The sequence below is a fragment of the Paraburkholderia sp. BGA-UO-ETr-F12 genome, assembly GCF_059567945.1.
Genome location: NZ_JCAQOZ010000017.1, coordinates 1 through 43,299, shown reverse-complemented (window position 1 = coordinate 43,299; position 43,299 = coordinate 1). Strand labels below are relative to the sequence as shown.

Below are 43,299 nucleotides of genomic sequence, written 5' to 3'. Positions count from 1 at the left end.
ACGCCAGCTTCAAGACCATGCGCACCGTGCTGTTCCTCATCGCCGGAAAGCTCGACTTCTCAGCACTCAATCCGCATGCGTCGTGAGCCGCATTACCCACTCCATTTTTGAAAGAGCCGTTTTTTGCTGGTTCGGAGGGGGTGAGTCAATCCACGCCAAGCACGCGAGCTGGGACGCCCACCGCCGTGGCGTTAGGCGGGACATCGATCATCACAACAGCGTTCGCACCAATCTTCGCTCCGCGCCCAATAGTCACCGGGCCCAGAATGCATGCTCCCGCACCAATAAGCACATCGTCTTCAATGACGGGCGCGCCGGGACGCCCTCGCCCTCCAATCACCACATTGGGCGCAATAATGATGTTGCTACCGAGTACCGCCTGCCGATGAACGACGATGCCGAGCCCCTGATAGCCGAATACCACATTGCGCCCAACCGTTACCGATGGTGGCAGGGACACCGAGAAGACAACACGGTTAAGCACCTTCAAGCCCCAAGGTAGAAAGGGCACGCGCAAGCGATAAAGCAGATGTGCAAGCCGATAGATATGCAGCATGAATCTCGTCCTGTTTAAAGAAGCCGGAGCGGTTGCCCACTCATCCCCACGACCTGCTACCGCTCTACAATCAGCGCCTTACCCAACATCAGCGCGAACCTGCTATTGGTAACCAGATAGCGACGCCACATTCGGCGCGGCTCCTGCAGGACACGAAAAAACCATTCCAGTCCCACCCTTTGCATCCAACGAGGTGCGCGGCTGACTTTACCCGCCACCACATCGAACGTCCCGCCAACTCCCATTACAAAGTCGACACCGAGCGTGCCTTTCCAGCGGTTAATGAAGTTTTCCTTGGCGGGTGATGTGATCGCCACGAAAAGCATCCGCGCGCCAGACTCACGGATGCGGTCGACAACCTGTCGTTGATCTTCGCCAAAATAGCCGTGGTGATAGCCGGCAATCCGAAGTCCTGAATAACGTCTCTCGCATATCGCGGCCACCCGCGCGACAACCTCCTCCGTCGCGCCGAGCAGATATACCGGCAGTCCCAGCCTCGCCGCCTCCGCAAGTAACCTGTCAAACAGATCAACGCCTGTAACACGCTCCGGTACTGCATGGCCGAGCATCCGGGCTGCCCAGACCACCCCCATTCCATCGACGCTGATCAGGTCGCAGGAATGGACTGACTGCGCGAGTTCCTTATCGGACTGCATATGCACGAGCTTCGCCACGTTGACCGCAACATGTTGCGTGAACTGCTTCGTGACAATCCTCGTTGAAATTGCGGAAACGGTTTCATCCATTGTCGCCGAGTCCATAGGACATCCAAGTATTTCAATGCGCTTCATAAAACCACTCTCTATAGCCTCCGCGAATCAATGGTTTATCGCGGATGGGATACTCATTTCTTCGAAACCGAAACCGGCCCGAAGAACAGCGTAATTTCACTGACATCGGATGGCGACGCATTCCATCCGGCCTTGTACAACCCCATCTTGAGATATGCGTCCTGCACCCCCGGATAGGCGTTCGGCGTCCCTTGCGATGCAAACACCGAATGCCCGTCTTTCCACAATTGAGTCGATGCGTGATGACCTGAATCGTCGGCAACATAGCGCAGCGCCCAGTTGACCCACTTGCCCTGATCGGCCTCGGCGCAACACAGCCACTTCCCTGCCGAAACGGTCATTGTATTTGCGCCTCCACGTTCGGAAATTGCGTACCGATTGCCTTGCAGGCTCAGCGCGATCGTTGGGCCGCCCGTCCACTCTCCTTGATGGATCTGCGTGACAATGACCGCCTGTTTGGTGTCGAACTTGAACCCAGCAGGAATGAAGGTGCTCCATCTCAGCAAATAGTCTGAGCCTTGCGAAAAACTCACTGCTTTCGGGAAGATCAACTCCGCACGAGGGACGCCGTTGGCAATCTTCGAAAAGTCTTCGGATTTTGACAGATGAACGCGTACGGCCTTCCTTCCTGGCATCACCGGATCATCAACTACGGCTATATCGCCGACATTCGCCTGAACGCCGATGTTCGCATCAACGCCACCGCTCCATGTCGTCGAGAACAGCTTGTCGTAGGTGCTCGCCAACGCTGTCATTTTCGGATCGGTCCAGACGACACCCATTTCCTGCGCGCTAACTACGCTACATAGGATTCCAAAAATACCAATCAGACTCCATCGGTAACCGGGCATGACGTTCATAGACCTTCCTCCCCTTTTGAATCGTTCACTACCCGATAGCAGTGAACGTACTGACTCACTATCGCGCCAACCGAATAGCGGCTTAGCGCCCGGGACACAGCTGCTTCCCCCATCGCATACGCGATATCGGGGCGCTCTATCAGAAACCGGATTCTTTTCGCAAGTGCGCGCACGCTTCCGGGGCGTACCAGATAACCTGTCACCCCGTCCTCGACCAGATCCAGGAAACCTCCCACTCCGGTGCCGACGACCGGTCGCCCGATAAACATCGCCTCCAATGTCGAGATGCCAAATGCCTCGAAATGACTCGGCATGCAAAACAGGCGAGCGTCGCGATAGAACGCGAGCTTTTCATCGCCCTGCAGCCAGCCAACGAAGCGCACCTGATCGCCTATACCGTAACCAATCGCCGCACGCGCCCATCTGTCTGTGTCGCCGCTCCCCGCCAACCTCAATTGGAAGTTCAGTCCTTGACGGGTCAATAGCGCCGTCGCTCTCAACAGCTCGTCAATCCCCTTTCCTTCCGTAAATCTGCCGACAAAAGCGACGTATGGCGTGACGTCGGTACCTTGCGCGTCAGAGCTGTCACGCAGCGCCGCACCTGCCATCGCCTCGGCCTCACACGCGGTGTTTCCGATCACATAGAGGCCATGTGCCCCCCCGCGATATCCTTGAAGCTCGGCCGCAATCGCCGATGACACCGCCACCACGCCGTCAGCCCCGCGAATAAAACATGACACCGCTTTACGCGTGAATGAGCCACTATTGGTCCAGAACTTGCGGAAGTTTCCCGCATGCAGATGGAAAATCGTCTTCTTTCCAATGAGCCTGGCAAGAACGTATAAGGTGAATTTCCGGTAAAACGATCCGCGGACCGACACATGGAAGTGAACCAGGTCGACGCCGTTCAACATCGCAATCAGAAAGCGCGGAATATCGAGCAGCAGAAAGCACAACAAAGAATTCACGCTCTGGAATCCATGTGTTTCGAAGATCGCTAACACCACCGCCTCGCGCTGGAACTGGTTTCGCTGAGCACCGAGTTCTGCGAGAACCGAAGCAATGCCGCCTCGCTGCCCATGGCCCGGTCCTACGTGCAGCACCCGCAACGGCGACGCTCTATAGTGCGCGTTCGAGTCAAAGTCATTGAGCTTACGCATCGCCGGACTTTTCCCTTGAAGCGGGATGCTCGGCAGCGGCGCGCTTGACAAGCACAGCGATCATGGCCAAGTACGGGCTGATGATCGCGGACACGAGGACGTGCCCCGCCGTACACGCCGTCGCCATCAGAACGATAAAAAACCACTTGCCAAACCGCGGCATGGCGCCGCCCTCGCCACAAAGGAACGCCTTGCCCATGCTCCACAAGTAGAGGACACAAACCGGCAAGCCCATTGCCAACACCAGATCCGGTACGTCGATCTCAACGAGATAGCGCACCACCGGATAGCCCCCCGTCAGCAGCGCCACGTAGCCCTCTTTCGCCACGTCGTCCCACACGTTAGAAAACTTGACGTCACGTCCGGACAGGGCCATGGTGAGCATGCCTGCGCCGCGAGTCTGGCCATGCTGGTACATGAAATATTGCAGGCTAAGCGCAACGGCGCTCTTAACGCCCGGCACCACCAGATAGACGACAACCGCGATAGAGGCCAACGTACCGACGACACCCAACGCGCGAGCGGTCGCCTTCGGCACCCGATATCTGGCATAGAAGTACGAACAGGTCACCGCGACGGTCCCGGCCATCGCGGCTTTCGTGCCAACCAGACCCGAAGCCAACACGATACTGCCAATCAGCGCGCCATTCCATACCGACCAACCAGACTTCAGCACTCGGAGCAGACCGTAGCTCAGGCCCACTACCATCAGTGCCGACGCTTCGTTCTGCGCATACACGATACCTTTGTAGCCGGACCTTATCTGCGTGTCGGCCCAATAACTACGAAACATATCGATCGAAAACACCGCACCCGTGACAATGGACAACGCGTAGGCCAGCAGCGTGAAGCGCATGATCGGTTCGAGCTCTTCCAGTTGCTGGGCACTCATTCCCGATAGCGCCGCAAAGCACACAAAGAAAGAGAATACTTTGAGAACGAACACTATCTGTTGCGCCAACTCAGCGCTCGACATATCGCCGAACGCGTAAGTCACGGCCGCCGCCAGAATCGCAAGCACCGCCAACAGTGCAGTGCGCCAACTCGACCTCTTCAACCTGCTACCCGCCAACAATACCAACAGCAGCCCAGCAACCATGCTCCCGCGAACGAACAACGAATAACGGGCATCGCCACCTGCGGAGTCGAACCCGTGCGCGGCTCTGACCGATAGAAAATCCGCGAACGGAGATAGCGCGAGACCACCAGCGAATATGATCCACCCCAGCGTGATTGGCGCCCGTCGTGTTGATTTCTGCACGCTCACGCCACTTTGGGCGCTTCGCCGGTGTAGTGATGCTGGGTTATTCATGACGTGCTCTTCCATCCTCGCCTGGAGACGAAAGCCGGTTTAACGCGACCGCGCCCCATCGAGCAGTGGTTCGCAGAAGGCGCAGCGGCCAAAGCGTCGCGTCATGCACCCACGTACGCGAACCGATGCGCACTTTGCGCTCCGGATCGATGCTGCTGGCTAGTCGTTCAAAGTCCTCCCACACGGCATAGGGACGCAGTTCGACCACGCGAGCAGCACCGTGATCCCGATGCCACGGCCAGTCATCAAGCAGCGTGCCGATTGGACCGTCCGTGTAGGCGAGTGCCTTACGGGCCGCTTGTGCGGACATCCAGTAGCCCACCGACCCTGAAGTCCACTGTTTGAACGGAACGCCAATTCTCAGCCCCTCGACAGTCGAGACCCGCCTCAGCGGCTCGTTGAAGTACGTCCACAACGACGCCGCGCGTCGCAACTTGGATCGTCCAAGCAATACAATGTCGGCGCAGCGAGACAACTCAAGCTCATTCGCCCGGAGCACACAGGCAAAAAATGCTGGCTCCAGGATCGCATCGTCTTCGAGAACTACCGCGGCGTGTCCCGTGTCGGCAATCGTGCGCCACACTGAACGATGACTCATGAAGCACGCGACCTCAGCGGGGGTCATTGCGCGTCCGTAACGATGGCGCGCCGCTTTGTCGTCATAGGCGGTACTGAGTTCGATTTCGGTAAGCGCACGCGCATCGACCGCATCCTCGATACGGAATGCAGTGTCATGATCAGTCAATACCTTGGCGATCGCCTCGCGACGGCCCGAACGCAATAACGATATGACGTGAATAGGGACTCTGCTCTCCATCATCGATTCAACAATTGAGTAAAGTGGTTGCGCAGCAACGGCTTGCGCAAAATCATCAACACATAGATACCCAGCAGCACCACCTCGGCAACGAGAAGCGATGCCGCCGCCCCGTCGGCGCCAAAACGCGGCGTCAGGACAATTGCAAGCCCAACATTCAGCACGCCTGCAGCCAACATCATCATCGTGCGGATACGCGTATTCCCGAACGGCACAAGCACCTGCAATCCGAGGAAATAAGCCAGATTGCCGAAGATGGTTGCCAGGCTGAGCAGCTTCAGCACCGACGCCGAAGCTGCAAAACCAGTGCCCAACACTGTCGCTGCGAGTGGCGCCGAAAGATAGGCGACAGCGACCACTCCAGCAACGGTCGTTACCGCAGTGGCTGCAGTTCCGATCACCGTAAGCCGGGCAGCCGCCAAGGGGTGCCCTCTGAAAAGCGCGGCAACACGCGGGTAGCACACCGTATTAATCTGTGCCGGGACCATATTGGCCACGGTCTTCAGCTTGTCGGCCGCAATATAGATACCCACCTGATAAGGCGTCGTCGTTGACGCGAGAATGACCGCATTCGTTACGCCGAACAGGCTCACCGATGCGGACGACACAAACATGTCTGCACTTTCCCGAATGCGCCGCCAAACTGAATGTGCCGACACGCTCGGGCGGTGCAAAACGCCGAGGCGCCATGCGGCAACCAGCGAGAACAGTCCCGTCAGGACCGCCGTCAACCCCTGTATTGCCGCTGCAACTGCAACATCGCTACTGTGATGCACGAAAATGAATGTCAGCGGCAAACTGGAAAAGCGTCCGGCTAGCGCCACGGTTGAAAAAACGGAAAACCGCTCCAGCCCCTGCAGCAGCCAGTTCAATGTAAAGACATTGCCGATCACCGTCAGCCACGCTGCGAATACCACGGGGTACACCGATGCGAGCTTGCTATCAAAGTGCGCGACGACCAGCAGCGCGATGAACGAGATCGCACAAAGACAACTCTTGGCGATCATCGTCGACCAGATGAGCTCGTTAAGAACCTTCGGATGGTCACGGCATTCGACCACCGCCTTGGGGCCACTCAGAAAGAATCCCCACTCGGTCACTAGCATGCCGTAGGTTGCAACCGCCGTCGCATAGCCGAGCACGCCAAAATGCGCCACGCCAAGCACGCGCGTCAGGTACGGAAATGTTGCCAGCGGCACAATATAGTTGCCGATCTGCCACATCATCAACGCAAGGAAGTTCATGCGCATACGCGCGGCCTTCGTTGCGGACCCGGCGTGCTTCATCTGCTCGCCGCTCACGAGATATCCCGGCATTGACGCGCCAGGCAGTGCGCAAGCTTACGCATGCGCCAGCACACCACGCGTATCGATCACAACTTTGGCCTGGAAGCGCACGTGATCCACGCGCCGGAACTGTGCATGGTCGACCAGAATGACGATGATGTCAGCTTTGAGCAGCGCTTCGGTCAATTCGCAAAGCTGAGCTTTCCCTTCAAGCGCCTCCGGCAATGTTCTGACGTTCGGTTCGACCACCACTACTTGCCCAGCGAATCGCTCCGCGAGTTCGCTGGCGATATGCAACGCCGGGCTTTCGCGGAGGTCATCGATATTCGCCTTGAACGCCAGTCCAAGACACGCGATCACCGGATCCTTGAAACGCCGCGCCGCGCGTTCGACCCGGTCGATCACGTAGCCTGGCTTATCGTCGTTCACTGCTCGCGCGGTACGAATCAAGCGCGCCTGCTCCGGAGCGGAGTCCACGATGAACCATGGGTCGACGGCGATGCAATGACCACCCACACCAGGCCCCGGTTGCAGGATGCTTACGCGCGGATGTCGGTTCGCAAGGCGAATCAACTCCCAAACGTTGATATCAAGTTTGTCGCAGATGATCGACAATTCGTTTGCAAACGCAATATTCACGTCGCGAAACGAATTCTCGGTAAGTTTGCACATCTCAGCAGTGCGAGCATCGGTCAGAATGCATTCACCGCGCACGAAGCTTTGGTACAGTTCGCGCGCCAGTTCGCTGCATCGGGGTGTCATCCCACCAATCACACGATCGTTTTCAACGAGTTCGCGAATCACGTGCCCCGGCAAAACACGCTCAGGGCAATGCGCGATACGAATGTCCGAGTTTTCACCCGACTGCTGCGGAAAGCTTAGATCAGGCCGAAGTTCCGCCATCCATGCCGCCATCTGCTCGGTTGCGCCCACCGGAGAAGTCGACTCGAGCACGACCAGATCACCCTTCTTAAGCACAGGAGCGACAGCACGGCTCGCCGCCTCGATATAGCTCAGGTCCGGCCGAAATCCGTCGGCGAATGGTGTGGGCACGGCGATTAAAAACGCGTCGGCGGGTTCCGGCACTGTCGTCGCTCGCAGATAGCCTTGCGTAACTGCTGCATGAACGAGCATGTCGAGTTCCGGTTCGACAATGTGAATAGCACCCTTGTTAATAGTGTCGACTGCGTGCTGATTGACATCGACACCGATCACGCGCTTTCGGCGCACCGCGAAGGCTGCTGCAGTCGGCAAGCCAATGTAGCCAAGTCCAACTACCGAAATAGTTTCGAATTCCATTTTGATCAATCTGTAGAGTTATCTGTTTGCCGTTACGCCGCAAGGGTCGCCGCCGGGGGATTTGCCGTAAGTGCGCGGGCGATGCGCTCGCAAGCGTTGCCATCGCCGTACGGATTGCTGCCGCGGCTCATTGCGTCATACATCCTGGAGTCAGAAAGTAGTTGCGACGCGCCGTCAAAAATCTTCTGTGCATCGGTTCCGACAAGCTTCACCACGCCGGCATCCACTGCCTCTTGCCGTTCGGTCGTATCGCGCATCACGAGCACCGGTTTGCCAAGCGATGGCGCCTCTTCCTGAACGCCACCAGAATCGGTCAGGATCAGAAACGCGCGATCCATCAGGTGAACAAAAGGTAGATAGTCAAGCGGCTCAATAAGATGAACGTTCGGAATATTTGAAAGAAGGCGGTTCACAGGCTCGCGTACGCTTGGATTGAGATGCATTGGGTACACGATGTCCGCGTCTGGATGCGCACGTGCCAGTTGCGCAAGCGCCGAGCAGATACGTTCGAATCCGTCGCCGAAACTTTCCCGGCGATGTCCCGTGACGAGAACGATGCGCCGATCCGCCTCGAGTTTCGGTAAGTGACGCTCCGCCGAAACGCGCAACTGCGGATCGTTCGCAAGCAACTCACGTACGTGCAACAGTGCGTCGATCACCGTATTGCCTGTCACTACGATCCGATCGTCAGGCACGTTTTCAGCAAGCAGGTTCTGACGCGCACGCTCTGTGGGTGCAAAATGTGTTGCCGCCAGCACCCCGGTCAGTTTGCGGTTCGCCTCCTCGGGCCACGGCGACAGGAGATTTCCGGTCCGCAGACCAGCTTCGACGTGCCCAACCGGAATGCGTTGGTAGAACGAAGCCAAACTTGCCGCCATCGTCGTCGTCGTGTCGCCGTGCACGAGAACGAGGTCCGGCCTGCAATCGGTCAGCACATCTCGCATGCCGAGCATGATCGAGGTCGTCACGTCATAAAGGTCCTGGCCTCGCTTCATCACGTTCAGGTCGAAATGAGGACGTATCCGAAATAGGGACAACACCTGGTCGAGCATTTCCCGATGCTGACCCGTCACGCAAACGAAACAGTCAATCCCCTTCGTATTCTTGAGCCGCCTCACAAGCGGCGCCATCTTTATGGCTTCCGGACGGGTTCCGAACGTAAGCAGTATCCGGCTGTTCATAGCGGCCACCACGTACTGAGCGTGTAAGTTTCACAGGTATGCATTGCATTAATGCCGCATGCCGGCGCCCAGCACCCGGTTTGATTTTCGGAGTTCATGATTCAGCCTTCTTTGCTTCGTATTCCGAGAATGCACCGTAGCTGCTGGCGCGTTGCGGCACATCAGTTAGCAGGATGCCGTTCACCGCTACGCCGGCGCTATTCAACTGACGCGTCGTTTCACCTAGTTCCGCTGCGGAATGACGGCCATGGCGCATGACGAGCAATGTCGCACCGGCATGTTTTCCGATCAGGACAGGATCGGTGACGGCCAGAACCGGCGGCGAGTCCACGATGACCACGTCGTATTCCTTGCCGAACTGCGCCAATACCTGGGCAAAGCGCTCGCTAATCAACAACTCAGCCGGACTCGACGGAACGGTGCCGCTCATGAGTACGTCGAGTTTGGGCAGAACCTCGCGATGAATCGCCTTTTCGGGAGCAATACCGCTAATTACGTCTGATAGCCCCGGCTTGCGCGGCAATTCAAAATAGGTGTGAACGTTGCCGCGACGCATGTCCGCATCAACAAGCAATACCCGCTTCCCTGTGGCCGCGAGCACCGTCGCGAGATTCACGGAGAGGAACGACTTGCCGACACCGGGCCGCGGCCCGGTGAGCATCACGATATTGTTGTCGGGCTTCAGAATGCCGAACTGCAACGCCGTACGCAGGCTCCTGATACCCTCCACGGCGATATCTTCGGGGAAGGCCGCGGCCAGCACGCGGGGACCCAACGCGTCTCTGCGAGGCGACTGTTGCAACTTCATTTGACGCTCGCTACGCGATATGATTGCGTACACCGGCACGTCAACCGCGCGTTCGATTTCCGCCGGGCTCTCAAGACCGCGATTGAGTACGCGTCGTACGAATGCAATCGTGCATCCGAGTAACAGACCGAAGATGGTCGACAAGGCAACGACAAGCAGCTTCTTGGGTTTGACTGGCTTTTCTGCAACGACGGCGTAATCGACCGTACGCACGTTGCCCAACTGGCCCGCCTTCAAAATTCGCAATTGCTGCGTGCTGTCGAGAAGTTTTGTGTACAGGTCCGTATTCACCTGCACGTCGCGCATCAACCGCAGCGCCTGCTGTTGAATGTCGGGCATAGCTCCGACTTTGCGATCGAACGCATTCTGCTGCTGCTGAAGCTCGCCGATTTGCGCATCAATCGCCGCAACGGACGGGTGCGCAGCAGTAAAGCGCTGAACAAGCTGTGAGCGCTGCTGTTGCAGGTCGATCAATTTCGCCTTGCTATCGACGATCGATTGCAATAAAAGCTTGCCCTCCGCCTCCAGGTCGACGGTACCGTGTTGCGCCCGGAACGAGTTGTAACGCTGCTCGGCCTTGTCGAGATCTCCTCTCAACTGTGGAAGCTGCTCACCGAGAAAGCTGAGCATCTGCTCGGCCTGTGCCGACTTCCGGTCTACATTGCGCTGCACGTAGATATGCGCGATGGCGTTCACCGTCGCTGTAGTTTGAGCGGCATCTGTTCCATCAAGTGCGACTGAGATGATGCCGGACTGCTTGACCTTTTCCTTGATGTCGAGCGCCTTGCGTAGATCATCAATCGTGAGCTGGGTCGACGACCGGGTGACGTCGAACGTCGTACCAGCGTGGGCGACCATCCTGGCCACGGTCAACTCTATGGGCCCATACTCAGTCGTGCCACGTTCAGGATTTCCGACACGGCCGTGAAGTACCGTGTTGCCTTTCGGGTCGCGAAGCTCAAAGCGCTCATTCGCCTCAGCGATGATCGTAAAGGTCCTGTCGTACTGCACGCGCGGCACGTCGAATTGCGTCATGTCGAGCCTTTCGCCACCCCACGCAAAATGACGCAGCCCCATTATCGGGTCGGCGAGCCCATCCCCCGAAGCACGCCTTGCAATTAGTGCTCCGATCACCGGGAAATAGCGTGGCTCGACACCGATATCGAGGTGTAGGCGGCTCACGGCTTCGCTGGCGACCATCCGTGAACGGATCAGTTCGATCTCCGCGTCTGCCGTCGCTTTGTTCTGGAAAAGCGAGGCAAGATCACCCAGCTTGTCATTGATGTTGCCAGCACCAGAGTCGTCGTCCACCTGAATCATGGCGTCGGCTCTATAGACGGGCGTTTCAAAGAATGCGTACGCTACGCCGAGAATCAGCATCCCGGCCGTAACAAGCGCGATCAAAAGCCGATTCTCGCGAATAACCGCAATGATTTCGGAAAGGTCGATTTCGTCGTCGGCCGACGCATCGGCCGCACGACTTTGTTTAAGCAGATTCATGATTCAGTGAGCCAACCTTGCAATAACGTCGCGCCAGTTCGAAATACCGTGTTCGATCTGTGCAAATGCCAGGTCAAATGCGGCGCGATGCCGCCGATAGGGATCGACGATGTCAATCTGATCGTGTTCGCCCAAGCGAAAGACCTTTCCTCTTGCGAACGGATAAGTAGTCACAATCAACTCGCGCTGCACCTGAGTCATGCTCAGGATCAGTTCGGCGGCACAAACATCCTCGCGCGTCAGAGCGGTTGCCACATGATCACTGATATCCAGACCCTGCTCGCTCGCAAGCTGCATAGCTAGCGGATCAGCGCGCTCGCCAACCAACGCCCTGGTGCCTGCCGAACTCACGACGAGCTGCGGCAGCTCCCTCTGAAGCATCACTCGCGCGACCGGGCTCCGGCACACATTGCCCTCGCAAACCATCAGAACGCTGCCGATCATTTCGCCACCACGCCTGCGGTCAGTCCCGCGTTGACAAGCGGCATCAACAAACTCAGCACACGATTGAAGCGAACGAGGCCGCTGCCATCCACATACACGACATCCTTCGGCTCCAGGTCGAATTCCTTGGCGATCAACATTGCAACCGGCGAACTGCCGTCGAGGTGAAAGACCTGCGGTGCCTCGGTGAGCGAACCGCGAATCACAAACATCTGCGCGGCGTCAGCGGTGCTCGAGTTCACGCTTCCCGCCTGCGAAAGCGCATCCGCCAGCGTGATACGCCCGGTTCTGCGCGGAATGGCTGAAACGGGTTTGTTCACTTCGCCCATCACGTACACCGTGTTTTCGTCACGCGACACCACACGCAACATGTCGCCGGACTTCAGATACAACCGCGATGGGCTCATCCCCTGGGCAATCATCTGGGTCAGATTCACTCGATGCGAGACACCGTCACGCACCAGTACGACGTCACTCTGATCGGCCGTATCGCTGAACCCACCAGCCCTGCTGATCGCTTCGTAGAAAGTCATTGGCACGTCATTCACAGCCAGAACGCCGGGGTTATGCACCTCGCCATCGACATAAACCTGATGTGCCCGATACGACGCCATTCGCACCGTCACCTGCGGCTTGACGAGATACTTCGCCAGTGCGGCCGTCACACGCTGCTGAATCTCTTCGATATGCAAACCCGCTACCTGTAGCGTGCCCGCGTAAGGAAAGGTCAACTTACCGCCCTGGTCGACGACAAAACCGGCCATCGGGTCGGCCGGACGCGGCGACGACTGCGTCTGTGCCGAGCCTAGCGCCGCGGCAAACTCAGGGTGATCCCAGACGACGATCTGAAGCACGTCACCCGGGCCGACTGTATAAGCCTGGGGCGCCCCGGAAAGGAGTTGCGCCTGCTCCAGCTGCTTCTGCTTTTGCTCTTCGGACATGCGCTTGACCAGTGCAATATCGAGTTCCGTCAGCGGAATCTCCGGCGTACCCGCCGTGGCATCCACCTTCCCGCGCGCCTTGCTCAAATCCTCTTGCGCTGCGGGATCAGATGCTTTCGTGGCCCCCGCGGTATCGTTCGCAACCATGGCGCCAGCGGCCACGCCTGGCGCGTTCGCCGGATAAGCAAAGTCCGCTGTCGTCGTCTGCACCTGGCTTGACGAAGTCTTCATACGCATGCCAGGCGCCGCCGCGCAAGCGGACAGCAGCAGAGTCGCCGCAACTGTCAAAGATCCAAGACGACCGATCGTCTGCGTAGGGGTCACCACTAACATCCTGTTCAACCTGTTTCCTAAACGAGTCGCGCCACGCGCACCGCTCGTGTCGTCACGAGCCACTAGGCCATCCCAACTCAAATTCCATTTGTGTTCATGCCATGCGCGCCGGCCAAGCCTTGCCGAACTTCGCGCGCACTGACGCTCTCTGCCTGATACGAATACGCCGCACGTCAGTACGCGTTTCGATGCACCAGTCCCTTCACCACCGTGGCAACAACGATGCGCATATCCAGCCCGAACGACCAGTTGCGCAAGTAATAAAGATCGCGCTCGACCCGCCCCTGCATCTTCTCGATCCGATCGGTCTCGCCTCGAAACCCGTTCACCTGCGCCCAGCCCGTGATGCCAGGTTTGATGCGGTAGCGGTGGATATAGCCGTCAACCAGACTGCGGTACTGATCGTCATGCTCGAGTGCATGCGGACGCGGCCCCACCACCGACATCTCGCCACGCAAGACATTGAGAAACTGAGGCAACTCGTCAAGGCTCGTGCGGCGCAGAAACGCGCCCACCCGCGTGATGCGCGGATCTCCGCGCGTGGCCTGGCGCACCACACCGGCTTGCTCTGCGTGCACGCGCATCGTGCGGAACTTGAAGATGCGAAAGACCTCGCCGTCCACGCCCTTGCGCCGTTGGGTAAAGAACACCGGCCCTTTCGACGACAGCTTGATAGCCGCCGCAATCGCGAGCATGAGCGGCGACAGCGCGAGCAATGCCGCGGCCGCAAACAGCCGGTCGAAGATCGCTTTCTGGAGCAACGCGCGCGGTGTCATCGGCGAGGCCATCAGATTGACGGCCGGAGCGCCGATCAGATCGACGAGGTGTCCATCGAACATCGCGAGACTGCGTACGTCGGGGATGAACCGCAGATTGACGAGGTCGCCGCTGAATTCATCGATGAGCCGTAATACCATTTGCTCTTCGGACATCGGCAACGCGATCCATACTTCTTCGATTCGTTCGCTTCGCACCCAGTGTGCAAATTCACGCACACGCTTGAATGAGCGCAAACCCGGAAAGTCAGGCTCGCTGTGCGGCTGCGTGTTTAAGGTGGCAACCGCCTTGAAGCCAGCGCTCGGCGAACTCACGATGTTGCCTATCACGCTATCGCGATGCGCCCCCGCGCCCACCACGGCCACCATGCGCAGATTGCGTCCCGCGCGTCGCATCCGGCCGAGCACGGTATGCACGAGCAAGCGCGATGCGACGAGTCCGCCCGCGGTCATCAGGGTCCAACTCACACACCAGAGCCGCGACACCGACGCCGTGCGGTGAAGCAGGAACATGATCGCGAGACCGCAAAGCTGCACCGCAATCCAGCCGAACACGATGTTGACGACAAGACGCCATTTCGAGCGACCGCGCCACGAGTCGTAAGTGCCGAACAGGGGCAACAGCAAAATCGCCAATGCCATGTCAAGCACCACAAAGGCGCCTTCGAGAATCGGATGTGCGACGCCGGTCACCAACAGGAGCGAAGCAAGCGCCGCGCCGAGTGCGATCAACATCACATCGAGCAGACGCGCGAGTACGTTTTCGATGTACGCAAAATCCTCGCGAGCGGCGTGACGACTCATCGTGAGCATGGCGCTTAACCTGTCGTTCGGCCGCGCCGCAGTGCCGTACACTCGCCGCCATGCCATCCGCACACCAGCGGCACACACAAAAACACCTTCGAATTCTGCAAATCAATCTTCGACTTCACGGCATCGCTTCCAGGAATCAGTTCGCAATGCCATTCATCTGCATCACTTTTCAACGAAGCCGCATTCTCCTCTCAACGACATCCTGATCGATTGCGAAATTTCCCATTTCTGCCCGGTATCAATCAGACGAACTACGCCAATTTCTGACTGGTTCCGAGATACCCTCAGCGCCTCCTCACTCCTCTCTTCCATAACCAATCCCTAATACATCGGCGGAGAAACTTTAACTATCTGCAATTGCGTGGGAGACTTATGCTCGATCAATGACCCGCCGCCGCGGCAAGACCACATGCGGCGGCGGGCAAGCGACTTCTCATAGTCACAGGGGCGGCATCATGAAGATTTGCGTCTTCGGAGCAGGAGCGATTGGCGGTTTGATGGGCGTGCAACTGGCGCGCGCCGGCGCGGAGGTGAGTTTCGTCGCACGCGGCGCGCATCTGGCGGCGATGCGCGAACACGGCGCGAGGTTGATCATGGACGGTGAAACGTACAGCGCGCCGGTACGCTGTACGTCGGACCCGCGCGAACTCGGCGTGCAGGACTTCGTCATCATCACGTTGAAGGCACACTCGCTGCCGGGCGTGGTCGAGACCATGCAACCGCTGCTCGGCAAGCACACGGCGATCGTCACGGGCGTCAACGGCATTCCTTACTGGTACTTCTATCAGCACGGCGGAAAATTCGCCGGCACGCGCCTCGCCAGCATCGACCCGGACGGCAGCCAGTGGACGAGACTCGGTCCGGAACGCGCGATTGGCTGTGTGCTGTACCCCGCTGCGGAGATCGTCGAACCGGGTGTCATCAAGCACGTGTACGGCAAGAAATTCCCGATCGGCGAACCGAGCGGCGAACGCACGCCACGCATTCAGCAGTTGCACGAGATCATGCAGGCAGCGGGTTTCGATGCGCCGATCCGCGACAATATCCGCGACGAAATCTGGCTCAAGCTATGGGGCAATCTGTGCTTCAACCCGATCAGCGCGTTGACTCACGCCACACTCGACGTCCTCACCAGCGACCCCGGCACGCGTGCGGTATCACGCACAATGATGCTGGAGGCCAAGCGCATTGCGGATCAGTTCGGCGTGCATTTTCGGGTGGATGTGGAAAAGCGCATCGACGGCGCGGGTGCGGTCGGCGCGCATAAAACCTCGACGCTGGTCGATCTGGAGAACCGCCGGCCGATGGAAATCGATCCGCTCCTGACGGTAGTTCAGGAAATGGGCCGTCTCGTTGCCGAGCCCACACCGACCATCGACGTCGTGCTCGCCCTGATCAAACTGCGCGAACGGATGGCATTGCAGGGCAACTGAACTTCAGTTCACGCAGCCTGCCCACCTCTCGAGGCAGGCGGCAGCGGCAGGCCCCAGACAAGGATCGAACGCCAGGCGTTCGATCCTTTATTTACGCTGCTATTGATCGATCGCCAGCCACACTGCCTTCGGTTCGGTGAAGTTTTCGATCGCGACGTCGCCGTGCTCGCGGCCGAATCCTGAATCACCCGAACCGCCCCAGGGCAAACGCACGTCGGTGTAACCGTAAGTATTGATCCACACGGTGCCAGCCTTCAGGTCGCGCGCCACGCGATGCACCCGGCCTATATCCGCGCTCCATACGCCGGCCGCGAGGCTATACAAGGTGCCATTGGCAATCCGCAACGCATCGGCTTCGTCGTTGAAACGAATCACGCTTGCCACCGGCCCGAAGATCTCCTCCTGCGAAATGCGCATTTCATGTTCGACATTGGCGAATACCGTCGGCTCGACGAAAAAGCCCCGTTCGCCCACCCGCGCGCCGCCCGTCACGAGCGACGCCCCTTCGGCACGCCCTGCCTCGACATAGCCAAGTACGGTCTTCATCTGCGCAGCGGAGATCAGCGGCCCCATCGACGTTTCGCGCGCCGCCGGATCGCCGACCTTGATTGCCTTCGCACGCGCCGCAAGACGCTCGACAACTTCGTCATACACATCGCGGTGGGCCAGAATGCGCGAGCCGGCGGAACATACCTGCCCCGTGTTGAAGAAAATACCGGACGCCGCAGCGCGCACCGCATTGTCGAGATTCGCATCAGGAAAGATCAGGTTCGCCGATTTGCCGCCGAGCTCCAGCGTGACACGCTTGAAATTGCCGGCCGCGCCCTGCAGAATGCCGCGCCCCACTGAAGGCGAGCCCGTGAAAGTCACTTTGTCGACGCCCGGATGCGCCACCAGCGCATCGCCGACCACCCGTCCCTTGCCGGTGACGATGTTCAATACGCCCGGCGGCACGCCTGCCTCAAGCGCCAGTTCGCCGATGCGCAAGGCGCTCAGCGGCGTGATCTCCGCGGGTTTGACGATTAGCGTGCAGCCGCATGCCAACGCGGGCGCGATTTTCCACATCCCGATCATCAGCGGGAAATTCCACGGCACGATCGCCGCGACCACACCGACCGGCTCGCGCAGCGTGTACGTCAAGGCGTCTGGACGCACCGGCACCACCTGCCCGTTGATCTTGTCACACCAGCCTGCGTAGTATTCGAGCGTATCGATCGCGGCGGGAATATCCTGACGCATCACCGCCGAGATCGGCTTGCCCGCGTCGAGGCTTTCCAGCGCGGCGAGTTCCTCCTGATTCGCGCGCATCAGACCGGCGAGACGCATCAGGATGCGGCCTCGTTCCGCTGCCCGTATCGCATTCCAAACTTTCAACGCGGCGCGCGCCGCGTGTACCGCGGTATCGACATCGGCGGCACTGCCTTGCGCAACCAGTGCAATCGGTTCTTCGGTCGCCGGGTTGATATCGATGGAATATTCGCCCGTGCCGGGCGGCAAACGCTTGCCGTCGATCAGCAGATCATGGCGCCTGAGGTCGGTTTCAGTTTCCATCATGAAGCTCCTTGTGTGGAATGTCGCGTGGGCTGACCAGCAGCGGATCGGTCAGGGCAGCGAACTGCGCCCACGCCGCCGCGGCGTTGGGTCTGAGGGAGCGGTTGCGGCGATGCACGAGCAGCGTCGTCAGATTCATCTCGGGAACCAGCGGTCTGCTCACCAGTGACGCAGCGGGTACGGGCCAATGTCCACCGACAGGTAACACGCCGATGCCGATCCCGAGCTCGACCATGCGCGACACCGCCGCGACGTGTCCGAGCTCCTGGACCGGCCGTCGCTTCAGGCCGTGCGTAGTGAAAGCGAGTTCGAGCGCCGTGCGCACCCCCGCGTCGGCATTGAGCGTGACGAGCGCGTACTCCTGCAAGGCGCGCCACGGAACAACGGTTTGTCGCGCCAACGGATGCCCGGGCGGCATCACCACGTGCAGCTGCGTGTCGAAAACCATTTGAGCATGCAACTGATCGGAACTCAGGGGCTCCACGACCGAGACTACGCCGAAGTCCACTTCGCCCTGCTCGACGCTCGCCAGCACAGCGCCTTGCGCCAAGTCCTTGACCGATACGATCAGCTCCGGAAAGGCCAAGGCGCAACGGGCCAGCCCCTGAGCCACCCAACTCGACGACAGCACGGGATTGCTCGCCAGCACCACCACGCCGGTGTGTCCGTCGTAAGCGGCGCGCTCCTCGCGCAAGGTCAGTTCGATTTCATCGAGCAGGCGACCGATTCTGCGTTCGAGACTCGCGCCCGCATGCGTCAGTTCCACCTGGCGTGTGGTCCGATCGAACAGTTTCAATTCGACCGCGTCCTCGAGTTCGCGCACACAACGACTCACCGCCGACTGTGTCAGATCGAACTGGCGCGCCGCGCGCGTGAAGCTCCGTTCACGCGCCACGGCGACGAACACCTTGAGTTGCTGCAGCGACACATTCATGAGGTTACCGCCGGGGGTGGGCAGCTCACTCTATTCGCCTGTCTGTTCAGGCCAATGGCTAAGCCGCGAGGACTTGCTGCCGGCAACGGCGAGCGCACCCTGAGGTTCGTTGTGCGTTTCGATCCAGCGCGACCGCATGGGCGCAAGAATGAACTTCGCCGAGATGCCCGCGACAATCGTGACGACCGCCGAGACGATAAAGACGAGATTCCAGCCGCCTGCCGCCGACAATACCGAAGCGATCGGCACCAGCAGCGACGCCGTGCCCTTCGCGGTGTAGAGCGTGCCCGCATTGGCGGCCGCGTATTTGCTGCCAAAGGTGTCGGCACAGATTGCCGGGAAGATCGAGAAAATTTCGCCCCAGAACAGGAAGATCAATGCCGCGAACGTCATGAACGCATACGGGTTGCTGCCGTATTGCATGAGGCCGAGCAACGCCAGCCCTTCGCCGATGAAGATCACGAACATCGTGTTTTCACGGCCGAGTTTGTCGGAAATGAAACCGCATAGGGGGCGCGTAAAGCCGTTGCAGATGTTGTCGATCGAAAGCGTGGCGGTGAGCAGCGGCAGGGTCATGCCGAAGATCGTCATCGGGATGCGTGCGAGCCCCCAGTCTTTCGCAATCGGACCAATTTGCGCCGTCGCCATCAGGCCGCCGGCCGCCACCGCGACAAACGACACGTAGATCACCCAGAACACCGGTGTCCTGATCATCTGGCCCGGTGTGTAATCGACCTTGGTGACCGCGAACTTCTTCTTCGGCGCCGCCTGCTGGCGCAAGGTGGGTTTCTTCAGCAGCAGCGCGAGGGCGAGTATGCAAACACCCTGCAGGATGCCGAAGAAAAAGAACGTGTGCTCGTAGCCCGAGCGCGTGATCATGCTGGCGATCGGAATGACGGTGACGGCCGCGCCGGCGCCGAATCCCGCCGCCGTCAAACCGGCCGCGAGACCGCGCCGATCCGGAAACCACTTCAACGCATTGCCGACACACGTACCGTACACGCCGCCCGCACCGATCCCGGCAATGACCGCCGACACATACAGCATCGGCAAGGTCGTCGCATAGGAATTCATGACCCAGGCGAGACCCGCGCATACCGCGCCGCCGGCGACCACGGGGCGCGGACCGAACTTGTCGACCAGCCAGCCTTCTACCGGCACGAGCCACGTTTCGGTGAGAATGAAAATAGCGAAAGCGAGCTGGATGGACGCTTCCCCCCAATGATGTCGCGCATTCATCGGCGTCACGAACAACGTCCATGCATATTGCAGATTCGCTACCAATGCCATGCACATCATGCCGATGACGAGCTGCCACCAACGGTTCGCCCAGAATACGCGAGCCGTGGTCTGCTGAGTAATATCGTCCATGCGCCTTGTCTCCGCCATTTTTTAGCGTGCGGCCGGCCGTCGCGCCGCGCACCATGTGTCTCACCTTCTGGTTATGACCCGAATAGCCTTGCCATTCGGGAATATTTGATATTTGCGTCTTTAATTCGCATTATTCGAAAAAATCCTGCCTTAATCATTGCTTTTCAGATCAGTTGTTTTATTCCGATCAATTAAGCATCGGTACCGCGCCAACTTCTTCTTTCGCCCCCGCCATGCGTCAGATTCAAGCGTTAACCCGAGTACCCGGCTAACCACCGCGCCGGCAATTCCGCTTCTAATAATGGCCCATGCTAGGGTCATTGCTGAATTACTAATAATTAAAGTTTGTTATTATGTTGATTCACATTTGCTTATACATTGGCCATGACGATGCGCAATGCGACTCTGCGGCAACTGAAGGTCTTTGAAACGGTGGCGCGCCACCTGAGCTTCTCGCGCGCCGCGGAGGAACTGCATCTGACGCAGCCCGCCGTCTCCACCCAGGTCCGGCAACTCGAGGAACATGCAGGACTGCCGCTGTTCGAACAGCTCGGCAAGAAAATCTACCTGACGCCGGCCGGCACCGAGATGCTCCACTACAGCCGCGCGATCATCCAGCAGTTCCACGAAGTCGACGAGGCGATGGGGCAGCTTAAGGGCGTATCCGGCGGCAAGCTGAACGTCGCGGTGATCAGCGCCGGCGACTACTTCTTTCCGCGGGTGCTGGCCGAGTTCACGCGGCGCTACTCGGGCGTCGTGCTCAATCTCGCGGTACACAATCGCGCGGAACTGCTGCATCAGCTCGCGACCAATCAGACCGATCTCGCCGTGATGGTGCGCCCGCCGCACGAAACCGACGCGACCAATGAGCCGTTCGCGCCGCACCCTTATGTGATCGTGGCGGCGCCCACGCATCCGCTCGCGCACAAACGCAACATCAAGATGAGCCAGTTGGCGAACGAGGCTTTTATCGTGCGCGAGCGCGGCTCGGACACCTGGAATTCGATGGAGGAAGGCTTCGCCGGCCGTCTCTCCAATCTCAAGATCGCGATGGAGATCAAGAGCACCGAGACGATCAAGCAGGCCGTGATCGCCGGCATGGGCATCGCGTTCCTGTCCGCCCATACGATCAGTCTCGAGTTGCAGCTCGGCCATCTGGTCGTGCTCGACGTCGAGAGCTTTCCCGTCATGCTCAACTGGTACGTCGTGCATCGGAAGAACAAGCGCCTGCCGCCGGTTGCGGTTGCCTTCAAACGCTTCCTGATGGAGGAAGGCGCGAATCTCATCGAGAAAATTACCCGCGTGAAGGAATTGAGCGTCTATAAACAGTAACTTATGCAAACCCATTAAAACTTTAACTATTTCAGGTTGATCAGTATCCCTATGCTGCAAGTGAGTTCTCTTACTTGTCTGCCGAGGAGGCCGATCATGAATTCCGCTCCGCTTGACGCTCATGCCAGCACGCTGTCCCCACGCGCTGCCGTGAGCAGTGCCGACGACGCCCACCTGAGCGCCTACAACGCCGCCTTCAGCGACCTCGGCCTGCGGTTCCGCTGGGACCAGACCACACTGGATGTGCTGAAGGAATTCAATAGTGAAGCGGCGCGTATCACGGCCTACATCGAGCGATTTCACTCGCATCTTCACCGAGCGTATGACGCCGAGTTTCTCGCCCAGATGATTCTGAGCAGGAAGCTCAGGTATTACAGCGAGTTCGCGCCAGCCAACGGGGTCAGCGAAGCCAGCGAATAGAGACTTCGGTGGGAGGCTCCCGCCATTCATCCAGCGTTCCGCTCGACGTATCCCTGTATTCATCTTTGACGGTACATCGCGCGGTGCATGGCGTGCTGGCGTACAGGCCCATGCCTGTGTGCGCCCATCTTCCCAGTATCGTGCCAGCCGCGACGATGCCGGTATGCTGCCGCGCGCACCATGCCCGGCGTGATCTCACGCAGCGCCCATGTTTGCTCTTCCCCACCGTGCCATTCGATGCGCGCCAACACGCCTTGTTGCTTGCGCGTTCCCGCGTGACAACGCGCATCACCACGCGCATGGCGGCGTGCGCCGAACGCGTAGGCGCCGGAATTGTGGAAGTGGGAGTAGGCGCGATTCGCCATCAGATGCATACCCAGCGCCGCTGCTAGCACGCTCATCGCCAGCAGCGCGGCGAGCCCGAACGGCTGGGCCTGCTCGGTGACGAAGCAGTAGCCAAGCCACCCACACAGCAGCAGCGCCGATACATTGACGATGCCGTGACCCGGACGCGCCGCCGCGCTGAGATTCAATGTGCCGCGCAGCATGCAGAACGCGATTGCGCACGCGGCAAAAACCAGCGCACCGATGAACACCGCCGTATAGAGTTCGAAACGCTCGACATTCGTCGGTGTCGCCGTCGTCACCATCGCCGCCGAAAGATAGCAGGCGAAGCCGCCCACCATCACAGCCAGTCCCATGGCGCTGCCGAACAACGCTACGAGGCCGGGCCGCTGCGTCATAGCACGACCTCACAGGCGGCGGTCAGCGCATTGCTCAACGTGCCGATCCCCCCGACCGTGATCGTCACGGTCGCACCATCCTTGATCGATCCAACGCCAACCGACGTGCCGCATGCAATCACATCGCCCGGTTCGAGCGTCAAGTCCTGCGAAATCAGCCGCACCTGCTCGGCAGGAGAAAACACCATATCGGCAAGCGGATAGTTTTGCCGCTCCACACCGTCGAGCATCGTCACGAGACGCGCTGTGGACCAGGCGAAACCGGAAACGATCGAAGGTCCGATACAGCAGAACGTATCGAAGCCCTTTGCGCGGCACCACTGCGGAAAGTGGGGATTTTCGTTCAGCAGATCGGCCGCGGTCACGTCGTTGACGAGGGTGTAGCCGAAGATCGAATCCGCGGCCTCTTCAGCGCTCGCATCGCGGCAGCGCCGTCCGATCACGATTCCGAGTTCACCTTCGTAGACGATCTTGCCCGCATAGCTGGGCGGCCGCCGGATTGCCTCACCCGAGCCGATCACCGATCCCGCCGGCTTCAGCAGGAATAGCGGATGGGCAGGCACAGGCTTGTCGAGCTTCGCCGCGAGCGCATGAAAGTTATTCCATAACGCGACAATCTTGCCGGGCGCACATGGCGCGAGCGGCGTAAGTGCTCGTGTCGACAACACCGCGCCGGTCGGCACCGGTTGCTCGAGACTTTCGTACTCGTGCAGATAGCCGCCTTCCACCCGGCCAAACACGATGCCACCGTCGCTAGACATGAAACGCATCCACGTATCCATACGTCGCTCCTTGAGCCGTCAAATCGCGCCGGCGGTCCGCAATGCGTTGATCTGCTCGGGTGAGTAGCCGAGTTCAGCCATCACTTCGTCGGTGTGTTCACCCAGCAGCGGCGAGCGTTTGACTTCGGTCGGGCTGTCGGACAGTTTGATAGGATTGCCAACGGTCAGGTACTTGCCGCGAGTCGGGTGATCCACTTCGACAATCGTGCCGGTTTTGCGCAGCGACGGCTCTTCGGCAATTTCCTTCATCGACAGAATTGGCCCGCAAGGAATGTCGTATTTGTTCAGAATCTGCATGGCCTCGAACTTGGTCTTGGTCATGGTCCAGCGCTCGATCTCGGCAAAGATGTCCTTCAGATGTGGCAAGCGTGCGGCCGGGGTCGCGTAGTTCGGATCGGTGGCCCATTCTTCCTTGCCGATCACATTGCAGATTTTTGCCCACACCGGCGCCTGCGTGATGAAGTAGATATACGCATTCGGGTCCGTCTCCCAGCCCTTGCACTTCAGAATCCAGCCTGGCTGACCGCCGCCCGAAGCATTCCCGGCGCGCGGCACCGCTTCGCCGAACGTCCCGTTCGGATATTGTGGATATTCCTTCATCACGCCGGTGCGTTCGAGCCGCTGCTGGTCGCGCAGTTTTACGCGGCACAGGTTGAGCACGCCGTCCTGCATCGCGGCGAGCACCTTCTGGCCGCGCCCGGTTTGCGTGCGCTGATACAGCGCCGTGACAATGCCAAGCGCCAGATGCAAACCCGTGCCGCTGTCGCCGATCTGCGCGCCGGTCACTACCGGCGGGCCATCGTCGAAACCGGTGGTCGAAGCCGCGCCGCCCGCGCATTGCGCGACGTTCTCGTAGACCTTGCAGTCCTCGTAGGGACCCGGGCCGAAGCCTTTGACCGACGCCACGATCATGCGCGGATTCAGTTCTTGTATCCGTTCCCACGTAAAGCCCATTCGATCGAGCGCGCCCGGCGCGAAGTTCTCCACCAGCACGTCGCACTTCTGGATCAATGCCTCGAGCACCAGCTTGCCTTCCGGATTCTTGGTGTCGATCGTGATCGAGCGCTTATTGTGATTGAGCATCGTGAAGTACAGGCTGTCCACGTCGGGAATATCGCGCAACTGCTCGCGCGTAATGTCGCCGGCGCCGGCCCGCTCCACCTTTATCACGTCCGCACCGAACCACGCGAGCAACTGCGTGCAGGTCGGGCCCGATTGCACATGGGTGAAATCGAGAATGCGCACGCCGTCGAGTGCTTTACTCATATCTTGTCTCCAGAAGTCTTCCGTCAGCCGTTTGCCCTTTTGATATATCACATACCATATTTTACAGAGCGTCAAGCGAGGCTTATCCCGTAGCGCAAAATGACAGCGAATGGACGAACCAGGAAAATGTGCGCGAATCTCATCGAACATGCCGGCTAAATACAGCATCAGGGTGCGATTCAGACGCTGCTGCATGGCACGTCACGCCAGCCTCGCCTGTCAGATTCAGGGCGCAGAAATAAAAAAGCCTGCGGTGAACATCACCGCAGGCTTTTAATTCGCGCCGCTATCAGGCGTCGGGGCAGCGATCAACTCAATCCAGAAAATCGCAATTGGCTTCGACAAACGCCGCCAGATCCAGCGAATGCTGGCGCGTGAGCCGCTCAGCGAGTTCGGTATCGCGTTGCTCCAGCGCCTCGATAATGCGCAGGTGATCGACGATCGAACGCGACGCGCGGTCACTTTGCGAAATGGTCATGCGGCGAATCGCCCGCACGTGGATGAAGATGTTCTTGATCGTATCGAGAATGATCTGCGATTTCGACAGTTCGACGATCGCCTGATGAAACGCGATATTGGCGTCGGAATACTCGGCGATATGTTCGGCCGGCGTGGCGTCGCGAAAATTGTCGAACATATGGCGCAGACGGGCGATTTCCTCGTCCGTGGCATGCAGCGTGGCCAGACGCGCGGCCATGCTTTCCAGCGCGGCCCACATCTGGATCATTTCGACAATTTCGCGCTTGCTCTTGCGCACGATGTAGATGCCGCGGCGCGGCACCATGCGCAGAAAACCTTCCTGTTCGAGCAGCGTCATAGCCTCGCGCACCGGCGTGCGGCTGACGCCCAGCGATTCGCTCAGCACGCGCTCGTCGAGACGGATTTCTTCGCGATTCTGATAAATGTCCGCGTCGGCTATCGCCTGGCGGAGCATCGTATACGCCTGATCGCGCAAGCTCGCGCTCGCGCCGATCGGCTGCAATGACAACGTCAACGGTGTGGCCACTGCTTCAGTTTGAAGTTCTGACGACATTCATCGCCTCTTGTTGAACATGCGCACGATACGGCGCCGCCGGCGCTGCGACGCCCTGCTCGCCCAGACCGACAAAGCGACCATGCTGCGCTGCAAGTTGCGCAACCGGCTGCGGAATCCAGCGGGTCAACAGAACGGTGGCGGCCGAGCCTAAACCCACGACAGCGACGGCGAGCAACGCGAAAGGAACAAATTCCATTTGCAACTCCAATGATTGAGTAAATGAACAGATGCCTCAATCATATGCTGCAATGCCGCAAATATCAATATTCCGTATGTAGTATATCAGGAGTTGTTGTTTCCAGACATCAAATCAAGGTAGCACGATCGCCCGCTACAAGGCACGCCTGAATTGCCCCAGACGGTCACGCTGCCCTCCGCCTGCCAGCCGCCGCCCGGCTCCCGATACAGCGCAATCGCATTGGCGAGGCGCAACTGCTTGCGAGCGACACCCTGCGTGATTCGGCGCGGCTCCGGCGTGCGGAGCCCAGCACAATCACTGAAGCGGCTTGGTGTAAACGCGTAAAACGCGCGCTATGCGCGCATAAACGATCGATAATCGCGCAATCTGCATCGAATGCGGATTGTGAGATATGCATCGCGTCATTAACCTTCGGAAATCCTGCAACGGGTCGGCGGCGGCCGGCGCTGATTCCTGGGCTTATCTTCCGCCACGCGATCCCGAACCGCAGTCCGAGAATCCGAAGGAGACACCGTCATGAGTACCACCATCCCCAAAGCGCCGAAATCGGCCGCGGCCGGCAACAACTCCGCGCGCAGCCAGGCACGCAAGGCGGCGCTCGGCAGCTTTGTCGGCGCCGTGGTCGACTGGTACGACTTTCTGCTGTACGGCATCGTCGCCGCGCTGGTCTTCAATGCTGAGTTCTTCCCGAAGGTCAGTCCGGCAATGGGCACGCTCGCCGCCTTCGCGACCTTCGGCGTCGGCTTTCTGTTCCGGCCGCTCGGCGGCTTCGTGTTCGGCCACTACGGCGACCGGCTTGGACGCAAGCGCATGCTGGTTCTCACGGTCATGATGATGGGCCTCTCCACCGCCGCGATCGGCCTGCTGCCGGCTTTCTCCAGCATCGGCTGGTGGGCGCCGGTGCTGCTCGTGACCTTGCGCGCGATCCAGGGTTTCGCGGTCGGCGGCGAATGGGGCGGCGCGGCGTTGATGGCGGTCGAAAGCGCGCCGGAAAAGAAGAAGGCCTTCTACAGCAGCGGTGTGCAGGTCGGCTATGGCGTGGGTCTCGTGCTCTCGACCGGCCTCGTCGCGATCATCAGCCGTTCGATGAACAACGCGTCGTTCCTGAGCTGGGGCTGGCGCCTGCCCTTTCTGTTCAGTGTGGTGCTGGTGCTCATCGCGCTGTGGATCCGCTCGAGCATGGAAGAGTCGAAGGAGTTCGTCGAGAAGGTCGGCGCGCACGGCGAACGCAGCGTGCGGCTGCCGATCGTCGAGGCCTTGCTGAAGCACCCGAAGGCTTTCCTGCTGATCATCGCACTGCGCCTCGCCGAGTTGTTCACGATGTACATCGTGACGGCGTTCGCGCTGAATTACTCCACGGCCAATCTGCACATGCCGCGCGAGTTCTTCCTCTCGATCGGCCTGCTGGTGGGCGCGGTGAGTTGCGTGACGATTCCCTGCTTCGCGTGGCTGGCTGACCGTTTCGGCCGCCGCCGCGTGTATATCATCGGCGCGCTGGTCGGCATGTTCAGCGCGGTGCCGTTCTTCCTCGCGCTCGAAGCGCGCTCGACGGTGTGGATCGTGATCTTCGCGGTCATGCTCGCCAACGTCGCCCACGATATGGTCGTGAGCGTGCAGCAGCCCATGTTCACCGAACTATTCGGTACCGAGTATCGCTATAGCGGCGCGGGTGTCGGCTATCAGGTGGCGAGCGTGGTCGGCGGCGGCTTCACGCCGTTTATCGCGGTGGCGCTGGTCAGTTTTGCCGGCGGCTCGTGGCATCCGGTGGCGGCTTACCTCGCGATCGGCTGCCTGATCTCGGTGCTGGTGGCCGCGAAAATGAAGACCGGGCGCGGCGTCGCCTGACTCTCACCGCGGGTCTCACAGTTCACTGATTGTTGCGATGTTCCGACGGGCCGGCCTGGCGAAAACGCCACGCCGGCCCGCTTCTCTTTTGTCCCCGCCTTCCTGCCGGTTCCGGCATCCAGATCCCGCGCCTCAGGTCGTTAATTCCGATGCTTCATGCCGCGTTGCCGCAATTCGGCAAATTACGGTCGTATTTCACCAGGCTAATACCTTATGCATTTGCATCTCATATTGCAAAGGCTATGCCTGCGTCCTATCGTTCGTCCAATCGGGGCTTATATCGAATTTGCATACAACATATGAAATTCGAGTACATATATTGATGACGGATTACTTGCAATTTTTTTACGCCGCGACACTTAAGCATTGTGTATGAAGCGCCGATAACAAAGAATTCCTCACCGGAGACCGACCATGAGTAGTATCACCGAGCCGAATGGCACTTCAGGCTCAGCCCCATTCTTTTCCAAACAGGCCACCGTCGCGCAACCGGGGTTTTCGCGCTGGATGGTTCCGCCCGCGGCGCTCGCGGTTCACCTGTGTATCGGCCAGGCCTACGCCTTCTCCGTGTTCAACGGGCCGCTCACCAAAGTTATCGGCATTACCCAATCCGCCCCTGACGACTGGTCGCTGACTTCGCTCGGCTGGATCTTTTCGCTGGCGATCGTGTTCCTTGGTTTGTCGGCCGCGTTTGCCGGCAAGTGGCTCGAACACGTCGGTCCACGCCGCACGATGTTTACCGCCGCGTGCTGCTTCGGCGGCGGCTTCCTGATTGCCGCACTCGGCGTGCATCTGCATCAGATCGCGCTGCTCTATCTGGGCTACGGCGTGATCGGCGGAATTGGACTCGGGCTTGGCTATGTGTCGCCGGTGTCGACGTTGATCCGCTGGTTTCCCGACCGCCGCGGCATGGCGACCGGCATGGCGATCATGGGCTTCGGCGGCGGCGCGATGATTGCCGCGCCGTTGTCCGTGGCGTTGATGAACCACTTCCGCAGCGCGACGAGCATTGGCGTGGCCGAAACTTTCGTCGTGCTCGGCATTGCGTACTTCATCTCGATGTCGATCGGCGCACTCGCGATTCGCGTGCCGCCGGCAGACTGGAAGCCGGCCGGCTGGACGCCGCCCGCGACCAATCAGAAGAAGATGATTTCGCGTAACCACGTGCACATCGACCAGGCGTTGAAAACGCCGCAGTTCTATCTGATCTGGCTGGTGCTGTTCCTCAACGTGACCGCGGGCATCGGCATTCTCGGCCAGGCGTCGGTGATGATTCAGGAAAGCTTCAAGGGTACCGTGACGGCAGCCGCGGCGGCCGGGTTCGTCGGTCTGCTGTCGCTGTTCAACATGGGCGGCCGTTTCGTGTGGGCTTCGGCTTCGGACTGGATCGGCCGCAAGAACACCTACTTCATCTTCTTCGCGCTAGGCGCCGTGCTGTACTACCTCGTGCCCGGCTTCGCGGCTTCCGGCCAGATCGCTCTGTTCGTGCTCGCGTACTGCGTGATCCTGTCGATGTACGGCGGCGGCTTCTCGACGGTCCCCGCGTATCTCGCGGACATGTTCGGCACGGCATTCGTGGGCGGCATTCACGGCCGTCTGCTGACCGCCTGGGCCGCGGCGGGTGTGGCGGGCCCGGTGCTGGTGAACTACATCCGCGCGTATCAGGTGGAGCACGGCGTCGCCAAGGCGGATGCCTACACGATGACGATTCACATCATGGTCGTGCTGCTGGTGATCGGCTTTATCTGCAACCTGCTGGTCAAGCGTGTCGACGACAAGCACCACATGACCGACGCACAACTCGCCAAAGGCGCCTAAGGAGACTCGCATGTCGACCGTTCAAGCCGTTCATCCGACCAACAAGGTCAAGCTCGCCGTCTTCTGGCTGTATGTGACGCTGCCGCTGGCATGGGGCGTGATCAATACGCTCACGCAGGCAATGAAGCTGTTCAGGTAAGCACTGCACTGCACTGCGCTGCACAACCCCCGCACGATCGACCGTGCGGGGCGCAAAAAAAGCGGGCCGACGGCGCGCGCAAACCGCGCATTCGTCTCTGCCCGCTTTCCCTGCCTCCGGCCTCTCACCGGTACATCGTCGCTTCAGATTTTCTCGAACAGCACATCCTGCGCGCCTTCCCACAGCACCTTCGTACCGAGTTCGCGCAGCTTTTCCTTGCCTTCGACGATCGTCAGGAAGTGATTGCCCGCGAGTTGGCCCAGCTTGCTCGCGAAGCAGCACGACCCGTACGCGAGGATGATCTCAGTTTCGCTGTAACCGCCCGGATAGAACAGGATGTCGCCAACCGACGGATGGCTCGTGTGATTTTCGAAGCCGACCGCCGCGCCGTCGTTTTCGAGTTTGAAGTCGCCAAGCGGAACCCAGCAGCCCTCGCCGCTCCAGCGCACGTGGATGAGCTTCTGACGGTATGGCAGAAGCTTCAGAAAAGCGGCCACCGTTTGCGGCGCGTCAGGATGCGTTTCGGCAGTAAAGACATGGCCGCAGGCGGTAATTCGAAGTCGGGTCATCGCTGGATATCCGTGTGACGGGTTGAGTGGAAAGGTCGGTCAGACGCCGGCCGGGGCGCGGCTGCAGGCGCAACATTCTGTCGGCCCGTGCAAGGCTTCGACAGATACACTTGCCGTCCAACTGGTCAGGCCAGTTGAACCAGTGGCGACGGCTACCGCTCGGGAAGCGGATCGCCGTGCCCCATCACAAACTATCAGGCTGTGCCGCAATGCTCCGCGATCCGTCCAAGGCCATGGCTGCTCCGGCTTTTTGTTTCATGCTGCACGATGGCGAAAAGGTCGGCGGTAAACCGGCCTGAACACCGATCGGGCCCCTGCATGCCAGCTTTACCGGCGCGCACGCCACGAAACTTCGTAGTTTGCAAGCGATGCAATGCGCAGCAAACTGCGAAAAGTGCATGACGTCCGTTCCGGCAATTCAACGGACGGCAAAGCTGGCGAAGGAACCGGCGTCACCGTGGAAGTTTCACACGCCGCCGCGAGAACCTTGCCCTCGATACCCCTGCGACTATCTTGACATGCCAGGCCACGCGCGAACCTTGCGGCGCCGCCCGGCAGAACAACGTGTCGCAACCGGCGAACTCCCGCGCGCCTTGAAGCGCCGGCGCACCGCTCGGGCATCGCATGCTGGCGAGCCGCTCATACGATTCAGCCGCACAACCCGACACTCAGCCGCGCAGCCGGTAGGCAAGCGGCGTCACGCCGTAGCCACGTTTGAACTGCACGGAGAAATGACTGGCGTTCTCGTAACCAACCGCAAGCGCGATTTGCAGCACCGGCTGATCGGTGGCGCGCAGCAATCTCGCGGCCTCCTCGAGCCGCAAACGCGTAACGAACTGATGAGGTGTTTCACCGGTCTCGCGGCGAAACACCCGAGCAAAATGAAAGTTACTTAAACCGGCCTGTGCGGCCAGTTCGCCAATGGCCAGATCGGCGGCAAGATTGGCACGGATGTAATCGGTTACACGGCGGATACGGCGCGGCACCAGGCGCTCGGGATGCGACGGCAAGCAGCCCACGTCAGGACCGCGCGAATAGTGTTGCAATAAATGAGCGGCGAGCGCGTGGGCCAGCGCGTCAACATACAGCCGCGAGTCGGCGGGGTCGCCCGCGGCGCGATGCAGCGCGCCGAGCATCGCGGCGATCAGTGGATCGTGAAACTGCATCGCGTCGCCCAGCGACAGCTCGCGTGAGCCGCCCAGTTCCATCTGGTCGGCGACGCTGTCGATCAGGCTGCGCTCCAGGTGCAAATGGACAGTCGACAGCGGCTCATCGCTGGTCGAACGCCAGCGCCACGAGACCGGCACGGGCGGCACGTACCAGACGTCGCCCATGCGCAGCTCGGCGCTCTCCCAGTGCCCGTTCACGTTGCGCTCGAGGTGTTCGGCGCCGCTGCCGAGCGTCATCAACGTGACGTCCTGCAGGCCAGGTGCTTCCAGCAGTTCCTGCTCGGCCGGTTCGAGGTACGAGCGCAGCACCAGGTGCCGCCACGGGCGATCCACGCTCGACACCAATTTTTTTCCCGCCATATAGCGGTCGTAGGCAAGCGTCGTTGTCAGCCTTGGAATTTTTGCCATCACGTCTCTTCCTGGGAGGTCCCGTATGTACATGAGCAAACCCTGTTACACCCGCATCGCCGGTTAGAGGTCAGCGCAAGATCTCAAAAATGATAGCAAGGAACCGGCTACCGTAATATTTGGAAATAGTTAATCATCCAGGTTGTCGTCTTTCATGCGTTTTGAACGCTGGAGCTACCGTTTCATGGAACACGAATGCGATACGCTGCCGCATTGGCTAACCGGCTCGCCGCAAGGCGAAGCCAGCCACGTGTCGGCGGCTTACACCTCAGCGGTTGCCGCACAACCGGCTTACCCGGCCGGCACGCGGCAACCCGGGAATTCAGCCCACGCGGCTGAAGCATCCAGGGCATCTGCCCGCACCGCAACAAGCGTCGCGCCCGCAGGTTTCCTCACGCTCTTCACCGAGGAGGAGATCGGCACGCCCTCGCCCGCCGCGCGGCGGTCCGCGCCGATCATCAGTCCGCTGGTGCGATTCGGCAGCGCGCAGGACCGCATGGAGTTCGTGCGGCGGCGCATCAAGCAACTTGGCTTCGACTCGTTCAGCTATTCAGCCACGCGCACCACCGCACATCACAAGACGATGTTCGTGCTGACTAGCTACGAGTCGCAGGCCTGGCTCACGCGCTATTTCCGCGAGCGTTATTTCGAGCTCGATCCGCGCGTCGCGCTGGCGTCGCCGACCGGCATGCCGTTCCTCTGGAACACGGCCGATATGCGCGCCGACCTGCCGCGTGCGCAGATGCGCAGCGAAAGGCTCGGCGGGCTGATCGACATGCTGGAGGCCACCGGCCGTAAAAGCGGCATTCTTACGCAGATGCCGCTGCCCGAGCCGGAGCTGAGCGCAAGCCTGTGCTTTAACTCGGAGATCGGCAACCCGCGCTGGATGACGGAGTCGATCGTGGCCGAAACGCTGATGTTCGCGCATACGATCCACGAATTCATCTGGACGCACGCGAAGAGCGTGATCGGGATCGCGCCCGCGCAGCAGCAACAGCGCGTCACGCTGAGCGAGTTGCAGCACGCGGTGTTGAAGGCGGTCGTGCAGGGACAGCGCGACAAGGAGATTGCGTATTTCCTTGGGCTGTCTCCGCATAACGTCGACTATCACCTGCGGCGTTTGCGGCAGTTGTTCAACGTGCGCAATCGCGTGCAGTTGATCAATGTGGCGCAAGGGTATGTGACGTAGAAGAGCTTGAAAAAACACTGCGTCCGGCGCGATAAGCGCGCCGGACGCAGTGTTTGAACTTTTGCGCAGCACTCGTTGCCGCCGCGATTTGCTTAGCACCCGTTGCCGCTCGCGATGAGCGGCACTCGACTCAAACACTGCGCATGCTGCGCAGGCAATCTGCCGCGAGCTGCTGGTAAATCCGGGTGCCGGACGATTTCGCCACGATCTCGTCATCGCTCAGGTTACGCACCACTCGCCCCGGCACCCCGGCCACCAGCACGCCCGCCGGCACCCGCCAATCCTTCTTGACGAACGCACAAGCGGCCACGATGCTCGTTGCGCCGAGCACGACGCCGTCCATCACAACGGCATGCATGCCGACCATCGTGTTCGGTTCAAGCGTCGCGCCGTGAACGATCGCGCTGTGCCCGACATGACTGTCGACGCCGAGCCGGCAAGTGTTCGCCACACCGGTGTGCAGCACGCAACTATCCTGCACGTTGCTGCCACGCTCCACCACCACCGCACCGAAATCCCCACGCAGGCTCGCATGCGGCCCGATGTAACAGCAGGCACCCACCGTTACGTCGCCGATCAGCACGGCGCTCGGATGCACGTACGCTGACGGATCGACGCGCGGCCGCTTGCCGTTGAACTCGTAGAGCGCCACTGTGCCGCCGCTCCGGTTCAGCTCGCGGGCGCGAGCACGTGATAGTCGTCCGCGCCCCAGTAGGCGCGCATGCGCACAATCTTGCCGGCGGCGTCGAAGTCCATCACGTCGGTCACGTCGATGTATGCGGGCCGGCCGTCCTGCCCCGCGATATGCACGCGAAAGCTGATCGACGCGCTATTGCCGTGCGAGCCGCGCGGCGGCGCCATCAGTTCGAGCCGGGCGCCCACCGAGGTCGCGTAGGTATAGAACGTTTCGATCTCGCTGCGGCCTTCTTTCAAGGGCGTGCCGACGGGATCTTCGACGCTCGCATTGTCGGCGAACAGCGCGACGACGCGGGCGGCATCGGCCGCATTGAATGCCTCGATATAGTCGACGAGGCGCGCTTTCATGTTTTCGCTGGCGTTCATCTGTCCTCCTAGCGCGCGGTGTAGCCGCCGTCGATCACCAACTCCGTGCCGGTCACATAGCGGCCGGCCGGCGACACCAGATACAGAATGCCCGCCGCGATATCCTGCGGGTCGCCGATCTTCGCGAGCGGTACGAGCGTTTTCATATGCGCGAAGATCTGCTCCGGGTCACCGAGCTTTTCGAACGCCTCTTCCAGCAGCGGTGTGCGGATAAAGCCAGGATGCACGGAATTCGCGCGGATGTTCTGCGCGGCGTACAGCATCGCCTCGGTCTTCGCCATCAGCCGCACCGCGCCCTTCGAGGCGTGGTATGCCGGCACATCCGGGCCGCCGACCAGCCCATACATCGACGACAGATTCACGATCGAGCCGCCGCCCGCCGTCAGCATGTGCGGAATTGCGTACTTGGTGCAGAGGAACACACCCGTCACATTGACGTCGATGACTTTCTGCCATTGCTGCAGCGTCATTTCGTGCGTGGGCAGATTCGCCCCTTCGATCCCGGCGTTGTTCACCAGCGCGTCGAGCCGTCCAAAGCGCGTGGCAATTTCGCCGAACACGCGCTGCACGTTTTCTTCCTGCGTGACGTCCATCTTCCAGAACGCCGCGCGGCCGCCCGACTCGTTGATCTCGGCGACCAGTTTCTCGCCCGGCTCCGTCAGCACGTCGAGCACCGCGATTGCCGAACCGGCCGCCGCCAGGGTGCGGGCAGTCTGCGCACCGATGCCGCGCGCGCCGCCGGTAATGGCGGTCACCTTGCCGCTCATGTCGAATAGTTGATGAGGGAATGTCATACCGTCTCCGTCATGTTGTCATGTTGTAGTTGGGGTTGCGGCGGCGTGCGAACTTGAGCGGCTCGTGCCGGGCACTCCCGTCGAGCCGTTCACCCTGGCGCGCCGCATCCGAAGGATGCCTCAAACGGCGCGCCGTTCCGCGAGAAATTCCAGGCATTCGCGATTGAAATAACGCCGATGCTCGACCATCACCCAGTGCCCGCAGCGATTCATCAGAACAAAGCGCGCGTCGGCACAGTGTTCGAGAAAACGCATTGCGCCGCTGGCCGGATTGAAGCGGTCGTCCGTGCCCCAGAAACCCAGCACCGGGCATTTGAGTTCGCCGAGCCGTTCAGTCAGATTGGGCACGCGCATGGTCGACAGTACTTCCGGCGGCTGCTGTTCACATACGCTCAGCCGTTCTTCGACCAGTGCGTCAGTGACGAGGCTGCGGTCGTACACCAGCAGTTCCAGCAACTGCCGCATCGTCAGGCGGTTCATCTGGCGGTTGGTGAAGAGCGACACCATCTTCTGGATGCCTTCCATCCTGAAGTAGGTTTCGCGCTCTTCGACACCGCCCGGCGCCATCATGATCAGACTGTCGACGTCGTCGGGATAATCGAGCGCGTATTGCAGCGCGATTGCGCCGCCGAGCGAATTGCCGAGCAAGGTGGCCCGGCCGATGCCGTTCGCCGTGAGTTGCGCGCGCAACGCGTCGACGAAGAAATCGAGCGTGTAGTTCACATCCGCGGGCTTCGACGACGCGCCGTAGCCCGGCAGATCGACCACGATCGCCCGGAACCCTGCCGCGGCGAACTGCGGGTAGTTGTACTTGAAGTTGCTGAAGCCGCTCGCGCCAGGGCCACTGCCGTGGATGAACACAACGGGTGCGCCGCTGCCGGCTTCGAAGTGATGCAGTGTCAGGCCGCCGGGGACTTCCGTGAATATCCCTTTGGGCGCCTGCAAGGATTGCGATGCGCTGCCGGACTTACTAGGCGCTCCGGCGTGTTGGGACTCGGTAGGCGTTGCGTTCATGCGCGCTTGTCTCCTAGCTCGCGCCGCGCTCGTTGGGCGCGGCAGATTGTATGAGGGTCGCCAGCGAAAGCATCATCCCTTTGAATCCACAGCGAGGCATCGTCTTTTCAGACTACGAGGCAGCGCCGCATTTCTCCTACCATCGGGCCCACATGGACAGACGGAGACAGCGGCAATGACAGGGTTCGATTTCAGCGGCAAGGTGGTGCTGGTGACGGGCGGCACCAAGGGAATAGGCGCGGCCATCGCGCAGGCGTTTCAGGCGGCGGGCGCAACGGTTTATGTATGCGGACGCACACCACCCGCAAGCGCGGCTGCGGGTATGCCTGAAAACGCTCCACGTTTCTTCGCCGCGGACGTACGCGATATCGACACCGTCGACGCCATGCTCGCGCGGATCGAACGCGAAACGGGCCGGCTCGACGTGCTCGTGAACAACGCGGGCGGCGCGCCGTTCGCGCTCGCTGCGCAGGCCTCGCCGCGCTTTACCGAAGCCGTCATCCGCCTGAACCTGCTGGCGCCGCTGCATCTCGCGCAACGAGCGAATGCGCTGATGCAGCAGCAAGCGGAAGGCGGCGTCCTGCTGTTCATCGGCAGCGTGAGCGGTTTGCGGCCCTCTCCGGGAACCGCAGCCTACGGTGCGGCGAAAGCGGGTTTGCTGAATGCAGTGCGCTCGCTCGCCGTGGAGTGGGCACCCAAGGTTCGCGTGTGCGCGGTCAGCCCGAGCCTCGTCGAAACAGAAGCCGCCACGAGCGGCCACACGGGTTCCTCCACGGCGGATGCCGCGTCCGCTCTCGCCAGCATCGCCGCGACGATTCCCGCCGGCCGTCTCGCGAAACCCGGCGATGTTGCATCCGCGTGCCTGTTCCTCGCCTCGCCGCACGCCGCCTATGCCTCGGGCAGCAACCTGATTCTCGAAGGCGGCGGCGAAGTGCCCGCCTTTCTCGCCGCCACCGATCTGCACAAGGCGTTCGCCACCCACTCATAGACGCATTCACGCGCGCCCACCTCGCATCCCTGGGGCAAGCGACTAGTCCGTTTTGACGATTCTCGCGCCGCACGTGCCCCCTAACCTCTGATCACAACAAATTTCAGACGTGACCACAGAGGAGACAGGATGCAGATCAACGGAACACAAGCGCGCGCACCGGCAATGCGCGCAGTGTGCGCGGCATGCAGACTCGCCGTGCTGGCAGCGGCGTCGGCGGCAACGATGACGACCTTCGCCACGCCCGCCTACGCGGGCGACACCGTCAATCTCGGCGCGGACACCACACTCGACTACACCTTCACGCTCGGCTACGGCCTCGGAATGCGCACCCGCTCGCCGAGTGGCAATCTGCTCACGCCGGCGAACATCAACGGCGACGACGGCGACCGCAACTTCGCGAAGAACAAGCTGATCGAGAACCAGGTGAGCCTGCTGGGCGAGGTGAACCTCAAGCACGACGACTGGGGGGTCTTCGTGCGTGCCAATGTGTTCTACGATCAGGCTTACCAGCACCCGAACAGCAACAACGCGCCCTACACCGTCAACCACAGCGGCGCGTACAACCAGTTCACCAGCGACGCAAGCTACTTTGCCGGCGGCTATCCGCAGTTGCTCGCGGCGTACGCGTACGACACCATCCACCTGGGCAGCACGAGCCTGAACGTCAAGGTCGGCGAACAGGTTGTCGCATGGGGCGAGAGCGTGTTCTTTCCGAATATCGCGGGCGCCCAGGGGCCCTCCAATGCCACCGCGTCGTATGTGGCCGGCGCGGAGGTCAAAGATATCCTGCTGCCGGTGCCGCAGATCTCGACGCAATGGCAACTCGCGCCGAACTTCAGCCTGCTCGGCTACTACCAGTTCGCGTTCGAGCCTAACAGGCTGGTGCCGCCTGGCGGCTACTGGAGCTACTCAGACGTCGTCGGCCCCGGCGCGCAATACATCATCGGGCCAGGCGGCATGCGGATTCCGCGCGGCAACGACATCCGCCCGAACGGCGACGACCAGTGGGGCGTCGGCGCGCGCTGGCGCGTTTTCGGCGACACCGAGCTCGGCGCGTACTACCTGCACTACAACGACATGAACCCGAGTGTGGTGACGACGTACTTCCCGACACTGCAGTACCAGCAAAAGTACTTCGACCACATCAAGCTCACCGGCCTTAGCTTCTCGACCGATCTGAACGGCGTGAACGTCGCGGGTGAAACGTCGTACCGGCAAGGCGCCGCAGTGCTCGTGAATACCCCCACCGGGCCTCAGGCGACGCGCGGCGACGTCTGGCAGTCCAATCTCTCGGCGATCTATTCGATCGGACCGACCTTCCTTGCCGCGTCGCAAACGCTGGTGGGCGAAATCTCGTATGTGCACGCCGGCAACATCACGCCGGTCATGGGCTCGACGACGCTCACCAGCACGCGCAACTCCGCCGCCTTCGAGGTGGCATGGACGCTCAGCTACAAGAACGTCTTCAGCGGCTGGGACGTCGACGTACCGATCACCTATGCCGACGATTTCACCGGCCAATCCGCGCTAAGCGGCGCGCTCGGTTCGCTGACCGGCGTGGGCGACCACCGCGTGACAGTGGGGGTGAACTTCACGCGTCTGAGCAACCTGAAACTCGGGATCGTGTACGCGAAATTCCTCGGCACGCCGGACCCGAACAATCGCCCGCTTGCCGACCGCGACTACGTGCTCGCCACCGCCACTTACTCGTTCTGACGCTGCAAAGCGCCCCGCGTATTGCGAGCATTGCGCGTATCGCACGCTTTGGGCGCTTTGCGGCAGGTATCACCCTTTGAATCAGCCGTCTTTTTACTGCAAGAGGATTTGGTCATGAGTCGAATTTTCAATCCCGCATTGCGTGTCTGCGTGTTCGCGGCGGGCGCCGCGCTCGCCGTCACACTGGGTGCCCCGTCGTTTGCCAAAACCAGCCCGGAAGATCTCGCCAAACTCGAAGGCCCGCTCACGCCGATGGGCGCGGAGCGCGCAGGCAACGCCGACGGCACGATCCCCGCGTGGAGCGGCAAATGGTTCGGCACGCCACCGGGCGTCGACTACAAGCCGGGCCAGCGTTTCCCCGATCCGTATGCGAACGAGAAGCCGCTCTTCGTGATCACCGCGCAAAACATGCAGCAGCACGAAGCGCGTCTCACCGATGGCGAAAAAGCGCTGCTCAAGAAGTATGCCGACAGCTTCAAGATTCCGGTCTACCCGAGCCACCGCGATTTCAGCTATGGCGACGCCGTGTACAAGGACATTCGCCTGTACTCGCCCAACACCACGATGACGAAAGACCAGAACGGCCTGAAGGATTTTCCGCCGGTCACGCCGTTCCCGGTGCCGAAAAACGGCGTCGAGGCGATGTGGAATCTGCGCTTCGCGTCCGCGGTCGAAGGCGAAACCGCGACCTACGACCAGGCGGTGGTCTACCCCGACGGCAATATCGCGTGGGGCAAGGTGCAGTACGCGATTTACGGACCGCGCAGCGCGGACCATTTCGATCCGAAGAGCCCGTTGAACGCGAAGAGCTTCTTCCGCCAGACCACCATGCTGCCGCTCTCGGATCGCGGCACGATCATCACCGGCTACGAAATGTGGGACCAGGAAGGCTCCGACACCCGCCGCACATGGTCGTATAACCCCGGTACGCGGCGCGTACGCCAGGCGCCCGAGTTCGGCTTCGACCAGCCCGAAGGACCGGGAGGCTTTCGTACCGTCGACGACGACCGCCTCTTCAACGGTTCGGGCGAACGTTACGACTGGAAGATCCTCGGCAAGCGCGAAGTGTATGTGCCGTATGACAACTACAAGCTGATGGACCCGTCGATCAAATACACCGATCTGCTGACAAAGGGCCATGAGAACACGCAATACATGCGCTTCGAACTGCATCGCGTGTGGGTGTTGCAGGCTACGCTCAAGTCCGGCTATCGCCATCAATACGCGAAACGGGTGCTGTATCTCGACGAGGACACCTGGAACGCAGTCGCCGCAGACAACTACGACGCACGCGGCACGCTGTGGCGCACCAACCTTGCCCCGACGCTCTACGCGTACGACGCCAAATCGTTCTACTCGACCGCCGTGTTCTATCACGATCTGATCTCGGGTGCTTATTACGCGGACCGTCTGTCGAATCAGGAACCGATGCCGGTGCTCACACGCGGCTCGCAACTGACCGAAGCGTACTTCTCGCCGGATGCGATTCGCGGCGCGGGCAACTGATTTCGTTGCCTCGCTAACGAAACCACGGCCGGGGACGGATTCAGGTCCAGCCCCGGCGCTTTTTACTTTCTAATCGCGCCCGCCATGACTTCGACACTACATACCACGCTCGACGACGAGCTTTACCGCGCATGGCACGAGCGTGCGCCGATCGCACCGTTTTCGGCGCGCGCCGAGGGTTTGTCGCTTGCCGACGCTTACCGCGTGCAGCAGCACTTCGTCGCCCGCCGCATTCAAGCCGGCGAAACCATTGTCGGCAAGAAGATCGGCGTAACGAGCCAGGCCGTGCAGGACATGCTCGACGTGCGCCAGCCGGATTTCGGCGTGCTGCTTTCCGGCATGCACTATGTCGCCGGCGAGGACATCCCGATCGACAAGCTGATCGCGCCGCGCGCGGAAGGCGAGATAGCGTTCTATCTGAAAGACGATCTGCGCGGTCCGGGCATCACGCGAGACGACGTGCTTGCGGCAACCGAAACGGTCGGCGCGTGCTTCGAAATCGTCGATTCGCGCATCCGCGACTGGGCGATTCGCATCGGCGACACGGTGGCCGACAACGCGTCATGCGGCGTCTACGTGCTTGGCGAAGAACGCGTCGCGCCACATACGCTCGATCTCGCGGCCTGCCACATGGTGCTCGATAAGAACGGCGCGCGTGCCGCGGAAGGCTTCGGCGCCGCCGCGCTAGGTCACCCCGCCGATGCAGTCGCGTGGCTTGCAAACACGCTGGGCGACCTCGGTGTGCCACTGCTCGCCGGAGAAGTGGTGTTGTCGGGTTCGCTGGCGGCGTTGATTCCTGTCACCCGTGGCGACCAGTTGCACATGCGGATCGAAGGTATCGGCAGTTGTTCGGTGCGCTTCATCTGAGCATTCATCCGAGCACTTCGTCTGAGCGCTTCACCGTCTTTTCCTTGAGGATGCATTGAATGAGCAAGATCAAATGCGCGTTGATCGGGCCCGGCAATATCGGCACCGATCTACTGTACAAACTGCGCCGCAGCGCGGTACTCGAACCCGTGTGGATGGTCGGTGTCGACCCGGATTCCGACGGCCTCGCACGGGCCCGCGAGATGGGTTTGAAAACGACGGCCGACGGCATTGACGGCCTGCTGCCCCATCTGGCCTCCGACGATATTCGTATCGCCTTCGACGCCACCTCCGCGTATGTCCACCGCGAGCATTCCGACAAGCTGACCGCGCGCGGCGTGCGCGTGATCGACCTGACACCTGCCGCGATCGGCCCATTCTGCGTGCCGCCGGTCAACCTCGCTGCGCAGATCGACCAGCACGCCATGAATGTCAACATGGTCACCTGCGGCGGCCAGGCGACGATTCCGATGGTGTACGCCCTTTCACGCGTACAGCGCGTGGCGTATGGCGAGATCGTCGCGACCGTATCGTCGCGTTCGGTCGGCCCCGGCACGCGCAAGAACATCGACGAGTTCACCCGCACCACGTCGCTCGCGATCGAACAGATCGGTGGCGCGGCGGTAGGCAAGGCGATCATCGTGATCAATCCGGCCGAGCCGCCGTTGATTATGCGCGACACGATCCATTGCCTGACTGAGAGCGAGCCGGACGTCGACGCGATCACGGCTTCCGTGCACGCGATGATCGATGAAGTACGCCAGTACGTGCCCGGCTATACGTTGAAAAACGGTCCTGTGTTCGACGGCCGCCGCGTGTCTGTGTTCATGGAAGTCGAAGGTCTCGGCGACTATCTGCCGAAATATGCCGGCAATCTCGACATCATGACCGCAGCCGCAGCGCGTACCGCTGAAGTCTTTGCCCAACAGATGCTTGCCGCATCCCCTGCCACTGCGTAAGGAGCTCCCATGTCATTAGCAGGAACCCGCATTACCGTCCACGACATGACGTTGCGCGACGGCATGCATCCCAAGCGTCACCAGATTTCACTCGACCAGATGCGCTCGATCGCGCGCGGTCTCGACACCGCTGGCGTACCGCTCATTGAAGTCACGCACGGCGACGGTCTGGGTGGCGCATCGGTTAACTACGGATTTCCGGCGCATACCGACGAGGCCTATTTAAGCGCCGTGATTGAAGAACTAAAACAGGCCCGGGTGTCTGCGCTGTTGATACCGGGCATCGGCACGGTTGAGCATTTGCGTATGGCGCACGGGCTTGGCGTGCACACGATTCGTGTGGCGACGCATTGCACGGAAGCGGACGTGTCCGAGCAGCACATAGGTCTTGCCCGCAAGCTGGAGATGGACACGGTGGGCTTTTTGATGATGGCGCACATGTCGCCGCCCGAGCAGCTCGTCAAGCAGGCGAAGCTGATGGAGTCGTACGGTGCGAACTGTATCTACATTACCGACTCGGCCGGTTATATGTTGCCAGACGATGTGACTGCGCGCATTGGCTTGGTTCGTGCTGCGTTGAAACCTGAGACCGAGTTGGGGTTTCATGGCCATCACAATCTTGCGATGGGGGTTGCGAATTCGATCGCGGCTATTGCTGCGGGGGCCAATCGTATCGATGCGGCGGCTGCGGGGCTTGGCGCTGGTGCCGGCAATACGCCGATGGAAGTGTTTATCGCTGTGTGCGAGCGGATGGCGATTGAGACGGGTGTCGATGTGTTTGGGATTTCGGATGTTGCCGAGGATCTTGTCGTGCCGATTATGGATGCGCCGATCCGGATCGATCGCGATGCGTTGACGCTTGGGTATGCGGGGGTTTATTCGTCGTTTTTGCTGTTTGCCAAGCGGGCTGAAGCGAAGTATCGGGTTCCGGCACGGGATATTCTTGTTGAAATGGGGAGGAGGCGGTTGGTCGGTGGGCAGGAGGATATGATTGAAGATACGGCGTTGACGCTTGCTCGCGAGAGGGGGGTTTTGGTGTAAAGGTTTTTTTGGGGGGGTTCTGTTGTTGGGCTTTTGGCCTTTCCTTGATTTCTTATCGGTCTATTAGCGTTGCCCCTGTGCGGGGCGGCACCTACTTTTCTTTGCCTGCCGCAAAGAAAAGTAGGCAAAAGAAAGCGGCTCACACCGCAGGGGTGTCAGAATTTCCGTGTTTAAGGCGTTTGGAGAATTACACGGGTGATCTGATGAAGCGATCCTGATAGAGGATAGCGAATTGGTTCATGGCCGTCTTCCAGTCGTGAGCTGCATG

The 43,299-nt window shown here is 60.5% G+C and carries 40 protein-coding genes; 13 read left to right on the top strand and 27 right to left on the bottom strand.

Annotation, left to right across the window (positions count from 1 at the left end):
• Window positions 1-145: 145 nt before the first annotated feature.
• The 13 genes from AC57B6_RS06935 to AC57B6_RS06875 form a co-directional block, all read right to left on the bottom strand.
• Window positions 146-556, bottom strand: a complete 411-nt coding sequence (locus tag AC57B6_RS06935) for a serine O-acetyltransferase (protein ID WP_025648112.1) — start codon at window positions 554-556, stop codon at window positions 146-148.
• Between the two features lie 56 nt (window positions 557-612).
• Entirely contained in the window at window positions 613-1,347 is a 735-nt protein-coding gene (locus AC57B6_RS06930; RefSeq protein ID WP_496420914.1) for a WecB/TagA/CpsF family glycosyltransferase, read from the bottom strand.
• 53 nt (window positions 1,348-1,400) lie between these two features.
• Window positions 1,401-2,207, bottom strand: coding sequence for a heparin lyase I family protein (locus AC57B6_RS06925; protein ID WP_025648115.1), 807 nt, complete (start codon window positions 2,205-2,207; stop codon window positions 1,401-1,403).
• The gene (locus tag AC57B6_RS06920) at window positions 2,204-3,367 is read right to left on the bottom strand and encodes a glycosyltransferase family 4 protein (RefSeq protein WP_496420913.1); all 1,164 of its coding nucleotides are present in this window, start codon (window positions 3,365-3,367) and stop codon (window positions 2,204-2,206) included. Before AC57B6_RS06920 ends, AC57B6_RS06925 begins: the two co-directional genes overlap by 4 nt.
• Entirely contained in the window at window positions 3,360-4,679 is a 1,320-nt protein-coding gene (locus AC57B6_RS06915) for a hypothetical protein (RefSeq protein ID WP_496420912.1), read from the bottom strand. Before AC57B6_RS06915 ends, AC57B6_RS06920 begins: the two co-directional genes overlap by 8 nt.
• Window positions 4,672-5,499, bottom strand: coding sequence for a glycosyltransferase family 25 protein (locus AC57B6_RS06910; RefSeq protein ID WP_496420911.1), 828 nt, complete (start codon window positions 5,497-5,499; stop codon window positions 4,672-4,674). The genes AC57B6_RS06915 and AC57B6_RS06910 overlap by 8 nt, the downstream gene beginning before the upstream one ends.
• Entirely contained in the window at window positions 5,496-6,812 is a 1,317-nt protein-coding gene (locus AC57B6_RS06905) for a flippase (RefSeq protein ID WP_496420910.1), read from the bottom strand. The genes AC57B6_RS06910 and AC57B6_RS06905 overlap by 4 nt, the downstream gene beginning before the upstream one ends.
• Before the next feature lie 24 nt (window positions 6,813-6,836).
• Entirely contained in the window at window positions 6,837-8,081 is a 1,245-nt protein-coding gene (gene wecC, locus AC57B6_RS06900; protein ID WP_028193838.1) for a UDP-N-acetyl-D-mannosamine dehydrogenase, read from the bottom strand.
• 32 nt (window positions 8,082-8,113) lie between these two features.
• Window positions 8,114-9,262, bottom strand: coding sequence for a non-hydrolyzing UDP-N-acetylglucosamine 2-epimerase (gene wecB, locus AC57B6_RS06895; protein WP_025647937.1), 1,149 nt, complete (start codon window positions 9,260-9,262; stop codon window positions 8,114-8,116).
• Window positions 9,263-9,356: 94 nt separating this feature from the next.
• A complete protein-coding gene (locus tag AC57B6_RS06890; RefSeq protein ID WP_496420909.1) occupies window positions 9,357-11,570 on the bottom strand; it encodes a polysaccharide biosynthesis tyrosine autokinase in 2,214 nt (737 codons plus the stop codon).
• A 3-nt stretch (window positions 11,571-11,573) separates the two neighbouring features.
• Entirely contained in the window at window positions 11,574-12,014 is a 441-nt protein-coding gene (locus AC57B6_RS06885) for a low molecular weight protein-tyrosine-phosphatase (RefSeq protein ID WP_025647939.1), read from the bottom strand.
• Complete coding sequence (locus AC57B6_RS06880; protein ID WP_496420915.1) at window positions 12,011-13,288, bottom strand: polysaccharide biosynthesis/export family protein; 1,278 nt, start codon at window positions 13,286-13,288, stop codon at window positions 12,011-12,013. The genes AC57B6_RS06885 and AC57B6_RS06880 overlap by 4 nt, the downstream gene beginning before the upstream one ends.
• Before the next feature lie 173 nt (window positions 13,289-13,461).
• A complete protein-coding gene (locus AC57B6_RS06875) occupies window positions 13,462-14,877 on the bottom strand; it encodes an undecaprenyl-phosphate glucose phosphotransferase (RefSeq protein ID WP_496420908.1) in 1,416 nt (471 codons plus the stop codon).
• A gap of 455 nt (window positions 14,878-15,332) precedes the next feature.
• Here AC57B6_RS06875 and AC57B6_RS06870 point away from each other — a divergent pair, with 455 nt between their 5' ends.
• A complete protein-coding gene (locus tag AC57B6_RS06870; protein WP_030098864.1) occupies window positions 15,333-16,310 on the top strand; it encodes a 2-dehydropantoate 2-reductase in 978 nt (325 codons plus the stop codon).
• A gap of 99 nt (window positions 16,311-16,409) precedes the next feature.
• Here the strand turns inward: AC57B6_RS06870 and AC57B6_RS06865 are convergent, their stop codons facing one another.
• The 3 genes from AC57B6_RS06865 to oxlT are packed head-to-tail and all read right to left on the bottom strand — an operon-like array spanning window position 16,410 to window position 20,166.
• Complete coding sequence (locus AC57B6_RS06865) at window positions 16,410-17,861, bottom strand: aldehyde dehydrogenase family protein (protein WP_025647946.1); 1,452 nt, start codon at window positions 17,859-17,861, stop codon at window positions 16,410-16,412.
• On the bottom strand, window positions 17,851-18,795 hold the full coding sequence (locus tag AC57B6_RS06860; protein WP_144194880.1) for a LysR family transcriptional regulator: 945 nt from the start codon (window positions 18,793-18,795) through the stop codon (window positions 17,851-17,853). The genes AC57B6_RS06865 and AC57B6_RS06860 overlap by 11 nt, the downstream gene beginning before the upstream one ends.
• A gap of 30 nt (window positions 18,796-18,825) precedes the next feature.
• Window positions 18,826-20,166: an oxalate/formate MFS antiporter gene (gene oxlT, locus AC57B6_RS06855; RefSeq protein WP_028193845.1), complete on the bottom strand. Its 1,341-nt coding sequence runs from the start codon at window positions 20,164-20,166 to the stop codon at window positions 18,826-18,828.
• A 384-nt stretch (window positions 20,167-20,550) separates the two neighbouring features.
• Here oxlT and AC57B6_RS06850 point away from each other — a divergent pair, with 384 nt between their 5' ends.
• Both AC57B6_RS06850 and AC57B6_RS06845 read left to right on the top strand, forming a co-directional pair.
• Window positions 20,551-21,498: a LysR family transcriptional regulator gene (locus tag AC57B6_RS06850; protein WP_025647831.1), complete on the top strand. Its 948-nt coding sequence runs from the start codon at window positions 20,551-20,553 to the stop codon at window positions 21,496-21,498.
• Window positions 21,499-21,594: 96 nt separating this feature from the next.
• Window positions 21,595-21,918: a hypothetical protein gene (locus AC57B6_RS06845; RefSeq protein ID WP_030098868.1), complete on the top strand. Its 324-nt coding sequence runs from the start codon at window positions 21,595-21,597 to the stop codon at window positions 21,916-21,918.
• Window positions 21,919-21,977: 59 nt separating this feature from the next.
• On the opposite strand, the gene AC57B6_RS06840 is transcribed toward AC57B6_RS06845, so the two are convergent.
• From AC57B6_RS06840 to AC57B6_RS06820, 5 genes are all read right to left on the bottom strand, one after another.
• A complete protein-coding gene (locus AC57B6_RS06840; protein WP_496420907.1) occupies window positions 21,978-22,661 on the bottom strand; it encodes an NAD(P)(+) transhydrogenase (Re/Si-specific) subunit beta in 684 nt (227 codons plus the stop codon).
• A complete protein-coding gene (locus AC57B6_RS06835; RefSeq protein WP_496420906.1) occupies window positions 22,658-23,443 on the bottom strand; it encodes a fumarylacetoacetate hydrolase family protein in 786 nt (261 codons plus the stop codon). Before AC57B6_RS06835 ends, AC57B6_RS06840 begins: the two co-directional genes overlap by 4 nt.
• Window positions 23,444-23,461: 18 nt before the next feature.
• The gene (frc, locus tag AC57B6_RS06830) at window positions 23,462-24,709 is read right to left on the bottom strand and encodes a formyl-CoA transferase (RefSeq protein WP_028193848.1); all 1,248 of its coding nucleotides are present in this window, start codon (window positions 24,707-24,709) and stop codon (window positions 23,462-23,464) included.
• A 313-nt stretch (window positions 24,710-25,022) separates the two neighbouring features.
• Window positions 25,023-25,742: a GntR family transcriptional regulator gene (locus AC57B6_RS06825; protein ID WP_025647825.1), complete on the bottom strand. Its 720-nt coding sequence runs from the start codon at window positions 25,740-25,742 to the stop codon at window positions 25,023-25,025.
• A complete protein-coding gene (locus tag AC57B6_RS06820) occupies window positions 25,720-25,941 on the bottom strand; it encodes a hypothetical protein (protein WP_496420905.1) in 222 nt (73 codons plus the stop codon). The genes AC57B6_RS06825 and AC57B6_RS06820 overlap by 23 nt, the downstream gene beginning before the upstream one ends.
• A gap of 519 nt (window positions 25,942-26,460) precedes the next feature.
• Here AC57B6_RS06820 and shiA point away from each other — a divergent pair.
• The 3 genes from shiA to AC57B6_RS06805 all read left to right on the top strand — a co-directional run bounded on the left by shiA (window position 26,461) and on the right by AC57B6_RS06805 (window position 29,746).
• Complete coding sequence (gene shiA / locus AC57B6_RS06815; RefSeq protein WP_496420904.1) at window positions 26,461-27,789, top strand: shikimate transporter; 1,329 nt, start codon at window positions 26,461-26,463, stop codon at window positions 27,787-27,789.
• Window positions 27,790-28,203: 414 nt separating this feature from the next.
• Complete coding sequence (locus tag AC57B6_RS06810) at window positions 28,204-29,607, top strand: L-lactate MFS transporter (protein WP_025647816.1); 1,404 nt, start codon at window positions 28,204-28,206, stop codon at window positions 29,605-29,607.
• A 10-nt stretch (window positions 29,608-29,617) separates the two neighbouring features.
• Window positions 29,618-29,746 carry an MFS transporter small subunit gene (locus AC57B6_RS06805; protein ID WP_030098873.1) on the top strand — a complete coding sequence of 43 codons (129 nt, stop codon included), beginning with the start codon at window positions 29,618-29,620 and terminating at the stop codon, window positions 29,744-29,746.
• A 143-nt stretch (window positions 29,747-29,889) separates the two neighbouring features.
• Here the strand turns inward: AC57B6_RS06805 and AC57B6_RS06800 are convergent, their stop codons facing one another.
• Both AC57B6_RS06800 and AC57B6_RS06795 read right to left on the bottom strand, forming a co-directional pair.
• Window positions 29,890-30,315: a DUF3830 family protein gene (locus tag AC57B6_RS06800; protein WP_025647812.1), complete on the bottom strand. Its 426-nt coding sequence runs from the start codon at window positions 30,313-30,315 to the stop codon at window positions 29,890-29,892.
• A 668-nt stretch (window positions 30,316-30,983) separates the two neighbouring features.
• Window positions 30,984-31,892: an AraC family transcriptional regulator gene (locus AC57B6_RS06795; protein WP_025647809.1), complete on the bottom strand. Its 909-nt coding sequence runs from the start codon at window positions 31,890-31,892 to the stop codon at window positions 30,984-30,986.
• Between the two features lie 184 nt (window positions 31,893-32,076).
• Between AC57B6_RS06795 and AC57B6_RS06790 the strand changes: the two genes are divergently transcribed.
• Window positions 32,077-33,081 (top strand): helix-turn-helix transcriptional regulator, encoded by a 1,005-nt coding sequence (locus AC57B6_RS06790; protein ID WP_025647807.1) that lies wholly within the window; start codon window positions 32,077-32,079, stop codon window positions 33,079-33,081.
• Window positions 33,082-33,211: 130 nt separating this feature from the next.
• On the opposite strand, the gene AC57B6_RS06785 is transcribed toward AC57B6_RS06790, so the two are convergent.
• The 4 genes from AC57B6_RS06785 to AC57B6_RS06770 all read right to left on the bottom strand — a co-directional run bounded on the left by AC57B6_RS06785 (window position 33,212) and on the right by AC57B6_RS06770 (window position 35,951).
• Entirely contained in the window at window positions 33,212-33,733 is a 522-nt protein-coding gene (locus AC57B6_RS06785; protein ID WP_496420903.1) for an acyltransferase, read from the bottom strand.
• A 17-nt stretch (window positions 33,734-33,750) separates the two neighbouring features.
• Window positions 33,751-34,143, bottom strand: a complete 393-nt coding sequence (locus AC57B6_RS06780) for a nuclear transport factor 2 family protein (protein ID WP_025647804.1) — start codon at window positions 34,141-34,143, stop codon at window positions 33,751-33,753.
• 8 nt (window positions 34,144-34,151) lie between these two features.
• Window positions 34,152-34,937, bottom strand: a complete 786-nt coding sequence (locus AC57B6_RS06775) for an SDR family NAD(P)-dependent oxidoreductase (RefSeq protein WP_025647803.1) — start codon at window positions 34,935-34,937, stop codon at window positions 34,152-34,154.
• Window positions 34,938-35,057: 120 nt separating this feature from the next.
• On the bottom strand, window positions 35,058-35,951 hold the full coding sequence (locus AC57B6_RS06770; protein WP_082094425.1) for an alpha/beta fold hydrolase: 894 nt from the start codon (window positions 35,949-35,951) through the stop codon (window positions 35,058-35,060).
• A 175-nt stretch (window positions 35,952-36,126) separates the two neighbouring features.
• Here AC57B6_RS06770 and AC57B6_RS06765 point away from each other — a divergent pair, with 175 nt between their 5' ends.
• The 6 genes from AC57B6_RS06765 (at window position 36,127) to dmpG (ending at window position 43,031) form a co-directional block, all read left to right on the top strand.
• Window positions 36,127-36,939, top strand: coding sequence for an SDR family oxidoreductase (locus tag AC57B6_RS06765; RefSeq protein WP_496420902.1), 813 nt, complete (start codon window positions 36,127-36,129; stop codon window positions 36,937-36,939).
• A 129-nt stretch (window positions 36,940-37,068) separates the two neighbouring features.
• The gene (locus tag AC57B6_RS06760) at window positions 37,069-38,658 is read left to right on the top strand and encodes a DUF1302 domain-containing protein (RefSeq protein ID WP_183796639.1); all 1,590 of its coding nucleotides are present in this window, start codon (window positions 37,069-37,071) and stop codon (window positions 38,656-38,658) included.
• Window positions 38,659-38,772: 114 nt separating this feature from the next.
• Window positions 38,773-40,164: a DUF1329 domain-containing protein gene (locus AC57B6_RS06755; RefSeq protein WP_496420901.1), complete on the top strand. Its 1,392-nt coding sequence runs from the start codon at window positions 38,773-38,775 to the stop codon at window positions 40,162-40,164.
• An 84-nt stretch (window positions 40,165-40,248) separates the two neighbouring features.
• A complete protein-coding gene (dmpE, locus tag AC57B6_RS06750) occupies window positions 40,249-41,031 on the top strand; it encodes a 2-oxopent-4-enoate hydratase (protein ID WP_496420900.1) in 783 nt (260 codons plus the stop codon).
• 59 nt (window positions 41,032-41,090) lie between these two features.
• On the top strand, window positions 41,091-41,990 hold the full coding sequence (locus AC57B6_RS06745) for an acetaldehyde dehydrogenase (acetylating) (protein WP_496420899.1): 900 nt from the start codon (window positions 41,091-41,093) through the stop codon (window positions 41,988-41,990).
• A gap of 9 nt (window positions 41,991-41,999) precedes the next feature.
• A complete protein-coding gene (dmpG, locus tag AC57B6_RS06740) occupies window positions 42,000-43,031 on the top strand; it encodes a 4-hydroxy-2-oxovalerate aldolase (protein ID WP_496420898.1) in 1,032 nt (343 codons plus the stop codon).
• Window positions 43,032-43,299: the final 268 nt, after the last annotated feature.

Bases quoted from the DNA above. Each gene is read 5' to 3' on its own strand.
- wecB (WP_025647937.1), bottom strand. From the start codon at position 9,262: ATGAACAGCCGGATACTGCTTACGTTCGGAACCCGTCCGGAAGCCATA.
- AC57B6_RS06870 (WP_030098864.1), top strand. From the start codon at position 15,333: ATGAAGATTTGCGTCTTCGGAGCAGGAGCGATTGGCGGTTTGATGGGC.
- AC57B6_RS06865 (WP_025647946.1), bottom strand. From the start codon at position 17,861: ATGGAAACTGAAACCGACCTCAGGCGCCATGATCTGCTGATCGACGGC.
- AC57B6_RS06755 (WP_496420901.1), top strand. From the start codon at position 38,773: ATGAGTCGAATTTTCAATCCCGCATTGCGTGTCTGCGTGTTCGCGGCG.
- frc (WP_028193848.1), bottom strand. From the start codon at position 24,709: ATGAGTAAAGCACTCGACGGCGTGCGCATTCTCGATTTCACCCATGTG.
- AC57B6_RS06780 (WP_025647804.1), bottom strand. From the start codon at position 34,143: ATGAACGCCAGCGAAAACATGAAAGCGCGCCTCGTCGACTATATCGAG.
- shiA (WP_496420904.1), top strand. From the start codon at position 26,461: ATGAGTACCACCATCCCCAAAGCGCCGAAATCGGCCGCGGCCGGCAAC.
- AC57B6_RS06915 (WP_496420912.1), bottom strand. From the start codon at position 4,679: ATGAATAACCCAGCATCACTACACCGGCGAAGCGCCCAAAGTGGCGTG.
- AC57B6_RS06925 (WP_025648115.1), bottom strand. From the start codon at position 2,207: ATGAACGTCATGCCCGGTTACCGATGGAGTCTGATTGGTATTTTTGGA.
- AC57B6_RS06890 (WP_496420909.1), bottom strand. From the start codon at position 11,570: ATGAATCTGCTTAAACAAAGTCGTGCGGCCGATGCGTCGGCCGACGAC.
- dmpE (WP_496420900.1), top strand. From the start codon at position 40,249: ATGACTTCGACACTACATACCACGCTCGACGACGAGCTTTACCGCGCA.
- AC57B6_RS06790 (WP_025647807.1), top strand. From the start codon at position 32,077: ATGGAACACGAATGCGATACGCTGCCGCATTGGCTAACCGGCTCGCCG.
- AC57B6_RS06835 (WP_496420906.1), bottom strand. From the start codon at position 23,443: ATGGATACGTGGATGCGTTTCATGTCTAGCGACGGTGGCATCGTGTTT.
- AC57B6_RS06880 (WP_496420915.1), bottom strand. From the start codon at position 13,288: ATGTTAGTGGTGACCCCTACGCAGACGATCGGTCGTCTTGGATCTTTG.
- AC57B6_RS06845 (WP_030098868.1), top strand. From the start codon at position 21,595: ATGAATTCCGCTCCGCTTGACGCTCATGCCAGCACGCTGTCCCCACGC.
- dmpG (WP_496420898.1), top strand. From the start codon at position 42,000: ATGTCATTAGCAGGAACCCGCATTACCGTCCACGACATGACGTTGCGC.
- AC57B6_RS06765 (WP_496420902.1), top strand. From the start codon at position 36,127: ATGACAGGGTTCGATTTCAGCGGCAAGGTGGTGCTGGTGACGGGCGGC.
- AC57B6_RS06920 (WP_496420913.1), bottom strand. From the start codon at position 3,367: ATGCGTAAGCTCAATGACTTTGACTCGAACGCGCACTATAGAGCGTCG.
- AC57B6_RS06825 (WP_025647825.1), bottom strand. From the start codon at position 25,742: ATGTCGTCAGAACTTCAAACTGAAGCAGTGGCCACACCGTTGACGTTG.
- AC57B6_RS06775 (WP_025647803.1), bottom strand. From the start codon at position 34,937: ATGACATTCCCTCATCAACTATTCGACATGAGCGGCAAGGTGACCGCC.
- AC57B6_RS06905 (WP_496420910.1), bottom strand. From the start codon at position 6,812: ATGCCGGGATATCTCGTGAGCGGCGAGCAGATGAAGCACGCCGGGTCC.
- AC57B6_RS06820 (WP_496420905.1), bottom strand. From the start codon at position 25,941: ATGGAATTTGTTCCTTTCGCGTTGCTCGCCGTCGCTGTCGTGGGTTTA.
- AC57B6_RS06885 (WP_025647939.1), bottom strand. From the start codon at position 12,014: ATGATCGGCAGCGTTCTGATGGTTTGCGAGGGCAATGTGTGCCGGAGC.
- AC57B6_RS06800 (WP_025647812.1), bottom strand. From the start codon at position 30,315: ATGACCCGACTTCGAATTACCGCCTGCGGCCATGTCTTTACTGCCGAA.
- AC57B6_RS06805 (WP_030098873.1), top strand. From the start codon at position 29,618: ATGTCGACCGTTCAAGCCGTTCATCCGACCAACAAGGTCAAGCTCGCC.
- AC57B6_RS06850 (WP_025647831.1), top strand. From the start codon at position 20,551: ATGACGATGCGCAATGCGACTCTGCGGCAACTGAAGGTCTTTGAAACG.
- AC57B6_RS06770 (WP_082094425.1), bottom strand. From the start codon at position 35,951: ATGAACGCAACGCCTACCGAGTCCCAACACGCCGGAGCGCCTAGTAAG.
- AC57B6_RS06760 (WP_183796639.1), top strand. From the start codon at position 37,069: ATGCAGATCAACGGAACACAAGCGCGCGCACCGGCAATGCGCGCAGTG.
- wecC (WP_028193838.1), bottom strand. From the start codon at position 8,081: ATGGAATTCGAAACTATTTCGGTAGTTGGACTTGGCTACATTGGCTTG.
- AC57B6_RS06795 (WP_025647809.1), bottom strand. From the start codon at position 31,892: ATGGCAAAAATTCCAAGGCTGACAACGACGCTTGCCTACGACCGCTAT.
- AC57B6_RS06935 (WP_025648112.1), bottom strand. From the start codon at position 556: ATGCTGCATATCTATCGGCTTGCACATCTGCTTTATCGCTTGCGCGTG.
- AC57B6_RS06745 (WP_496420899.1), top strand. From the start codon at position 41,091: ATGAGCAAGATCAAATGCGCGTTGATCGGGCCCGGCAATATCGGCACC.
- oxlT (WP_028193845.1), bottom strand. From the start codon at position 20,166: ATGGACGATATTACTCAGCAGACCACGGCTCGCGTATTCTGGGCGAAC.
- AC57B6_RS06810 (WP_025647816.1), top strand. From the start codon at position 28,204: ATGAGTAGTATCACCGAGCCGAATGGCACTTCAGGCTCAGCCCCATTC.
- AC57B6_RS06930 (WP_496420914.1), bottom strand. From the start codon at position 1,347: ATGAAGCGCATTGAAATACTTGGATGTCCTATGGACTCGGCGACAATG.
- AC57B6_RS06840 (WP_496420907.1), bottom strand. From the start codon at position 22,661: ATGACGCAGCGGCCCGGCCTCGTAGCGTTGTTCGGCAGCGCCATGGGA.
- AC57B6_RS06875 (WP_496420908.1), bottom strand. From the start codon at position 14,877: ATGCTCACGATGAGTCGTCACGCCGCTCGCGAGGATTTTGCGTACATC.
- AC57B6_RS06910 (WP_496420911.1), bottom strand. From the start codon at position 5,499: ATGATGGAGAGCAGAGTCCCTATTCACGTCATATCGTTATTGCGTTCG.
- AC57B6_RS06860 (WP_144194880.1), bottom strand. From the start codon at position 18,795: ATGAATGTGTCGCTGCAGCAACTCAAGGTGTTCGTCGCCGTGGCGCGT.